46 protein-coding genes and 2 pseudogenes are annotated in these 44,971 nt (G+C 71.5%); 23 read left to right on the top strand and 25 right to left on the bottom strand.

What is annotated here, in order from left to right; translation table 11 throughout:
• A pseudogene (locus tag FHX53_RS06820) lies at positions 1 to 1,477 on the bottom strand (ATP-binding protein); the annotation flags it as partial.
• A gap of 119 nt (positions 1,478 to 1,596) precedes the next feature.
• Between FHX53_RS06820 and FHX53_RS06815 the strand changes: the two are divergent.
• Positions 1,597 to 2,401, top strand: a pseudogene (locus FHX53_RS06815) (ParA family protein).
• A 73-nt stretch (positions 2,402 to 2,474) separates the two neighbouring features.
• Here FHX53_RS06815 and FHX53_RS06810 read toward each other — a convergent pair.
• The 4 genes from FHX53_RS06810 to FHX53_RS06795 all read right to left on the bottom strand — a co-directional run bounded on the left by FHX53_RS06810 (position 2,475) and on the right by FHX53_RS06795 (position 4,985).
• On the bottom strand, positions 2,475 to 3,017 hold the full coding sequence (locus FHX53_RS06810; protein WP_182490062.1) for a MerR family transcriptional regulator: 543 nt from the start codon (positions 3,015 to 3,017) through the stop codon (positions 2,475 to 2,477).
• A gap of 117 nt (positions 3,018 to 3,134) precedes the next feature.
• Positions 3,135 to 3,845, bottom strand: coding sequence for a transcriptional regulator FtsR (gene ftsR / locus FHX53_RS06805; protein WP_182490063.1), 711 nt, complete (start codon positions 3,843 to 3,845; stop codon positions 3,135 to 3,137).
• Positions 3,845 to 4,336: an FHA domain-containing protein gene (locus tag FHX53_RS06800; protein WP_182490064.1), complete on the bottom strand. Its 492-nt coding sequence runs from the start codon at positions 4,334 to 4,336 to the stop codon at positions 3,845 to 3,847. Before FHX53_RS06800 ends, ftsR begins: the two co-directional genes overlap by 1 nt.
• Positions 4,329 to 4,985, bottom strand: a complete 657-nt coding sequence (locus tag FHX53_RS06795) for a CDP-alcohol phosphatidyltransferase family protein (RefSeq protein WP_343050802.1) — start codon at positions 4,983 to 4,985, stop codon at positions 4,329 to 4,331. The genes FHX53_RS06800 and FHX53_RS06795 overlap by 8 nt, the downstream gene beginning before the upstream one ends.
• Before the next feature lie 70 nt (positions 4,986 to 5,055).
• Here FHX53_RS06795 and FHX53_RS06790 point away from each other — a divergent pair, with 70 nt between their 5' ends.
• The gene (locus FHX53_RS06790; RefSeq protein WP_182490066.1) at positions 5,056 to 5,529 is read left to right on the top strand and encodes a hypothetical protein; all 474 of its coding nucleotides are present in this window, start codon (positions 5,056 to 5,058) and stop codon (positions 5,527 to 5,529) included.
• Here the strand turns inward: FHX53_RS06790 and FHX53_RS06785 are convergent.
• Positions 5,526 to 6,302 carry an SDR family NAD(P)-dependent oxidoreductase gene (locus FHX53_RS06785; protein WP_182490067.1) on the bottom strand — a complete coding sequence of 259 codons (777 nt, stop codon included), beginning with the start codon at positions 6,300 to 6,302 and terminating at the stop codon, positions 5,526 to 5,528. The genes FHX53_RS06790 and FHX53_RS06785 overlap by 4 nt on opposite strands.
• Before the next feature lie 4 nt (positions 6,303 to 6,306).
• Positions 6,307 to 7,680: a glucose-6-phosphate dehydrogenase gene (locus tag FHX53_RS06780; protein WP_246335391.1), complete on the bottom strand. Its 1,374-nt coding sequence runs from the start codon at positions 7,678 to 7,680 to the stop codon at positions 6,307 to 6,309.
• Between the two features lie 40 nt (positions 7,681 to 7,720).
• On the opposite strand from FHX53_RS06780, the gene FHX53_RS06775 reads away from it, so the two are divergent.
• Both FHX53_RS06775 and FHX53_RS06770 read left to right on the top strand, forming a co-directional pair.
• Positions 7,721 to 9,565 (top strand): glycoside hydrolase family 15 protein, encoded by a 1,845-nt coding sequence (locus FHX53_RS06775; RefSeq protein ID WP_343050879.1) that lies wholly within the window; start codon positions 7,721 to 7,723, stop codon positions 9,563 to 9,565.
• A 4-nt stretch (positions 9,566 to 9,569) separates the two neighbouring features.
• On the top strand, positions 9,570 to 10,544 hold the full coding sequence (locus FHX53_RS06770) for a DNA topoisomerase IB (protein WP_182490558.1): 975 nt from the start codon (positions 9,570 to 9,572) through the stop codon (positions 10,542 to 10,544).
• Positions 10,545 to 10,552: 8 nt separating this feature from the next.
• Here FHX53_RS06770 and FHX53_RS06765 read toward each other — a convergent pair whose 3' ends face one another.
• The gene (locus FHX53_RS06765) at positions 10,553 to 10,981 is read right to left on the bottom strand and encodes a DUF6098 family protein (protein ID WP_182490557.1); all 429 of its coding nucleotides are present in this window, start codon (positions 10,979 to 10,981) and stop codon (positions 10,553 to 10,555) included.
• 65 nt (positions 10,982 to 11,046) lie between these two features.
• Between FHX53_RS06765 and FHX53_RS06760 the strand changes: the two genes are divergently transcribed.
• Positions 11,047 to 11,448: an RNA-binding S4 domain-containing protein gene (locus tag FHX53_RS06760; RefSeq protein WP_182490556.1), complete on the top strand. Its 402-nt coding sequence runs from the start codon at positions 11,047 to 11,049 to the stop codon at positions 11,446 to 11,448.
• A 30-nt stretch (positions 11,449 to 11,478) separates the two neighbouring features.
• Here the strand turns inward: FHX53_RS06760 and FHX53_RS06755 are convergent, their stop codons facing one another.
• The 3 genes from FHX53_RS06755 to FHX53_RS14020 all read right to left on the bottom strand — a co-directional run bounded on the left by FHX53_RS06755 (position 11,479) and on the right by FHX53_RS14020 (position 14,993).
• Positions 11,479 to 12,435 (bottom strand): L-lactate dehydrogenase, encoded by a 957-nt coding sequence (locus tag FHX53_RS06755; RefSeq protein WP_182490555.1) that lies wholly within the window; start codon positions 12,433 to 12,435, stop codon positions 11,479 to 11,481.
• An 80-nt stretch (positions 12,436 to 12,515) separates the two neighbouring features.
• Positions 12,516 to 12,803, bottom strand: a complete 288-nt coding sequence (locus FHX53_RS06750) for a Fe-S cluster assembly protein HesB (protein ID WP_182490554.1) — start codon at positions 12,801 to 12,803, stop codon at positions 12,516 to 12,518.
• A gap of 159 nt (positions 12,804 to 12,962) precedes the next feature.
• Positions 12,963 to 14,993, bottom strand: a complete 2,031-nt coding sequence (locus FHX53_RS14020; RefSeq protein WP_182490553.1) for an ATP-binding protein — start codon at positions 14,991 to 14,993, stop codon at positions 12,963 to 12,965.
• Between the two features lie 97 nt (positions 14,994 to 15,090).
• Here FHX53_RS14020 and FHX53_RS06740 point away from each other — a divergent pair, with 97 nt between their 5' ends.
• Genes FHX53_RS06740 through FHX53_RS13585 form a run of 5 tightly spaced genes read left to right on the top strand, consistent with a single transcriptional unit; the run spans position 15,091 to position 19,809 of the window.
• On the top strand, positions 15,091 to 15,462 hold the full coding sequence (locus FHX53_RS06740) for a response regulator (protein ID WP_182490552.1): 372 nt from the start codon (positions 15,091 to 15,093) through the stop codon (positions 15,460 to 15,462).
• Positions 15,459 to 16,298 (top strand): HEAT repeat domain-containing protein, encoded by an 840-nt coding sequence (locus FHX53_RS06735; protein ID WP_182490551.1) that lies wholly within the window; start codon positions 15,459 to 15,461, stop codon positions 16,296 to 16,298. The genes FHX53_RS06740 and FHX53_RS06735 overlap by 4 nt, the downstream gene beginning before the upstream one ends.
• Positions 16,295 to 17,746 carry a glycosyltransferase gene (locus tag FHX53_RS06730; protein WP_182490550.1) on the top strand — a complete coding sequence of 484 codons (1,452 nt, stop codon included), beginning with the start codon at positions 16,295 to 16,297 and terminating at the stop codon, positions 17,744 to 17,746. The genes FHX53_RS06735 and FHX53_RS06730 overlap by 4 nt, the downstream gene beginning before the upstream one ends.
• 9 nt (positions 17,747 to 17,755) lie before the next feature.
• Entirely contained in the window at positions 17,756 to 18,451 is a 696-nt protein-coding gene (locus tag FHX53_RS13590) for a hypothetical protein (protein WP_246335506.1), read from the top strand.
• Positions 18,448 to 19,809, top strand: a complete 1,362-nt coding sequence (locus FHX53_RS13585; protein ID WP_343050878.1) for an FAD-binding oxidoreductase — start codon at positions 18,448 to 18,450, stop codon at positions 19,807 to 19,809. Before FHX53_RS13590 ends, FHX53_RS13585 begins: the two co-directional genes overlap by 4 nt.
• A gap of 14 nt (positions 19,810 to 19,823) precedes the next feature.
• Here FHX53_RS13585 and FHX53_RS06720 read toward each other — a convergent pair whose 3' ends face one another.
• Positions 19,824 to 20,549: a polyamine aminopropyltransferase gene (locus FHX53_RS06720; protein WP_246335505.1), complete on the bottom strand. Its 726-nt coding sequence runs from the start codon at positions 20,547 to 20,549 to the stop codon at positions 19,824 to 19,826.
• Positions 20,550 to 20,595: 46 nt separating this feature from the next.
• Positions 20,596 to 21,105, bottom strand: coding sequence for a flavodoxin family protein (locus FHX53_RS06715; protein WP_182490548.1), 510 nt, complete (start codon positions 21,103 to 21,105; stop codon positions 20,596 to 20,598).
• A gap of 81 nt (positions 21,106 to 21,186) precedes the next feature.
• Here FHX53_RS06715 and FHX53_RS06710 point away from each other — a divergent pair, with 81 nt between their 5' ends.
• Positions 21,187 to 22,059 carry an EI24 domain-containing protein gene (locus FHX53_RS06710; protein ID WP_343050877.1) on the top strand — a complete coding sequence of 291 codons (873 nt, stop codon included), beginning with the start codon at positions 21,187 to 21,189 and terminating at the stop codon, positions 22,057 to 22,059.
• Here FHX53_RS06710 and FHX53_RS06705 read toward each other — a convergent pair.
• Complete coding sequence (locus FHX53_RS06705; RefSeq protein ID WP_182490547.1) at positions 22,056 to 23,426, bottom strand: NAD-dependent succinate-semialdehyde dehydrogenase; 1,371 nt, start codon at positions 23,424 to 23,426, stop codon at positions 22,056 to 22,058. The genes FHX53_RS06710 and FHX53_RS06705 overlap by 4 nt on opposite strands.
• 163 nt (positions 23,427 to 23,589) lie before the next feature.
• On the bottom strand, positions 23,590 to 24,735 hold the full coding sequence (locus FHX53_RS06700; RefSeq protein WP_182490546.1) for a CaiB/BaiF CoA transferase family protein: 1,146 nt from the start codon (positions 24,733 to 24,735) through the stop codon (positions 23,590 to 23,592).
• Positions 24,736 to 24,802: 67 nt separating this feature from the next.
• Between FHX53_RS06700 and FHX53_RS06695 the strand changes: the two genes are divergently transcribed.
• On the top strand, positions 24,803 to 25,966 hold the full coding sequence (locus FHX53_RS06695; protein ID WP_182490545.1) for an acyl-CoA dehydrogenase family protein: 1,164 nt from the start codon (positions 24,803 to 24,805) through the stop codon (positions 25,964 to 25,966).
• A 62-nt stretch (positions 25,967 to 26,028) separates the two neighbouring features.
• Here the strand turns inward: FHX53_RS06695 and FHX53_RS06690 are convergent, their stop codons facing one another.
• The gene (locus FHX53_RS06690; RefSeq protein WP_182490544.1) at positions 26,029 to 27,486 is read right to left on the bottom strand and encodes a glyceraldehyde-3-phosphate dehydrogenase; all 1,458 of its coding nucleotides are present in this window, start codon (positions 27,484 to 27,486) and stop codon (positions 26,029 to 26,031) included.
• Positions 27,487 to 27,720: 234 nt separating this feature from the next.
• The gene (locus tag FHX53_RS06685) at positions 27,721 to 28,716 is read right to left on the bottom strand and encodes a phosphoribosyltransferase family protein (protein WP_182490543.1); all 996 of its coding nucleotides are present in this window, start codon (positions 28,714 to 28,716) and stop codon (positions 27,721 to 27,723) included.
• A 99-nt stretch (positions 28,717 to 28,815) separates the two neighbouring features.
• Between FHX53_RS06685 and FHX53_RS06680 the strand changes: the two genes are divergently transcribed.
• The gene (locus tag FHX53_RS06680) at positions 28,816 to 29,268 is read left to right on the top strand and encodes a YciI family protein (protein WP_220476222.1); all 453 of its coding nucleotides are present in this window, start codon (positions 28,816 to 28,818) and stop codon (positions 29,266 to 29,268) included.
• On the opposite strand, the gene rlmN is transcribed toward FHX53_RS06680, so the two are convergent.
• From rlmN to FHX53_RS06665, 3 genes are read right to left on the bottom strand one after another with little or no spacing between them, the layout of a single operon-like run.
• The gene (rlmN, locus tag FHX53_RS06675; RefSeq protein WP_182490542.1) at positions 29,265 to 30,509 is read right to left on the bottom strand and encodes a dual-specificity RNA methyltransferase RlmN; all 1,245 of its coding nucleotides are present in this window, start codon (positions 30,507 to 30,509) and stop codon (positions 29,265 to 29,267) included. The two genes, FHX53_RS06680 and rlmN, sit on opposite strands and share 4 nt — an antisense overlap.
• 19 nt (positions 30,510 to 30,528) lie before the next feature.
• A complete protein-coding gene (locus FHX53_RS06670; protein ID WP_182490541.1) occupies positions 30,529 to 31,023 on the bottom strand; it encodes an SRPBCC family protein in 495 nt (164 codons plus the stop codon).
• Between the two features lie 39 nt (positions 31,024 to 31,062).
• On the bottom strand, positions 31,063 to 31,395 hold the full coding sequence (locus tag FHX53_RS06665) for an ArsR/SmtB family transcription factor (protein ID WP_182490540.1): 333 nt from the start codon (positions 31,393 to 31,395) through the stop codon (positions 31,063 to 31,065).
• Positions 31,396 to 31,494: 99 nt separating this feature from the next.
• On the opposite strand from FHX53_RS06665, the gene FHX53_RS06660 reads away from it, so the two are divergent.
• Genes FHX53_RS06660 through FHX53_RS06650 form a run of 3 tightly spaced genes read left to right on the top strand, consistent with a single transcriptional unit; the run spans position 31,495 to position 35,114 of the window.
• Positions 31,495 to 32,499, top strand: a complete 1,005-nt coding sequence (locus FHX53_RS06660; protein ID WP_182490539.1) for a PfkB family carbohydrate kinase — start codon at positions 31,495 to 31,497, stop codon at positions 32,497 to 32,499.
• A gap of 3 nt (positions 32,500 to 32,502) precedes the next feature.
• Complete coding sequence (gene surE / locus FHX53_RS06655; RefSeq protein WP_182490538.1) at positions 32,503 to 33,291, top strand: 5'/3'-nucleotidase SurE; 789 nt, start codon at positions 32,503 to 32,505, stop codon at positions 33,289 to 33,291.
• A gap of 17 nt (positions 33,292 to 33,308) precedes the next feature.
• Positions 33,309 to 35,114, top strand: a complete 1,806-nt coding sequence (locus FHX53_RS06650) for a DEAD/DEAH box helicase (RefSeq protein ID WP_182490537.1) — start codon at positions 33,309 to 33,311, stop codon at positions 35,112 to 35,114.
• A 468-nt stretch (positions 35,115 to 35,582) separates the two neighbouring features.
• On the opposite strand, the gene FHX53_RS06645 is transcribed toward FHX53_RS06650, so the two are convergent.
• On the bottom strand, positions 35,583 to 36,494 hold the full coding sequence (locus FHX53_RS06645) for an alpha/beta hydrolase (RefSeq protein WP_182490536.1): 912 nt from the start codon (positions 36,492 to 36,494) through the stop codon (positions 35,583 to 35,585).
• Entirely contained in the window at positions 36,494 to 36,859 is a 366-nt protein-coding gene (locus FHX53_RS06640; protein WP_182490535.1) for a hypothetical protein, read from the bottom strand. Before FHX53_RS06640 ends, FHX53_RS06645 begins: the two co-directional genes overlap by 1 nt.
• 150 nt (positions 36,860 to 37,009) lie before the next feature.
• On the opposite strand from FHX53_RS06640, the gene FHX53_RS06635 reads away from it, so the two are divergent.
• Entirely contained in the window at positions 37,010 to 37,537 is a 528-nt protein-coding gene (locus FHX53_RS06635) for a helix-turn-helix domain-containing protein (RefSeq protein ID WP_182490534.1), read from the top strand.
• Between the two features lie 30 nt (positions 37,538 to 37,567).
• On the opposite strand, the gene argG is transcribed toward FHX53_RS06635, so the two are convergent.
• The gene (gene argG / locus FHX53_RS06630) at positions 37,568 to 39,010 is read right to left on the bottom strand and encodes an argininosuccinate synthase (RefSeq protein ID WP_182490533.1); all 1,443 of its coding nucleotides are present in this window, start codon (positions 39,008 to 39,010) and stop codon (positions 37,568 to 37,570) included.
• Between the two features lie 141 nt (positions 39,011 to 39,151).
• On the opposite strand from argG, the gene FHX53_RS06625 reads away from it, so the two are divergent.
• Together FHX53_RS06625 and FHX53_RS06620 are read left to right on the top strand one after the other, a co-directional pair.
• A complete protein-coding gene (locus FHX53_RS06625) occupies positions 39,152 to 39,310 on the top strand; it encodes an LPXTG cell wall anchor domain-containing protein (protein WP_182490532.1) in 159 nt (52 codons plus the stop codon).
• Between the two features lie 36 nt (positions 39,311 to 39,346).
• Entirely contained in the window at positions 39,347 to 39,943 is a 597-nt protein-coding gene (locus tag FHX53_RS06620; RefSeq protein ID WP_182490531.1) for a GNAT family N-acetyltransferase, read from the top strand.
• 24 nt (positions 39,944 to 39,967) lie between these two features.
• On the opposite strand, the gene FHX53_RS06615 is transcribed toward FHX53_RS06620, so the two are convergent.
• Both FHX53_RS06615 and FHX53_RS06610 read right to left on the bottom strand, forming a co-directional pair.
• Positions 39,968 to 40,333 (bottom strand): VOC family protein, encoded by a 366-nt coding sequence (locus tag FHX53_RS06615; RefSeq protein WP_246335504.1) that lies wholly within the window; start codon positions 40,331 to 40,333, stop codon positions 39,968 to 39,970.
• A 174-nt stretch (positions 40,334 to 40,507) separates the two neighbouring features.
• The gene (locus FHX53_RS06610; RefSeq protein ID WP_182490530.1) at positions 40,508 to 42,073 is read right to left on the bottom strand and encodes an SPFH domain-containing protein; all 1,566 of its coding nucleotides are present in this window, start codon (positions 42,071 to 42,073) and stop codon (positions 40,508 to 40,510) included.
• Positions 42,074 to 42,258: 185 nt separating this feature from the next.
• Between FHX53_RS06610 and FHX53_RS06605 the strand changes: the two genes are divergently transcribed.
• The 4 genes from FHX53_RS06605 to FHX53_RS06590 all read left to right on the top strand — a co-directional run bounded on the left by FHX53_RS06605 (position 42,259) and on the right by FHX53_RS06590 (position 44,967).
• Positions 42,259 to 43,314: an NAD(P)-dependent alcohol dehydrogenase gene (locus FHX53_RS06605; protein WP_182490529.1), complete on the top strand. Its 1,056-nt coding sequence runs from the start codon at positions 42,259 to 42,261 to the stop codon at positions 43,312 to 43,314.
• 65 nt (positions 43,315 to 43,379) lie between these two features.
• On the top strand, positions 43,380 to 44,387 hold the full coding sequence (locus tag FHX53_RS06600; RefSeq protein WP_182490528.1) for a DMT family transporter: 1,008 nt from the start codon (positions 43,380 to 43,382) through the stop codon (positions 44,385 to 44,387).
• A 108-nt stretch (positions 44,388 to 44,495) separates the two neighbouring features.
• Positions 44,496 to 44,798: a metalloregulator ArsR/SmtB family transcription factor gene (locus tag FHX53_RS06595; protein ID WP_182490527.1), complete on the top strand. Its 303-nt coding sequence runs from the start codon at positions 44,496 to 44,498 to the stop codon at positions 44,796 to 44,798.
• Positions 44,799 to 44,811: 13 nt separating this feature from the next.
• Positions 44,812 to 44,967 carry a zinc transporter permease gene (locus FHX53_RS06590; RefSeq protein WP_182490526.1) on the top strand — a complete coding sequence of 52 codons (156 nt, stop codon included), beginning with the start codon at positions 44,812 to 44,814 and terminating at the stop codon, positions 44,965 to 44,967.
• The last annotated feature ends 4 nt before the right edge of the window (positions 44,968 to 44,971 follow it).

Below are 44,971 nucleotides of genomic sequence, written 5' to 3'. Positions count from 1 at the left end.
TCGCGGGGTCGATCGCGGCGGCGCCCGCGCCGTTCGGCTGGTTGACCGTGATGTCGGCGAGCCAGTTGAGCACCTTCGTGCCGCGATCCTTCGAGATGTTCGCCCGCACGAGCTCGGGTCGTTCGTCGATGAAGGAGGTGCTCAGATCGCCCGCCTGGAACTGCGGGTCGTCGAGCACCGCCTGGAGGAACGGGATGTTCGTGGTGACGCCGCGGATGCGGAACTCGGCGAGACCGCGCCTCGCGCGCGCGACCGCGGCGCCGAAGTCGCGCCCGCGGCAGGTCATCTTCGCGAGCATCGAGTCGAAGTGGGGGCGAGATCTGCGCACCGGAGGCGATCGTGCCGCCGTCCAGGCGGACCCCGGCACCACCCGGCGAGCGGTAGGTCGTGATCTTGCCCGTGTCGGGGACGGAACCCGCTCGCCGGGTCCTCCGTCGTGATGCGGCACTGCAGCGCCGCCCCCCGAAGGTGGATCTGCTCCTGCTTAAGGCCGAGTTCAGCGAGCGACTGCCCGTAGGCGATGCGCATCTGCGATTGCACCAGATCGACGTCGGTGATCTCCTCGGTCACCGTGTGCTCGACCTGGATGCGCGGGTTCATCTCGATGAACACGTGCTCGCCCTCGCGCTCCCCCCGCCGTGTCGAGCAGGAACTCGACCGTTCCGGCGTTGACGTAGCCGATGGACCGGGCGAAGGCGACCGCGTCGCGGTACATCGCCTGGCGGACATCCTCATTGAGGTTCGGGGCCGGAGCGATCTCCACCACCTTCTGATGGCGGCGCTGCACCGAGCAGTCTCGCTCGAACAGGTGCACCGTCTCGCCGTGGGAGTCCGCGAGGATCTGCACCTCGATGTGGCGAGGGCGCACGACCGCCTGCTCGACGAACATCGTCGGGTCGCCGAAGGCGCTGTCCGCCTCGCGCATGGCGGCCTCGAGCGCGGACCGCAGGTCGTCGCGGCTCTCGACCCGTCGCATCCCCCGCCCGCCGCCGCCGGCGACGGCCTTCGCGAAGATGGGGAAGCCGATGTCGTCCGCGGCCGCGACGAGGACTTCGATGTCGGTCGTCGCGGGACTCGACTTCAGAACCGGGACGCCCGCTGCGATCGCGTGCTCCTTCGCGGTGACCTTGTTCCCCGCCATCTCGAGAACTGCGCGCGGCGGGCCGATGAAGGCGATGCCCGCGTCGGCAGCGGCCTGCGCGAGGTCCGGATTCTCGCTCAGGAAGCCGTAGCCGGGGTAGATGGCGTCGGCACCGCTCTCCTTCGCGACGCGGATGATCTCCGCGACATCCAGGTAGGCGCGCACGGGATGGCCGGGCTCGCCGATCTGGTACGCCTCGTCGGCCTTGAGCCGATGCATGGAATTGCGATCCTCGTAGGGGAAGACGGCGACCGTTCTCGCGCCAAGCTCGTATGCGGCTCGGAAGGCGCGGATCGCGATCTCGCCGCGGTTGGCTACAAGGATCTTCCGGAACATCGATTCCTCTCAGGGTGACCCGGGCAGGCCGAGGGGAGGCCCGCGATGGATCGTGGTGGCATACCGAGGTCGGCGCGTGGGCGCGCACTTCAAGACTAGTGAAGGTAGGGTCGTTCATCGTGCACGTACTGAGCATCAGCTCCCTCAAGGGAGGCGTGGGAAAGACCACGGTGACGCTCGGGCTGGCATCCGCGGCCTTCTCCCGCGGTTTTGCGAACGCTCGTCGTCGACCTGGACCCGCAATCCGACGCCTCGACCGGGATGGACATCTCCGTCGCCGGGCGGCTCAACGTCGCCGACGTCCTCGCCTCGCCGAAGGAGAAGGTCGTCCGTCAGGCGATCGCGCCCTCGGGCTGGACGAAGGGCCGCTCCGGAACGGTCGACGTGCTCATCGGCAGCCCCAGCGCGATCAATTTCGACGGGCCGCACCCGAGCATCCGCGAGATCTGGAAGCTCGAGGAGGCCCTCGCGCACGTCGAGAACGACTACGACCTCGTGCTCGTGGACTGCGCGCCCTCGCTCAACGCCCTCACCCGCACGGCTTGGGCGGCGAGTGACCGCGTCGTCGTCGTGACCGAGCCGGGGCTCTTCTCCGTCGCCGCCGCCGATCGCGCGCTGCGCGCGATCGAGGAGATCCGTCGCGGACTGTCGCCGCGCCTGCAGCCGCTCGGGATCATCGTCAACCGCGCCCGCGTGCAGAGCCTCGAGCACCAGTTCCGCATCAAGGAGCTGCGCGACATGTTCGGGCCCCTCGTGCTCGCTCCCCAGCTTCCCGAGCGCACCTCGCTGCAGCAGGCGCAGGGCGCGGCGAAGCCGCTGCACATCTGGCCGGGCGAGAGCGCTCAGGAAATGGCGCGCAACTTCGACCAGTTGCTCGAGCGCGTCATGCGCACCGCCCGCATGGGCGAGTACGCCCAGCGCTAGCCGCGAGCCCGCGCGAGGATCGCGCGATCACCGTGCGCCGAGCGCACGAGGGATGCCCGTGGAGCGGGCGAGGTCAGCTCGCGCGCGTGGCGCGGCGCTGAGCGAGCTCGTCCGCCGGGTCGGCGGCGGTCGAGTCGAGATCGACGAGCGAGCTCTCGACCTCCCGCAGGACCTTGCCGACGGCGATGCCGAAGACGCCCTGCCCGCGGCTCACGAGGTCGATGACCTCGTCGTCGGAGGTGCAGAGGTAGACGCTGGCGCCGTCGCTCATGAGGGTGGTCTGGGCGAGGTCGTTGACGCCCGCCTCACGGAGCTGGTTCACGGCGGTGCGGATCTGCTGGAGCGAGATGCCCGTGTCGAGAAGTCGCTTGACGAGCTTGAGGACGAGGATGTCGCGGAAGCCGTAGAGGCGCTGGGTGCCCGAGCCGGAGGCGCCGCGCACGGTCGGCTCGACGAGCTGCGTTCGGGCCCAGTAGTCGAGCTGGCGATAGGAGATGCCGGCGGCGCGAGCGGCGACGGCGCCGCGGTAGCCGGCCTGGGCGTCGAGCTCGGGAAGGCCATCGGTGAAGAGCAGGCCGAGGTCGTACCGATCGTCGCGGCGGCTGACGTCGCTCATGGCCTCTACCTAACCTTCATCGTTAACGTGATACTTCGCATCACGTCATCCAGACTAGCGAGCCACCCGACCCCCGCCGGAGACATTCGCATCGTCGGCGCGGCGTGTCGGGCCCGACTACGACTGTAGCCTGCCGAGGGCCGATCTGATCAGGCTCGAGCGCACGATCTCGAGCTGGCCGGCGATCTCGACGGCGAGTTCTGCGGCGCGCGCCCGCGACGAGGGATCGTTGCGGCGCGAGACCGGGATGAGCGCGCTCTCGATGAGGCCGAGCTCGCGCTCGGCCGCCGCCCGGAAGCCGCGCAGGTGACGCGGCTCGATGCCCGATCGCTGTAGCTCGACGAGCGAGCGGAGCACCTGGAGCGCGTCGTCGCCGTACGTCTCGCTCGGCGCGATGAGCGAGGCCGTGACCGCGTCGCCGAGCAGCGCCGACGTGGCACCGGCTTCGCGCACGAGTTCGTCGCGGCTGTACCGGCGCTCCGTGGCGAGCATCGAGGGCGCGGGGACAGCGCCGCCGAGCGGCAGGCTCGGGGTGCGCCCGGCGTCGAGCTCGTCGAGGTAGCCGCGGATGACCTTGAGCGGCAGGTAGTGGTCGCGCTGCATCGTGAGCACGAAGCGCAGACGATCGACATCGGTCGGCGAGAACTTGCGGTAGCCGGATTCGGTGCGCGACGGCGCGATGAGCTGACGCTCCTCCAGGAAACGGAGCTTCGACGGCGTCAGATCGGGGAACTCGGGGCTGAGCTTGGCGAGCACCTGGCCGATGCTCAGGAGGGATGCCGCGGCTGTCGCGGGACGACGAGCAGCGGCGGCGGACCGCTCCGCCACTACGCGACCGGGCGTCGGTCGGCGCGCGAGGCGTAGAAGGTCAGACGGAACTTGCCCACCTGCACCTCCGAGCCGTCGATGAGCGCGGCAGTACCGTCGATGCGCTCGCCGTTGAAGAAGAGGCCATTGAGCGAGCCGAGGTCGCGGACGGTGAAGGAGGTGCCGTCGCGGTGGAACTCGGCGTGCTTGCGCGACACGGTGACGTCGTCGAGGAAGATGTCGGCGTCTGGGTGCCGGCCGGCGACGGTGACGTCGGCGTCCAGGAGGAAGCGGGCGCCCGTGTTGGGGCCGCGTCGGACGATGAGGAGGGCCGACCCGGAGGGCAGCGCGGCGATCGCCTCCTGCTCCTCGACTGTGACCCCGGCCTCCATGGCGGCGAGCTGCGCGACGAAGTCCGGACCGTAGTGGACCGTCGTCTCCGACGAGTTGTACGCCGGCGCGGCGCTGCTCTGCTCATCCCCCGTGGGGCGGGCAGACACGTTCTCAGCCATCAGTGGACCTCCTCAGGGGATTCAGCGTATCCGATGCGGCGGCCGGTGCTCCTGGCCGATTCCCCACGAGCTCGAGGGTCTGACGCAGGTAGAGCGCACCGGCCCACCAGTAGAGGAACGCGCCCCACAGGGCGAAGGCCCAGCCGATGGGATCGGAGACCGCGCGCGCATCGGGGAACGCCTGCCCGAGCACGAGGATCGGCAGCGCGTAGAAGAGGGCGAACGTCGCGAGCTTGCCCAGGTGGTGCACGGGCAGCGGGCCGTACCGATGCTGCGCGAGGACGATGCCGAGCACCACGAGCATGACGTCGCGGCCTACGATCACGACCACGAGCCACCACGGCACGACCTCGCGCACCGCGAGCGCGATCACCGCGGCGAAGATGAAGAGACGGTCGGCGGCCGGGTCGAGGAGCTGGCCGAGGCGGGTGATCTGGTCGTACCGTCGCGCGATGATGCCGTCGACGTAGTCGGAGACGCTCGAGAAGACGATCACGAGGAGCGCGGCGACATCCTGACCGGTCAGCACCAGGACGAGGAACACGGGCACGAGCGCGAGCCGGATGGCGCTCAGCAGATTCGGGATCGTGAGGACGCGCGTGCTGACGGGGGGGCGGCTCGCCGGGGGCACTGCGTCGGCTTCGCTCACGCTGTCAGTGTAGTGAGGCGCGGCGCGCCCGAGCCGACCGATATCGCGAGCCCGGGTTATTCTTCCGCGCATGTCGTGCATCCGCTTCAACACCCCCGCCCAGCGCCGGCAGCTCGCCGCGAGCGCTCCCGTGCGCGCGACCTCCCCCGACCCGGTGGCGCAGTTCCTCTCGCCCTCCGTGACGGCGTCCAAGATCGCGCGCATCCGTCGCCTCGCGGGCGATGCGAACCCGAAGATCCGCGAGAGCGCGGCGCTGTCGTACCACGCTCCTGACGAGGTCTACGCGGCTCTCGCGAAGGACCCCGTCGCGAGCGTGCGCGCGTGCGTCGCCAAGAACGAGCACACGCCATGCGACGTCCTCCGTGCGCTCGCGTCGGATGCCGACGAGACCGTCCGCGCGTGGGTGGCGATCAACTACGCCGTTCCCGCCGACGCCATGGAGCGTCTCGCCGAGGACGAGAGCGCCACCGTCCGCGGCCTCGTCGCCTGGAAGGCTCAGCTCGCCGCCGAGAGCGCGGCCTCCGCCGAGCCGGCGCGCGTCTAGCGCCGTCGCGCGGCGCGGTCGGCCGGTGCGAGGCTCCCCGCCGCGGCCATCCGCGCCGGCACGACGCGCGCGAGCCCGGCGATGACCTTGTAGCGCAGCGTCGGGATCGACACCGAGCGGCCCCGGTCGATGTCACGCAGGGCGAGCCGCACGAGGTCGCGCACATCGAGCCAGAGCGGCCCGGGCACGCCCGTCGTCGCGACCCCCATCCGCTCGTGGAACTCGGTGCGCGTGAAACCTGGGGCAACCGCCGTGACGCTCACTCCGAGACCGCGGTACCGGAGGTTCGCCCACCGCGCGAACGAGACCCCCCAGGCCTTGGCTGCGCCGTAGCTCCCGCGAGGGGTGAAGGCCGCGACGCTCGAGATCAGGACGATCCGGCCCTCGCCGCGCGCGAGCATCCCCTGCATCGCCGCGTGGGTCAAGCGCAGCGGCACGCCGACGTGCAGGTCGAGGTGGCGGACCTCGTCGTCGAGCGGCGACGCGGCGAAGTCGGTCACGAGACCGTGACCGGCGTTGTTGACGAGCAGGTCGACCGGATCCGCCTCGTCGCGCACGCGGCGCTCGACCGCCGCGACTCCTGGCTCCTCGAAGAGGTCGGCCGCGATCGTCTCGACCCCGACGCCGTGGCGCGAACGCAGCTCGGCCGCGACCTCCTCGAGCCGGTCGGCGGTGCGCGCGACGAGCACGAGATCGGTGCCGCGGGCGGCGAGCTGGCGGGCGAACTCAGCGCCGATGCCGGCCGTCGCTCCCGTGATGAGAGCCGTCGTCATAGCGCTACGGTAGCGGCGCCCAGCTGGACGGACCGCTCGAGCCCGCCGGGTACTCCTCGAGCGGGACCCGGTCGGCGCGCCACGCCTCGAGGACGGGCTCCACGATGCGCCAGCACTCCTCCGCGACGTCGCCGCGGACGGTGAAGGCCGCGTCGCCCTCGAGAACGTCGCCGAGCACCTCGCCGTACGCGGTCAGCTCTCCGGCCGTGAACTCGGCGTCGAGGCTCACCCGATCGAGCTCGCCCGGGTCGCCCGCCCCGTTGATGTCGAGCTCGATCGCCAGTCGCTCGGGGCTCAGCGCGATCGTGATCGCCGGGGCGCCGCCGGCGGGCTCGAGGCCGTGCGGAAGATGCGGTGCCGGGCGCATGCTCGCGCGCACGTGCGTCGAGGGGGCGCCGAGGGCCTTGCCGCTGCGCAGCACGATCGGCACGCCGGCCCAGCGCGGCGTGCCGATCTCGACGACGACCTCGGCGAGCGTCTCGGTCGATCGGCTCGCGTCGACGCCATCTTCGGAGGCGTAGTCGGGCACGGTCTCGCCGTCGATCGCTCCGGCGGTGTACCGGGCTCGTCGGCTCGCGGCCTCGGCATCGCCGTCGCGCACGGTCGTCGCGCGCAGCACCTGCATCATCGCGCCGTGGAGGTCGTCGGCCTCGAGGCTCGACGGGAGCTCCATCGCGGCGAGCGCGAGCACGAGAAGCAGGTGGCTCTGGATCATGTCGACGAGCGCCCCGGCCGTGTCGTAGTACCCGGCGCGCCCTTCCAGCGCGAGCGACTCGTCGTAGACGATCTCGATGCGATCGATGCCGTCGCGGTTCCACACGGCCTCGATCACGCGGTTGGCGGCGCGCAGTCCGATGAGGTTCGCGACCGTCGACTTGCCGAGGAAGTGGTCGATGCGGAAGACGCGGTCCTCCGGCAGCAGCTCGGCGAGCCGGGCGTTGAGCTGCGCGGCGCTCGCGCGGTCGACCCCGAACGGCTTCTCGAGGGCGAGCACCGTGCCGTCGGGGAGGTCGACGGCCGCGAGCGCCTCGACGGTCGCGCGCGCGGTCGAGGGCGGGATGGCCAGGTACAGCAGCGGGTCGCGGGTCGCGGCGGCGAGGAGCGCGCGCAGGGCATCCGCGTCGGTCGCATCGGTGCGCACGTATCGCGCCCGCTCGAGGATGCCCGGCAGCGCGTCGCCCGCCGACTCCCCGAGCGTCGCCCGCAGCAGGTCGCGCCAGCGCTCGTCGCTCCAGTCGCTGCCGCCTGCGCCGATGAGCTCGAGCTTGGCGCAGCGGCCGACGGCGAGGAGGCTCGCGAGCCCGGGGAGCAGGAGCCTCTCGGCGAGGTCGCCGGTGGCGCCGAGGATGATGAGGGAGCGGTCGCGGGAGGAGGGCATCATTCCACGCTAAGCGCGAGAGGGTGCGAGACGGCGGCTCGTGCACGGAGTTCGGAGGAAGCTCCGATTGGCTGGGAGGATGCCCGCCCCCATCGAGGACTACGCCGTCATCGGCGACTGCCACACGGCCGCGCTCATCAGTCGGCAGGGGGCGATCGACTGGCTGTGCCTGCCGCGGTTCGACTCGGCCTCGATGTTCGGCGCCCTGCTCGGCACCGAGGAGCACGGGCAATGGCTGCTGCGACCCATCGGAGCCGTCGAGTGCGCGGAGCGCCACTACGAGGAGGACACCCTCGTGCTCGTCACGCGCTGGCGGTCGCCGACCGGCGAGATCGAGGTGATCGACGCCATGCCCCACGGAGACCGCCGAGCCGACCTCGTGCGCCGCGTGCGGGGCATCAGCGGCGAGGTCGCCGTCGAGCAGTTGCTGCGGATCAGGTTCGACTACGCGAGCGCGATGCCGTGGATGCGGCAGGGGGGCACGGACGAGCATCCCGCTCTCGTCGCGATCGCGGGGCCGGACGCGGTCGTCGTCCGAGGGCCTCGCTTCCGTGCGGTCGATCACGCGCACCGCGCCGAGTTCGTCGTGCGGGAGGGAGAGACGGTGGACACCGTGCTCACCTGGTTCCCCGCCCACCGGGTCGCGCCGGAGCCCCTCGACATCGACGGGCAGCTCGATCGCACCCGCGAATGGTGGCGCGACTGGGCGAGCACGTGCGCGGCGCCCGGCGCCTACGACGAGCACGTGCGGCGGTCGCTGCTCGTGCTGCGCGCGCTCACGCACGAGGACACCGGCGGCATCGTCGCCGCGCCGACGACGAGCCTGCCGGAGGACATGGGAGGCAGCCGCAACTGGGACTACCGCTACGTGTGGCTGCGCGACGCCGCGCTCACGCTCGAGGCGCTCATGCTGCACGGATATCAGACCGGCGCCGCCGAGTGGCGGGCGTGGCTGCTGCGCGCGATCGCAGGCGACCCGCAGGACCTGCAGATCATGTACGGCCTCTCGGGCGAGCGGCGGCTGACCGAGTACGAGCTCGACTCGCTGCCCGGCTATCGGGGGTCGGCGCCCGTGCGCATCGGGAACGGCGCGTACACGCAGTTCCAGGGCGACATCTTCGGCGAGGTGCTCATCGCCCTCGATCGCGCGCGCGACCTCGGCATCGAGGAGGACGAGTTCTCGTGGGCGCTGCAGACCGAGCTGCTGAAGCACGCGGAGAAGCACCTCGACCGCCGCGACAACGGCATCTGGGAGATCCGCGGACCGCACCGCACCTTCACGCACTCGCGCGCGATGCTGTGGGCGGCCTTCGACCGGGGCGCGCACGCCGTGCGCGTGCACGGCCTCTCCGGCGACGCCGAGCGCTGGGAGGCGCTCCGCGACGGGCTCCGCGAGGAGATCATGCGCAACGGCGTGAGCGAGGGCGGATGGTTCGTGCAGCACTACGAGACCGAGGAGGTCGACGCCTCGCTGCTGCAGCTCGCGCACATCGGCTTCGTCGCCTACGACGACCCGCGGATGCTCGCGACCGTCGCGCGCATCGAGGAGACCCTCCTGCGCGGCGGCCTGCCGCTGCGCTACCGCACCGAGTCGGGGATCGACGGGCTGCCCGGGGACGAGCACCCGTTCCTCGCGTGCGCGTTCTGGCTCGTCGAGAACTACGCGCGGGGCGGACGCCTCGACGACGGCGTGGCGCTCATGGACCGCCTCGTCGGGCTCGCGAACGACGTCGGGCTCCTCGCCGAGGAGTACGACGTCGACGACGAGCGCCACATGGGCAATACGCCGCAAGCCCTCTCGCACCTCGCCCTCGTGCGCGCAGCGGATGCGATCGCGACCGAGCGCAAGCGGGTGTCGCCCGCGGGGGCGGGTCGGGCATCCTGACCCGATGCGATTGAGACGATCCTCCCCCGACGGCCCCGGCATCCGCCGGCTGCGGCACGGGAGGGGCTTCCGGTACGTGGATGCGCGGGGCCGGTCGGTCACGGACGGGGACGTCCGCGCGCGCATCGCCTCCCTCGCGATCCCGCCCGCGTGGAGCGAGGTCTGGATCTGCGCCGACGAGCGGGGCCACGTGCAGGCGATGGGCCTCGACGCCGACGGCCGCCGTCAGTACCGCTATCACGAGGAGTGGACGCGGCGGGCCGGAGTGAAGAAGTTCGCGCGCGTGCGGGAGCTCGCCGCCGCGACGGGGGGCATGCGCGCGCGCGTCACGCGCGACCTGCGCGGCGAGGAGCCGCAGGCGCGGGCGCTCGCGATCGCCGCCCGCATCATCGACGCGCTCGGGGTGCGGGTCGGCGAGGAGCGCTACGCGCTCGAGCGCGGGACGATCGGCGCGCTCACGCTCGCGTGGGAGCACGTGGCCGTCTCCGGCTCGCGGATCGCCTTCGACTTCCCGGCGAAGTCGGGCGTGCGATGGGAGGCCGAGCACGAGGACGACGACCTCGCCGCGGCGCTCGTCCTCGCGAGGAGCGCGCGCGGGCCGAACGGGGAGCGCAGCGAGCGGGTGACCGAGTGGATCGACGACGGAGGCGTCCACCGCGTGCACTCCGCGGCGCTCAGCGAGTACCTGCGCACGGCCACCTCGTGCACCATCACGCCGAAGGACCTGCGAACGCTTCGGGGCTCCCGCCTCGCGGCAGAGCACCTCGCGCGGTGCGGGCCGAGCGCGACGAAGAAGGAGCAGGAACGCGCGATCCGCGAGGCCATCGCCGTCGTCGCCGACGCTCTGCGCAACACGCCCGCCGTCGCGCGCGCCTCCTACATCGATCCGCTCGTGCTCGAGAAGTACCGCAGGGGGACGACCGCCGTGCTCAGTCGGGGCCGCGTGAGCGACGCCGCTCTCGCCGAGCTGCTGAGCTGACGGCTCGGTCAGTCCTCGGGGCCGCGACCGGCGTCGAAGACATCGAGATACCGCGCCTCCGCCTCGTCGAGCGCGTCCTCCGCCACGACCGCGAGAATCTCGACGTCGGCCAGGAGCGGCTCGCAGTCGGGGCCCCGGCCGACCTCGCGGCCGGCGATCACCCACGCCTCGCGCTCCTCGTCGTCGTCCTCCTCGGCGAGGTGGCGGTACTGGCACAGCTGGCGCGCGATCCAGTCCTGCAGCGGCCGCGACCACCAGGCCTCCGCGCCGAGCGGGTTCACCGAGAGGCCGGGAAGCTCGAGCCCGCTCTCGGTGTCCATGCTGCCGCGGCCCGCCTCCGAGCGCGGGTCACGGCTGTAGCGCACGCACGCGTCCGGGCGCTCGCACACGAGGGCGACGACGTCGGAGAGGCCGGAGAGTCGAGGGGTGTCGCTCATGACTCCGACGCTACGTGGGCCGCCCGGGATCGTCGAGATACTTGACAGCCGCCTACCCTGGAGTCATGAGCCCGGCACCGACCCCCACGAGCGTCCGGGTCGACGCCTGGGTGTGGGCGATCCGGCTCTACTCCACGCGCTCCGCGGCGACCGCGGCGTGCAAGGCCGGCCACGTCAAGGTCAACGGCTCGACCGCGAAGCCCGCGCAGACCGTGAGAGTGGGCGACCTCGTGCGCGCCTACACGCCGGGCGGTGAGCGCATCGTCGCCGTCATGGGGCTCATCGTCAAGCGCACGAGCGCTCCCCTCGCACAGCAGAACTACGAGGACCGCACTCCCCCGCCCCCGCCCAAGGCGGAGCGGGCGCTCGACGTGCTCAGGGAGCGCGGCGCCGGCAGGCCGACGAAGCGCGACCGGCGACTGATCGAGCGGCTGCGCGGTCGGGAGCAGGGCATCCCGCCGCTCTGACGACGCTGACGCGCTCCGGGAGCGCGACGCTCAGTGGAGCTCGAGCGCCTCGAGCGAGCGCCGGACGGCGTCGGCGCTCGCGTGCAGCGACCGCTCCTCCTCCGCCGAAAACGGAGTGTCGATCACGCGCGAGACACCGCCGGCGTCGACGACGCTCGGCACCGACAGGGCGACTCCGCTGACACCGTGGTAGCCGTCGAGCACGCTGCTCACCGGCAGGATCGCGCGCTCGTCGCGCAGCACGGCCTCCACGATGCGCGCTCCGGAGAGCCCGATCGCGTAGTTCGTCGCGCCCTTGCCCGCGATGACCGTGTACGCCGCGTTCTTCACCTCGTCGGCGATCGCGTCGAGCTCCTCGACCGTGAGTCGCTCGCCGTCGTCGCCGACCCACTCGCGCACCGGGATCGGGCCGATGCGGGACTGCGACCACAGAGGGAACTCGCTGTCGCCGTGCTCGCCGACGATCATCGCGTGCACGCTCGAGGCGGCCACGCCCACGCGCTCGGCGAGCCGCCAGCGCAGGCGCGATGAGTCGAGCACGGTTCCGCTCGAGAACACGCGCGCGGGATCGAGGTCGCTGAAGCGCTGCGCGGCGACGGCCAGGACGTCGCAGGGGTTCGTGACGAGCATGAACACGGCCTCCGGCGCCCGGGCGACGAGCTCGGGCATGAGCTCGCGGAGGATGCCGACGTTGGTCGCCGCGAGATCGAGGCGGCTCTGCCCGGGATGCTGCTTGGCCCCGGCCGTGATGACGACCATGTTGGCGCCCTCCACCGCATTCAGGTCGCCGCCGCCGGTGATGCGGCTCGACCCGGTGAAGGGGGTCCCGTGGGCGAGGTCGAGAACCTCGGCCTCGGCGCGGCGAGCATCGATGTCGTAGAGGGCGACCTCGCGCGCGGAGCCGCGAATGAGTGCGGCATAGGCGAGGGAGGTGCCGACGGCCCCGGCCCCGATGACGGCCAGGCGGGAGTTCTCGATCACAGGCATGGCTCCAGAGTGGCAGAGTCGGCGGGGATGCCGATGGCCGCACCCCGAACCGGGGGTGCGGCCATCGCGGATACGAAGGGCTAGAGCCCCTGCTGCTCGCCGATCGCGAAGCGAACGGCGCCCTCGTCGCTCACCTGAGCGTCGAGGATCTTGTCGTCGAGCGCCACCGAGGCGTGCTGCTCGAGGAAGACGCGGGCGGCACCCGCCTCGACGACGTGGTCGCCGGGCAGCGGCGCGGGCTCGACGGTGACGGCGAACTCGTTCTGCTGAGCGGCGCCGTCGATCCGGAGTCCGGCGCTCTGGGGGTCAGCCTCGCGGGCGACGAGGTTCTCGATCACGGTGCTGGCGGTCGGCGTCAGAGTGAGCATGATGGTGCCCTTTCCAGTTTCGCGTTCGTCGAAAGCAGCCACGATGCCGAGATCGGCGCTGCATCTCAACCGCTGGGCGGCAATTGCCAGGCTCCTCACACGGGGCGTTGCGGACACTCTGCGGGAGCGCCCTGGGCGGGCGGCGTGCCGCCGGTGCGATCAGTCGGCCGGATCGAGATCGTGAGCGCGTTGGAAGCGGATCACGAACGTGCTGCCGCTCCGGCCATCCGACTGCACGAGGACGGAGCCGCCGATGCCGTCGAGCAGCGTGCGGACGATGGAGAGGCCCAGGCCCGTGCCGGGTGTCGCGTTGGCCGTCGCGTCCTCCGTCCGGTAGAAGCGGTCGAAGACGCGACCCTGATCGGCGAGCGGGATGCCCGGCCCCGCGTCTCGAACGAACAGCTCGACCGTCTCGTCGTCGACGAGGGCGCTGACGACCACGGCAGACTCATTCGGCGAGAACTTCACGGCGTTGCTCATGATGTTGGTCAGCACGCGAGTCACGGAGTCCTCCGTGCCGATGACCTCGGGCAGCACGGACGCCGACGGTTCGACGACGATCCCGACCCCGCGGGAGGCGGCGACGGCCCGCAGATCGTCGGCGACCTCGCCGATGATGCGACCGACCGAGAGCGGGTGCGGATCGTCGACGGAGTCCGCGGCGCGCTTGGCCGCGGACAGCAGCTCCTCGACGCGCTCCTGCAGTCGCCCGGCGTTGCGGACGATCGTGTCGACGAATCGGCGCTGCAGGGGATCGAGCTCGGTTTCGTCGAGCGTCTCCGCATAGCCGACGATGCTCGCGAGCGGGGTGCGCAGCTCGTGACTGATGGAGGCGACGAAGTCGTCCTTCTGACGCGAGAGTTCCTGGTACTGGGCCGAAAGAGCTCGCTCGCGCTCCACGAGCGCGCGCAGCCGGCGATCCTCGCGCCGCTTCTCGGTGACGTCGGTGAGCTCGACCGACATGACGCCGGACTTGTCGCCCACTGCGCGCTCGATGGCGACCTCGGCGTCGGCGCGACCGGCGAAGGCCTCGAGGACGAGCTCGCCGCGCCACCGAGGATCACCGCGGGCGACGATCGACAGCCCCTCGATGAGCGGGTGGTCATCGGGGAGGGCGATGTTGATCTCGGAGGATGCGGAGAAGAACTCGTTGTTCGGATCCATCCCGAGAGCTCGCAGGCCATGGTCGTTGGCCTGCACCACGATGTAGGCGTCGCCGATCGGCTCAACGAGAAGGAAGGCGGTCTGCGCCCGCTCGACCGCTCGACGAAGAACGCGGTCCTTCGCGAGCGCGCGCTCGATCTCCAGCTCTCCCTCAACGCGCTTCGACCAGAGCACGAGCGTCGAGCTGAGGAAGATGAACAGACCGCCCTGCAGCACGACGATCGCGTCGCGCGTGTCCTCCGAGGCCATCGCGAACGGACCCCAACCTGCAACCGTCGCCACAGTCGTCCCGAGGGTCACGAGCAGGAGCTGCAGCGTCACGCCGATTGCGGAGAGTCGCAGAGCCGCCCACGCGAAGAGCGGCAGCGGCAGGAACGACAGAGAGATGTTGACCGAGAGCGTGAAGGTCACGATCAGCGCTGCGGCCATGAGTAGCCACTGGGCCGTGACCTCGGTGCGCGAGGCGGTCGCGCCCTGGCGGACGCGCGCGAACGCGAGGGGCGTTGCGACGACGAACGAGACGAGGTTCGCCACGAAGGCGTCGTTGGCCAGCGCCTCGCTCGGTTCGACACCTGCGAGGATTCGGACGACGGTGACGCCGAGCGCGAAGAACGCCGAGGCGATGGTCGCGCCGATGACCAGACGGACGCTGTGGGCGACGGAGTCCAGCCGCGGGAGCCGTCCCGATCGTTCCACGATCGCGCAGAACAGCAGAACCTCGAGGATCGACAGAAGCCCCGTCTGCAGCACGTAGTCGAGCGGCAGGGCCGTGACGGCGTTGCCGATCGCGACGGCCGTGACGCCTGCCGTGGCGACCGCGATCCTCCATCCTCGTCTCGCGGTCAGGGCCAGGACGGCGATGATGCCGCTGGCCGGGGCGAGATTGGCCCGGGTGATGGACACATCGAGTGCGTTGCCGCCCGCGATCGAGAGTCCGAGGATGACCAGGAGAACGACGACCAGCGCGAGCAGGCGTCTCCATCTGCTCCACCGGCGCACCGTCGATGCGAGACTCGCTCCGACCACGGCGGCTCCCCTCACTCCGACTGCATTATCGTCGTCACCGGGCACGCGACGGGCGTGACACGGCGGAGCTCTCGCCGGAGGCGGAATCGAGGGTCACGTGGCACGCATTCTGGTCGCCGACGACGATCAGGATCTCAACGACCTGGTGACGATGAAGCTCGAGGCCGCCGGTCACGAGGTCGTGAGCGTCATCGACGGCGAGAACGCGCTCTCCCGCGCCCTTGCCGACAAGCCCGACCTCATCGTGCTCGACTGGATGCTCCCGCGCCGCAACGGTCTCGAGGTGTGCCGCGAGGTCCGATCCGATCCGGAGCTCTCGGGCACGCGCATCCTCATGCTGACGGCGCGCGCCCAGGAGGTCGACGTCGAGCGGGCGTTCGCCGCGGGCGCCGAGGAGTACATCACCAAGCCATTCAGTCCGCGCGAACTCGTTCTGCGCGTGACCACTCTTCTGTCGCGACCGCGATGACCGCGTTGCTCGTCGCGACGGCGGCAGCGGCACTCCTGTGCCTCGCTCTGCTGGCGACGGTGCTCATCGTGCGCGCGCGCATTGCCCGGCTCGACGAGCGCACCCGCGGTCGCCGGACGGAGGTCTCCTCGATCATCCGCGCCCTGCTCGTCGAGGAGGGCGCCGCTCCCCCGCCCCGCTCGACCTCTACTCTGCACGCCGTGGCCTCCGTCGTCACCCGCGTGCACGGCGAGGACCGCGAGGCGCTGCAGTCGTGGCTCGGGACGAACGGAGCGACCGCGATCGCGGAGCAGGGCATGCGCGACCGCCGGGCGATCGAGAGGGCACGCGCCATCCGCCTCTACGTCCGCACCACGATCGAGCCCTCTGCGATCCTGATGATGGGGATGCTCGACGATCCGGATCCGCGCGTGCGCGGCGTCGCGGCTCTCGAGTGGGGCTCCACGGGACGCACCGAGGCGATCGCGCCCGTCCTCGCAGCCGCCTGCCGCGAGGAGCACCGTCTGCCCCCGCTCGTCGCATCGATCGCGATCATGCGCTGCCGGCTCCTGGACGTGGAGTCGCTGCACGCGGCCTGGAGCACACGCGACCCGGACGGGCTGCGCGTCGCACTGAGCACCGGGAGCGCGGCGGGGCTCGCCGGAGTCCAGCCCTACGCGATCGCGGCCCTCGACGACGACGACCCGCTGGTGCGCATCGCCGCCGCCGACGCTCTCCGCCGGGTCGGGACACGCCGCGCGCTCAAGCCCCTGAACGACCGGCTCGCGCGCGAGGCGAACCCGATCGCCCGGCGGCACCTCGACGAGGCGCTCACGACGCTCGGGGGCGGATCGTGACCCTCGTCGAGCTCGCCGACTGGCTCTCGGCGTCGCTCGTGGTCATCACGATCGCCTTCGGCGTCTACTTCGCGGTCTACCAGCTCTTCTACGTGACGATCGTCATCCGTGCGATCGGCGCGATCGCCGACGAGCGGCGGTGGGCATCCGACGAGCTGCTCTCCGGCACCTTCGCGAGCCCGCTCACCCCGGGCGTGAGCGTGCTCGTCCCCGCCCACAACGAGAGCGCCGGCTCGGTCGCGTGCGTGGAGTCGCTGCTGCGCCTGCAGTACCCGCAAGTGCAGATCATCGTCGTGGACGACGGGTCGACCGACGGCACCTCCGAGGTGCTGCGCGAGGCCTTCTCGATGACGCCCAGCGACGAGCGGCCGATCAGCCCGGTGCCCGTGAGCGGCACGATCGAGAGCATCCACCGCTTCGATCACCACGACGCCTTGCTGATCAGGAAGGCGTCCGTCGGGCGCCGCGCGGACGCCGTCAACGCCGCGCTGCAGTTCGCGCGGCACGAGCTCGTCTGCATGATCGACGGCGACTCGATCCTGTCGCCGACAGCGCTGCTGCGGGTCGTGCAGCCGTTCATCGACGACCCCACGGTGGTGGCCTCCGGTGGCATCGTGCGGCCCGCCAACGGCGCGGTGCTCATCGAGGCGGAGGTCGATCGCGTCGAGGTCCCGAAGAGCCTCATCGAGCGCATCCAGGTGCTCGAATACCTGCGCGCGTTCCTCGTCGGTCGCGCCGGCTGGTCGGCGATCAAAGGGCTCCTCATCATCTCCGGGGCGTTCGGAGTGTTCCGTCGCGACACCCTCGTCGAACTCGGCGGGCTCGATGCCGCGAGCCTCGCCGAGGACGCCGAGCTCGTCGTCGCCGCCCACCGCCACCACCGCACCGAACGCGAACCGTACCGCATCGTCTTCGTCGCGGACCCCGTGTGCTGGACGGAGGTGCCCGCCTCCTGGTCGGCCGTCGCGCGGCAGCGCAAACGATGGTCGCAAGGGCTCGGCGAGCTGCTGCGCGGCGCGCGCGACATGATGCTGCGCCCGCGGTACGGGGCGCTCGGCATGGTCACGCTTCCCTACTTCTGGCTCTTCGAGCAGTGGGGCGCCCCGCTCGTCATCGTGGCGATGGCCGTCGCCGCGCTGGCGGGGGCGCTCGGGCTCATCCCCTGGTTCGCGATCGGGCTCGCCCTCGTCATCTCCTACCTCATCGCAGTCGCGACCTCGCTGCTGGCTGTCGCGATCGAGCTCGGAGCGACCCCGGACTACCGCACGGGGCGCTCGATGCGTCGATTGATCCTGACCGCGTTCCTCGAGCCGATCCTGTTCTACCTCCCGCACGCCATCTGGCGAACGGTGGGTCTCGTCCGCGCGATCCGGTCGACGCCCTCGGAATGGGGCGCCCAGCAGCGCGCCGGTTTCGTGCAGAGGGCGACGCACGGGCAGGCGGCGTAGCATCGCCGCGTGAGCGACGACGCATCGCGGGCGGATGCCCGGCCCGACCACGACGGGGCGACCAGATACCCGGCCCCCGCACGGGCGCCGCGGCCCTTCTCGGTCATGCAGTCGACGCTGCTCTCCGCGCTCGTGGCGACGGTGATCGGCGGCCTGGCCTACCAGCTCGGGCTCGGCGACACCTCCTTCGACCGGCCGGGCCAGGTCGTCCTGCTGTTCGTCGACCTCGCGCCCGTGCTGTGGTTCGCCGCCGCACCGATCATCGTGCACTCGTTGCGCTGGCGGGCGATCGATCAACGATTCCGCTGGCTGCTCATCGCCGCCGTCGCCGCCTCCGCCGTCGCGATCGCCACGCGCATCCTCGTCGTCGGCGAAAACGTTCTCGGAACGATGTTCGACCCGTTCACACTCGCGTTCGTGGCCTGGATCGCCGCGTCGCTCCAGTGGACGCGCACGCGCGTGAAGCGTCTCGCCGCCGGCACGGACCGCGGGATCACGATCGTCGGAATGGCGCTCGGCTTCGGCGTCGCGGCCCTCGGGCTCGCGCTCGGCACGCTGCGCCTCGTTCTCGTCGGACCGGAAGTGCTGCCGGGGGCCGTGCCGGAGGCCTCGAGCGGGTCGCCGATGACCGCGCTGCTCATCGCGGCCACCTTCGCCATGATCGCGGGGCTGTTCTGGCTGACCGACCGCACGCGGAATCGGTGAGCGGGCATCCGGCGCTGACCGCGTTGCGCGACGCGCTCGGGGACGCGCTCTCGACCGACCCGACCGAGCTCGAGGCCGCGCGCGGCGACTACTCGGGACAGAGGCGCGCCGGCGTGCCGCTCGCGATCGTGCACGCCCGATCGATCGAGGACGTCCAGGCGGCACTTCGGATCGCGACCGAGCATCAGCTGCCCGTCGTCCCCCGCGGCGCCGGAACGGGACTCACGGGCGGCGCCATGGGAGGCGCCGGCGAGCTCGTGCTGTCGACCGCGCGGATGACGCGCATCCTCGAGGTGTCGGCGGCCGATCAGCTCGCTGTCGTCGAGCCGGGCGTCATCAACGCCGAGCTCAACACCGCGCTCGAGCCGACCGGGCTGTTCTTCGCCCCCGACCCGGCGAGCCGCGCGATCTCGACGATCGGCGGCAACATCGCCACGAATGCCGGCGGGCTGCTGTGCGCGAAGTACGGAGTGACGCGCGAAGCAGTGCTCGGCCTTAAGGTCGTCCTCGCCGACGGCACGCTCATGGAGCTCGGACACCGCACCGTCAAGGGCGTGACAGGGCTCGACCTGACGGCCCTCCTGATCGGCTCCGAGGGGACGCTCGGCGTCGTTGTCGAAGCGACCGTGCGGCTCCTGCCGCTGCCGTCGGGGTCGCCGGCGACCATCGGCGCGTACTTCCCGTCCGTCGCGGGGGCGGCCGCCGCATCCGCCGCCATCACCGCAGCGCACCTGCGCCCCGCCGTCATGGAGCTCATCGACGAAGTGGCTCTCGCCCGCATCCTGGCCCACCTCGAGCTGTCCGAGCGCGCCCCGGGCAGCGCCTACCTCCTCGTGCAGACCGACGGCGCCTCGGCGCTCGCCGAGGCCGAGCAGGCGCTCGCGATCATCCACGAGCATGACGGGGCGGCGGCCCTGACCACCGACGCCGACGAGGGAGAGCGGATGCTCGCCGTGCGTCGCGCGTTCCACCCGGCCATGGCGGCCGCCGCGACCGTGCTCATCGAGGACGTCGCGGTTCCGCGCAGCGCGCTGCCGGCGATGCTCGCGGCGATCCGGGAGATCGGGGCGCGCTACGACCTGGAGATCCCGACCGTGGCGCACGCGGGCGACGGCAACCTGCACCCCAACTTCCTGTTCACGGGCGATGAGGTGCCGCCGCAGGTGTGGGACGCGGCGGGCGAGCTGTTCCGCGCCGCCATTCGGCTCGGCGGCACGCTCACGGGTGAGCACGGCGTCGGCACGCTCAAGCGCCGCTGGCTCGAGGAGGAGCTCGGAGCTCCGCAGCTGCGGCTGCAGCGGAGCATCAAGGCGGTGTTCGACCCGCTCGGGATCATGAACCCCGGGAAGGTGTTCTAGAGCGTCGCCCGACGTCAGCGCGGCGTGCGCGCGACGTAGACGCCGTTCTGCGATGTGCCGCCCGTGATCGGGTTCGCGAACGGCACGATGTGGCCATGCACCTCGACGAAGACCTCGGCGAGGGTGCCGAGGAATTCGGCCTCGGGAACCTCGTCGCTCCACAGGGCGAAGACTCCTCCCGGCGCGAGGTGGCGGACGAGACGGCGCAGCCCGTCGGCGGTGTAGAGATCGCGGTGCGACTCGGCGAGCGGGAAGCTCGGCGTGTGGTCGACGTCGAGGAGGATGGCGTGGAACGCCGCGGGAAGGTCGAAGTACGCATCGGGCTCGCCGCGCATGAGCGCGAAGAAGTCGACGTGGGCGAGGCGCGTGCGGGTGTCGTCGACGAGCTCAGCGGAGACCGGGAGCAGCTGACGGCTGTGCCAGTGGATGACCTCGGGCAGGGCGTCCACGACGTTCAGCGACCGGACGCGGCGATCGCGCAGGGCGGCGACGGCGGTGTAGCCGAGACCGAGCCCGCCGACCAGGACGTCCCACTCCTCGCCCGCGACGTCGGTGTCGATCGCCGCGAGGCCGAGGTCGGCGAGGGCCTCCTCCGCGACGGTGAACAGACTCGACATCAGGTACTCGTCGCCGAGCTTCACCTCGAACACCTCGGCGTCGGCCGCGGGCTCGAACCGGCGACGCAGCGTCAGCTCCCCCATCGGCGTCTGCTCGAACGCGAGCTCCTCGAAGTTCTGCAAAGCCGTCTCCCCGTCGCGGGCGCGGGACAGACCGCGCTCCGAGGGCTCAGCCTAGAGGGCCGACATGGCCGGCGAGATCGCGTCCCCACCTACGGGCGCGATCGAGCTCGCCGTCCTCGAGCGGCCCCTCGGTGTCGTCGACCCAGAAGCTCTCCGGCTCGAGGTCGACGGGAAAGCCCCCGCGCCGGGCGATCCGCACCGCTGCACGAGCGGCCGACCCGGGGAAGTGCCGCACTCGCGTGTCGAAGGTCACGACGGGAGGATGATCGTCCGCCGCGGCGCCGAGCGCGGAGAGGTACTCCCGCAGCCCCGTGGCGGCGGATCCGGCCGTGCCGCCCTGCAGCCCGGCGCTCTGGCGCGTCGAGCCGCGGGACAGCGAGAAGGCGTGGGTCGGACCGCCGGCGATCAGCAGCTCGACGTCCGCGAGCGAGACGGGGGCATCCTGCACGTTCTTGATGACCACCGGCAGACCGGCGTCGCGCACGCCCCCGGCGATCGCGCGCGCGACCTGCTCCGTGTTGCCCCAGTGGGATTCGACGACCACGAGCACTGTCATGGCGCCGATCGTACGCGGGGCGGGGCCGCGCAGTCAGGGGCGAAAGTCCCCCGCCGATGGCGCCGTCACTAGGGTGATCGCGTGAGCCGCCGACGAGATCGCGCACCCCGCCCCGCCCGCGTCGATCGGGCTCGCCGGCCCGGCATCGCGAACGAGCTGCTCGCCGGAGCCGGCCTCCTCTGGCGCGGGTTCGGGATGTGGCGCCGCCGCCCCGGCGTCATGGCGCTCGGCATGGTGCCCGCCGTGATCGTCGCCGCCGTCGTCATCGCGGGCGCGGTCGCGCTCGGTGCGAACGCCGCCGGCATCGGCGCGTGGCTGACGCCGTTCGCCGAGGGGTGGGGCGAGGCCGAGCGAGAGCTCGTGCGCGGCGCAGCGGGCACGCTCGTGGTCGTCGGGCTGCTCGTGCTCGCCTTCTACACGTTCACCGCACTGACGCTGCTGGTCGGCGACCCGTTCTACGAGCGCATCTGGCGTCGCGCCGAGGCCGACCTGGGCGAGTTCTCGCCCGGCGCCTTCGGGTTCTGGCGCTCGGTCGGCGATTCCGTCCTTCTCGTCCTGCGCGCGATCGGCTACGGGCTCACGACGTTCGCGGTGGGCCTCATCCCCGTGGTCGGCGCGGTCGCGGGGCCGGTCACCGGCGCGCTTCTCGGGGGGCATCTGATCGCGCGCGAGCTCACGCAGCGTCCGTTCCAGGCACGGGGCATGGGGCGGGATGCCCGGCGCCGGCTGCTGCGCGGATCGCGTGCCCGCGAGCTCGGCTTCGGCGTGATGACCCAGCTGACGTTCCTCATCCCCGGCGGCGCGATCGTCGTGATGCCGGCGGCCGTCGTCGGATCGACGCTCCTCGCGCGCGAGCTCATGGTGCGGGCCGAGGCGCGAGCGGGATCAGCAGCGCAGACGCAGAGCGGCCGGGCGCTCGATTCCGCGCCCGGCCGCTCCCCCGCCGCCGACTAGGCGATGCGGATCATCTTCTTGTTGACGAACTCGTCGATGCCGAGCGTTCCGAGCTCGCGACCGGAGCCCGAGTTCTTGATGCCGCCGAAGGGCAGCTCGGGGCTGTCGGCGAGCACGCAGTTGACATAGACCATGCCCGCGTCGATCTGGTCGGCGACGCGCGCCGCCTGCTCGGTGTCGGTCGTGAACAGGTACGAGCCGAGCCCGAACGGGGTGTCGTTGGCGAGCTGGATCGCCTCCTCCTCGTTCGCGACCTTGAAGACCTGCGCGACGGGGCCGAAGAACTCCTCGTAGAAGGCCGGGTTGCCGGCGTCGACGTGGGCGAGCACGGTCGCCGAGAAGAACGTGCCTTCGCGCGTCCCGCCCGTGAGCACCTGCGCGCCGTTCTCGACGGCCTGCGTCACCTGGCGCTCGAGGTTCTCGGCGGCCGCCGCCGACGACAGCGGGCCGTACGCCGCCTCGCCCGCCATCGGGTCGCCGGGGCCGACCTCGTCCATCTTCGCGACGAACTTCCCGAGGAACGCGTCGTAGAGGTCCTCCACGACGATGAAGCGCTTGGCGCCGTTGCACGACTGACCGCTGTTGTCGACGCGCGCGTTGACAGCCATCTCGACCGTCGCATCCAGGTCGTCGGTCGACAGGAGGATGAACGGGTCGCTGCCGCCGAGCTCGAGCACGACCTTCTTGAGGTGGCGGCCCGCCTGCTCGGCGACGGCGGCGCCGGCGCGCTCCGAGCCGGTGAGCGAGACGCCCGCGACGCGCGGGTCGGCGATGATCGTGCCGATCTGGTCGTTGGTCGCGTACACGTTGACGTAGGCGCCCTCGGGGAAGCCGGCGTCGAGGAAGATGCGCTGGATCGCCTCGGCGGAGGCCGGGCACTGCGCGGCGTGCTTGAGGATGATCGTGTTGCCGAGCACGAGGTTCGGGCCGGCGAAGCGGGCGACCTGGTAGTACGGGAAGTTCCACGGCATGATGCCGAGCAGAACGCCGAGCGCGCTCTTGCGGATTAACGCCGAGCCCTCGCTGCCCACCGCGAGGTCGACCGGCTCGTCGGCGAGCAGGGCGGGGCCGTTGTCGGCGTAGTACTGGTAGATGTCGGCGGAGAAGTCGACCTCGCCGAGGGCGTCGCCGATCGGCTTGCCCATCTCGCGCACGATGATCTCGGCGAGCTCCTGACGGCGCTCGCGGTGGAGGTCGGCGACGCGGGCGACGAGCGCCGCGCGCTCCTCGCGAGTGCTAGTCCTGGCCCAGCCGCGCGCTGCGGCGTGCGCGGAATCGATCGCGGCGGAGATCTCGGCGTCGGTCGCGGTCGCGTACTCCTTGACCGTCTCAGCCGTGGCCGGGTTGATCACTGCGTACTTGCTCATGAGGCTCCTTGGGAATCGCGGTGCACGCATCCGCCCGAGTGAGGTCGGCAGCGTTGCACACCTTCTCACAGCCTAGGAGTCGGCACGGGCGGAGCGGCACTCCCCCTCGGCGGATTCTTGGCGTCGCGTCGCCGGCGTGTATAGAGCAGGCCGGGGCCGCCGATCAGTCGACGGGCTCGGCGAGCCACGCGCGCAGGGCGGCGCCGTGCGCGTCGAGAGCCGGCGGCGCCGTGGGCGCGGCCGGCGCGAATCCCGAGTAGCGAACGGGGTGCGCGAGCTGCGGCGGATGCCCCGCCCCCACCTCGACGGTCGGCTCGAGTCCGAGCCGGCGCGCGAGCGCGAGCGCCTCGCCGATCCCGTTCACGGTGCCCGCGGCCACCCCCGCGCCGAGCATCCGCGTCGCCCAGACGGCGGCGTCGTCGACGGCCAGCAGCGCCTCGAGCGCCGCCTGGAGCTCATCGCGGTATTCGACCCGCGCGGGGTTGGTCGCGAAGCGCGGGTCGCGGGCGAGAGCGGGATCCCCCAGCACGCCGCAGAGAGCGTGGAACTGCGCGTCGTTGCCGACGGCCACGGCGAGGAGCGCATCGCGGCAGTGGAGCGTCTCGTACGGCGCGATCGAGGGGTGCCGGTTGCCGAGCGCCCGCGGCGCGGCGCCGGTCGCGAGGTAGGAGCCGGCCTGGTTGGCGAGCGAGGCGATGAGGCTCGACAGCAGAGCGACCTCGACGTGCTGCCCGGCGCCCGTCCTCTCGCGGTGCAGCAGCGCGGCGAGCACCCCCATCGCGGCGTGGTTCGCGGCGAGCAGGTCGACCATCGCGACGCCGACCTTGCGCGGCTCGCCTCCCGCGTCGCCCGTGATGCTCATGAGCCCGCCGACGGCCTGGACGAGGAAGTCGTAGCCCGGCATCGTCGCCCCCTCGCCGGTCGATCCGAACCCCGTGATCGAGCAGTAGACGGCGCGCGGGTTGCGCGCGCGCACGCTCGCAGCGTCGAGACCGAACCGCTCGAGAGTCCCCGTGCGGTAGTTCTCGAGCACGATGTCGGCGCGATCGGCGAGCGCGCGGGCCAGCGACAGGTCGCCAGGGTCGGTGAAATCGAGGGCGATCGACTCCTTCGAGCGGTTCACCGCCTCGAAGTAGGCGCTCGACGATCCGGCCCACGGCGGGCCCCAGGCCCGGGTCTCGTCGCCAGCGCCCGGGCGCTCGACCTTGATCACGCGGGCGCCGAGGTCGGCGAGCATCACGGCGGCGGTGGGGCCGGCGAGCACGCGGCTGAAGTCGGCGACGAGCATCCCGTCGAGGGGGCGGATCATGCCGCAACTGTACAGGTGGACAAAAAGCGCGTCACGGGCCAGCATGAGGATGACCGGAAGGACCGCCATGACCGATTCGCCCCTCGATCTCATCGGCTTCGACACGCTGCTCAGCGACGAAGAGCGTGCGACCCGCGATCGCGTGCGCGGCTACGTCGACGCCGAGTTGCGACCCCACATCGCCGAGTGGTTCGAGGCGGGCGTGTTCCCGACCGAGATCGTCAGACCGATGGGCGAGCTGGGGCTCCTCGGCATGCACCTGGAGGGCTACGGCTGCGCGGGGCGCTCGGCCGTCGAGTACGGACTCGCCGCGGCCGAGCTCGAGGCCGGCGACTCGGGGCTGCGCACCTTCGTCTCGGTGCAGGGCTCGCTCGCGATGACGGCGATCCACACCTTCGGGTCGGAGGAGCAGAAGCGGCAGTGGCTGCCGCGCATGGCACGCGGGGAGTCGATCGGATGCTTCGGCCTTACCGAGCCCGAGGCCGGCAGCGACCCCGCCTCGATGCGCACGCACGCGCGCCGCGACGGCGACGACTGGGTCATCACCGGGTCGAAGCGCTGGATCGGCCTCGCGTCGATCGCCGACATCGCCGTCATCTGGGCGCAGACCGACGGCGGCATCCGCGGCTTCCTCGTGCCGACCGACTCCGCGGGCTTCGTCGCGACGCCGATCGGGCAGAAGCTGTCGATGCGGGCATCCGTGCAGTGCGACATCGCGCTCGATGAGGTGCGCGTCCCCGCGAGCGCTCAGCTGCCGGGCGCGGAGGGCCTCCGCGGCCCGTTCACGTGCCTCAACCAGGCGCGCTACGGCATCGTCTGGGGCGTCATGGGCGCCGCGCTCGACAGCTACCGCGCCGCGCTCTCGTACGTGCAGAGGCGCGAGGTGTTCGGCAAGCCGATCGCGGCGTACCAGCTGACGCAGCAGAAGCTCGTCGACATGGCGCTCGAGATCGACAAGGGCTTCCTGCTCGCCCTGCAGCTCGGGCGTCTCAAGGACTCCGGGCTGCTGCAGCCCCACCAGATCTCGGTGGGGAAGCTCAACAACGCGCGTGTCGCGATCGACATCGCGCGCGAGGCCCGCACGATGCTCGGCGGCAACGGCGTGACGCTCGAGCACTCGCCGCTGCGGCACGCCAACAACCTCGAGTCGGTGCGCACCTATGAGGGCACCGACGAGGTGCACACGCTCGTGCTCGGCAGCGCGATCACGGGCATCCCCGCGTTCCGGTAGCCCCCGCCGTGCCGGGTGCGCGTCGCGACGCGTCAGGCGACGGATGCTGCGCTCGCGCCGCCCTACGCCCGAATCCGCGCGGGCACGACCCGCGGGTGCGACCCCGCCATCGTCTCGAGCACGCGGATGACCTGCGATGAGTACCCGAACTCGTTGTCGTACCAGACGTACACGATCACCGAGTCGCCCGTGCAGATCGTCGCGAGACCGTCGACGATGCCGGCGCGGTGGCTGCCGATGAAGTCGCTCGACACGATCTCGGGGCTCTCGATGTAGTCGATCTGCTGCCGCAGATCGGAGTGCAGCGACATCTGCCTGATGTGCTCGTTGACCTCCTCGCGCGTCGTGGGTCGCTCGAGCTGGAGGTTGAGGATCGCCATCGACACATCGGGCGTCGGGACGCGGATGGCGTTGCCGGTGAGCCTGCCGGCGAGCTCGGGCAGCGCCTTCGCGACGGCCTTGGCCGCCCCTGTCTCGGTGATGACCATGTTGAGCGCCGCCGAGCGGCCGCGACGGTCGCCCTTGTGGAAGTTGTCGATGAGGTTCTGGTCGTTCGTGTACGAGTGCACGGTCTCGACGTGACCGTGGCGGATCCCCCAGGCGTCCTCGATGACCTTGAGCACGGGCGTGACGGCATTGGTCGTGCACGATGCCGCGGTGACGATGAGGTCCTCCGCCGAGATCGTGTCGTGGTTGATGCCGTGCACGATGTTCTTGAGCGCACCCTTGCCCGGCGCCGTGAGCAGCACCTTCGCGACGCCGGTCGCCTGCAGGTGCAGAGACAGCCCCTCCTCGTCGCGCCAGCGGCCGGTGTTGTCGACGACGATCGCGTCGTGGATGCCGTGGGCGGTGTAGTCGACGCTCGTCGGCGAATCGGAGTAGATGACCTGGATGAGCGTGCCGTTGGCGAGGATCGTCTCGTTCTCGACGTCGACCGAGATCGTGCCCTCGAACGGCCCGTGCACCGAGTCGCGACGCAGCAGGCTCGCGCGCTTGATGAGATCGTTCTCGCCGCCGCGGCGGACGACGATCGCCCGCAGGCGCAGGCCTCCCCCGTTGCCGGCGTGAGAGATGAGGATGCGGGCGAGCAGACGCCCGATGCGCCCGAACCCGTAGAGCACGACATCGGTGCCCTCCTGCGCGCCGTCGTCGGCCGCGTCTGCGCACACGAGGTCGAGCGCGTCCCGCACGTACTCCACGAGCGAGCGCTCGTCTCCCGCCTCGGCGTAGCCGGAGATGAGCCGCGCGATGTCGAGCGACGCCGGGCGCGGCCCGATCTCCAGCAGCGCGTCGAGCACGCGCTCGGTGTCGGCGAGCGCGAGGGGCGCGCCCGTGACGTGCTCGGCGTACTTGTGCGCCTTGAGCACGCCGATCGCCGACTGGTTGATGAGTCGACGCCCATGGATGCCCGTCACGACCCCGTGCTCCCGATACAGCCGCCCGATCCGGGGGATCAGCTGCTCGGCGAGGGCCTCTCGGGCCTTCCAGGCTTCACGGTGGGCGGTGACGACGTCGGTCATGAGGATTCACTCCTTGCGGCGTGCGCGGGTCATCGCGCCGCTCGCGGCTCGTTCAGGGGGTCGAGCCGATCGTAGCGATCGACGGATGCCCGCCTGCGAAGAACGGGCCGGGCCTCCATCGCAAGATTGCCGCTTCTTGCTTCCCGCGAAAATCGTTCGATCGTCACCGGCGCGAGGCGTTGAGCGCCGGAGCGCCGCGCGCCCCGCCGCGACCGCGAGCGCTCCCGCGAGCACTCATGGCCCGATCGCGACGACGAGGACGATCGCGAGGTCGGCGAGCACCATGAGCCAGAACAGCGCCGCGAGCGTCACGAGGCGGGAGCGGCGCGAGCGCACGGCGTAGCGGACGATGATCATGGCGAGCATCAGCACCGCAGTGGCCAGCGCGCCGAGGAGGGCGAGCGGGGCGTCGAGTCGCCACCAGAGCGCGATGAGCATGCCGACGACGAGCACGGACGTCACGGCGGCCGCTGCGACCCACACGGTGCCCTCGCTCGTCGTGAGCGACGCCTGGTTGCGCATGAGGGTCGGGTCGACCTCCCAGGGGTCGGGCTCCTCGCGGCGCTGCTCGCTCATGGCCTCACGCCACTCCGAGGCCGCCGACGGGCCGGCCTCATCGAGCGCTCTCAGCACGTCCGCGTCATCGACCTGATCGAAGCAGGCGTAGAACTGCCCGACCGCGAAGAAGGCAGCCGCGCGCACGGGGCACACGACCTCATCCGCCTCGGGAACCCGATCGGCGACGTCGGCCGGGGCGCAGGGAACGGCGAGCACCACGCGGGCCGCACCGCGAGCGCGGGCGGAGAGGCAGGCGGCGCGCGCCGTCGCGCCGGTCGCGAGCCCGTCGTCGACGACCACGGCCTCCCGCCCCGTCAGATCCAGGGGCGGACGGCCTCGTCGGTAGCGCTCGACGCGTCGGGCGAGCTCGGCGCGCTCGGCGCTCTCGACGGCGGCGATGTCGGCATCGGAGACCGCGAGCAGGCGGATCGTGGAGGCGTCGAGCACGCGCACCCCGCCCTCGGCGATCGCGCCCATCGCGTACTCGGGCTGGTCGGGGGATCCGAGCTTGCGGACCACGACCAGGTCGAGCGGGGCGCCGAGGGCGCGCGCAACGACCGCCGCTACGGGGACTCCGCCTCGGGGCAGCGCGAGGACCACGGGGCGATCGAGGCGGATTCGGAGCAGCTCGTCGGCCAGCTCGGCGCCCGCGTCGAGGCGGTCACGGAACACGGGGGCGCCTGTCGATCATGCCGGAGTCCTTCCGCGCGGGCCGCCTACGCTACTCCCGAGTGCCGCGCCCCGCGACGCCGAATCCGCGAAGGAGCCGCCATGCCCCAGTTCATGCTCATCATGCGCTCGACCGACGAGGCGCTCGCGGCCTCGAAGGAGGTCGACTTCGAGGAGATCATCACCGCGATGGGACGGTTCAACGAATCGCTGATGGAGGCGGGGGTCATGACCGGCGGCGCAGGGCTGGCCGACGCCTCCCAGGGCGCCGTGGTGCGGTTCGGAGAGAGCGGCGCGGCCTCCGAGGCCGTGCTCGGCGCCTACGGCGAGACCCCCGCGCTCCTCAACGGCTACTGGACGATCGAGACCGACTCGCTCGAGGACGCCGTGGAGTGGGCGAAGAGGTGCCCGCTCGGGCCGGGCAACTCGATCGAGGTGCGGCGCATCACCGACGAGAGCGACTTCGCGGACTACGCCGACAACGAATACATCCAGAAGGAGGAGGGCTGGGCGGAGGAGCTCGCCGAGAAGCGGGCCAGGCGCGAGCTGCCCTAGGCGTCGGCCGCCGCGAGCTGCCCGCAGGCTCCGTCGATCTCCTTGCCGCGCGTGTCGCGCAGCGTCGTCGGGATGCCCGCCGCATTGAGACGACGGACGAACTCGTTCTGCACGTCGCGGTCGGAGGCCGTCCAGATCGAGCCGGGGGTCGGATTGAGCGGGATGGGGTTCACGTGGACCCAGCCGCGACCGCGCTCGAGCAGCTTGTCCGCGAGCAGATCGGCGCGCCAGGCGTGGTCGTTCATGTCCTTGATGAGCGCGTACTCGATCGAGACGCGGCGACCGGTCTTGTCGAAGTACTGTCGGGCCGCGTCGAGCGCCTCGTCGACCTTCCAGCGCGAGTTGACGGGGATGAGCTCGTCGCGCAGGATGTCATCCGGCGCGTGGAGGCTCAGCGCGAACGTCACCGGGATCTTCTCGTCGGCGAGCTTCCTGATGGCCGGCACGAGGCCCACGGTCGAGACGGTGATGTTGCGCGCGCTCATCCCGAGCCCGTCGGGCTGGGGCGCGACCATAGTGCGCACGGCGCTCATGAGCCGCGCGTAGTTCGCGAGGGGCTCGCCCATGCCCATGAAGACGATGTTGCCGACGCGGTCGGGGGTCTCGTCGCCCTTCTTGCGCCCGCCGAGCCCGCCCTCGGCGAGTACCCGGTTCGCGGCGACGACCTGATCGACGATCTCGGCGGCGGACATGTTGCGCGTGAGCCCTGCCTGCCCGGTCGCGCAGAAGGGGCAGTTCATGCCGCAGCCGGCCTGCGAGCTCACGCACAGTGTGACGCGCCCCGGGTAGCGCATGAGCACGCTCTCGACGAGAGCGCCGTCGTGCAGCTTCCAGAGGAACTTGATCGTGTCGCCGTTGTCGGTCGTGAGTCGGCGCACCTCGGTCAGCAGCGGCGGGAGGAGCTCGGCGACGAGCTCAGCGCGGCCCGCGGCCGGGAGGTCGGTCATCGCCGCGGGGTCGGCTGTGTAATGCGTGAAGTAGTGGGTCGAGAGCTGCTTCGCGCGGAACGCCGGGAGCCCGCGCTCGCGCACCGCCGCGATGCGGCCATCGACGTCAAGATCAGCCCAGTGCACGGGCGGATTGCCGCGCTTGGGCGAGGCGAACTGCAGGAGGGGGCGCCCCTCCTCGTCGAGCTTCTGCTGCCAGCCCTCGGTCGTCGGCCGCACCTGCGGTCGAGCATCCGCCACCGGTCGCGGGTCGCCCGCCGTGCCGTTGTTGCGGATTCCGCGCTCTATCGCCATGCCTCCAGGGTACGGGGGTCTAGGCGAGGAGCTCGTCGATCTGGTTCATCGCCGCCGTCATCCCCTCGACCATGCCCATGCTCGTGATCCTCTCGAGATCATCGTTCGAGTCGAAGACCGTGCGCACGCTCATGAGCGTGACGGCACCTCCGCTGCCGCCGGACGGCTCGATCTCCACGGCCATGCGCATGCTCGGCATCGCATCGGTCGGCTCGCCGTCGTCTCCCGAGAAGCCGTCGATGAGCTCGATGCGCCGCGGCTCGTCGATCGCGGTGAAGCGGAACCATGCCGCGCTCGACGCCCCCGCGGGGCCGGACATCGAGTACCGGGCCTCGCCGCCCGGCTCGAACTCGTAGCGCGGGAAGCTCGCCGGCCAGCCGGGAGGGCCCCACCAGCGCTCGAGCTGCCGCGGGTCGGCCCACAGCTGCCAGACCCTCTCGGGCGTCGCGATGAACTCCGCCGTGACGACGAGGGTGAGCGCCTCGCGGTCGATCTCGGTTCCGATGACGGGCATGGCCCGCTCCTTCCTGTCGGTGGTTCCGGTGCTCGCCGCTCAGCCGTCGGCGAGCAGGTCGTCGATCGCGGCGACGCGGAGCCGCCATAGAGCTTCGTACTGCTCCAGCAGGCCTCGCGCGGCGGCGAGGGCGTCGGGGTCGGCGGTCACGAGCTGCTCCCTCCCCCTGCGGGTCTTGACGACGAGCGACGCGCGCTCGAGCACGGCGACGTGCTTCTGCACGGCCGCGAAGCTCATCTCGTAGCGCGAGGCGAGCGCGGTGACCGAGTGCTCGCCGGTGAGCGCGCGAGCGAGGATGTCGCGACGCGTGGCATCGGCGAGCGCCTGGAACAGGCGATCGACCTCGTCGGGAGAGAGAGTTTCTACAACCATTTGGTTGCACGTTAGCCGCGGCTCCTTCTCCTGTCAACGGGGTGCGCCGGCCGACGGCGCCCCCGGCTAGCCTGGGCCCGTCACGACTGAGGAGGGCCGATGTCCCGCACCCCCCGACCGCAGCGCGAGACCGGCGACGAGCCGCCGAGCGGGCGCGTCGTCGTCTTCGCCCCTGCGCCCCTGCTCACCATCACGATCGAGGCCGGTCGCCGCAACGGCGACGTCCACGTGCACGCGGGCGGGCAGGGCATATGGCAGGCGCGGATGCTCGCTGCGCTCGGCGCGGACGTCACCATCTGCGCCTCCTTCGGCGGAGAGACGGGCCGGGTGACGCGCACCCTCCTGCTCGACGAGGGGTTCCGCGTGGTCGGGGTGGAGCGCGAGGACGGCAATGCCGCGTACGTGCACGACCGGCGCGACGGCGACCGCAGCCCGATTGTCGAGACCGACGACCCGCCGCTCTCGCGCCACGAGCTCGACGAGCTGTACGCGATCGCGATCCGCGAGTCGATGGCGGCCGACGTCGTGCTCCTCAGCGGACCGGCAGGAGACGATGTCCTTCCGGCCGACACCTACCGGCGCCTCGCGGCCGATCTGGAGGCCTTCGGCTGCCTCGTGATCGCCGACCTCGCCGGCGAGCGGCTCGTGAGCGCGCTCGAGGGAGGCCTCGACGTCGTCAAGACGAGCCACGAGGAGCTCGCCGAGGACGGCCGGATCGACGAGGACGAGAAGGACGACGAGAACGCGATCATCCGCGCGATTCACCGGCTGAACGACGAGGGCGCGGCGACCGTGATCGTCTCGCGGGCGAGCGACGGCGTGCTCGCGCTCGTCGACGGCACCGTCCTGCGCGTCACGACCCCCGACATGAAGGTCGTCGACACCAAGGGCGCGGGCGACTCGCTGACCGCGGGCGTCGCGGCGACCCTCGCCGGCGACGCCGGCGACGCGCGGCGCGCCATCGTCGTCGGAGCGGCCGCGGGCGCGCTCAACGTCACGCGGCACGGCCTCGGGACGGGCGAGGCGAGCACGATCCTCGCCTTCGCCGAGCACGTCGATGTGACCGAGCTCAACGCGGCGCCCGCCGACGAGAGAGAGGACTGACGAATGCGCGTGCTCGTCACCAACGACGACGGAATCGACTCCCCCGGGCTGCACGCCCTCGCACGCGTCGCGATCGCGGCGGGCCACGATGTCGTGATCGCCGCACCGGATGAAGAGGCGAGCGGCAGCAGCGCATCCATCACGGCGCACGATGCCTACGCAGTGACCGCGGCGGGCGGTCGCGGACGCATCCGCGTGCGGGAGGAGACGTTCCCGGGGCTGGACGCGCCGGCGCACCGCGTCTACGCCGCGCCCGCGCTCATCGCCCTCCTCGCCGCGCACGGCTCGTTCGGCCCCGCGCCCGAGATCGTGCTCTCCGGCATCAACCGCGGCGCCAACGTCGGCCACGCCATCCTGCACTCGGGCACGGTGGGCGCCGCACTCACCGGCGGACTCAACGACGGGCGTGGCCTCGCCGTCTCCCTCGCCGTCGCGAACGCGGAGGAGCACCCGCACTGGGAGACCGCGGCAGCGATCGTCGCGCGCGTGCTCCCCCTCATCGCCGATCAGCCGATCGGCACCGTCCTCAACGTCAACGTCCCCAACGTCGACGCCGGCGGCGCCGCCGCGCTCGCGCTGCTCGAGGCCCCGCTCGCGCGGTTCGGAATCGTCCACACGACCGTCACCGAGTCCGACGACGGGCACATCGATCTCGCCATCGCCGACCCCTCCGCGCGGTTCGACACCGGCACCGATGCCGCGCTGCTCGCGGGCGGCGCCGCGACGATCACGAGCATCCGTCCGGTCGTCGAGGCGGAGCGCCGCGTGCTCGCGCCCGCCGCGACGCTCTGAGGGCATACCGTTGAGGCATGACCTCAGCTGATTCGACCACCGCGACCGAGGCCGACAGCGCGCCCCCGAGCATCCCCTTCTCGTCGCTGGGTCTCAGCGACGCCGTCATGATGGCTCTCGACGACGTCGGGTACGAGACCCCGTCGGCGATCCAGGCCGCGACGATCCCCCCGCTGCTGCAGGGGCGCGACGTCGTCGGTCTCGCCCAGACCGGCACGGGCAAGACCGCGGCGTTCGCGCTGCCGATCCTCTCCCGCCTCGACCTCGCGCAGAAGACGCCGCAGGCGCTCGTGCTCGCCCCCACGCGCGAGCTCGCCCTGCAGGTGTGCGAGGCGTTCGAGAAGTACGCCTCGCACCTGCGCGGAGTGCACGTTCTGCCCGTCTACGGCGGCCAGGGCTACGGCGTGCAGCTCTCGGCGCTGCGCCGCGGCGTCCACGTCGTCGTCGGAACCCCCGGCCGCATCATGGACCACCTCGAGAAGGGAACGCTCGACCTCACCGAGCTGAAGTACCTCGTGCTCGACGAGGCCGACGAGATGCTCAAGATGGGCTTCGCGGAGGACGTCGAAACGATCCTCGCCGACACCCCCGTCGACAAGCAGGTCGCCCTGTTCTCGGCGACGATGCCCGCCTCGATCCGTCGCATCTCGCAGCAGTACCTCCGCGACCCGGAGGAGATCACGGTCAAGACGAAGACCACGACCTCCTCGACGATCTCGCAGCGCTACCTCGTCGTGTCGTACCAGCAGAAGGTCGACGCCCTCACGCGCATCCTCGAGGTCGAGAACTTCGAGGGCATGATCGTGTTCGTCCGCACCAAGAACGAGACCGAGACGCTCGCCGAGAAGCTGCGCGCCCGCGGCTACTCGGCGCAGGCGATCAACGGCGACGTCGCGCAAGTGCAGCGCGAGCGCACCGTCGAGCAGCTGAAGTCGGGCAAGCTCGACATCCTCGTCGCGACCGACGTCGCCGCGCGCGGACTCGACGTCGAGCGAATCAGCCACGTCGTCAACTTCGACATCCCCGTCGACACCGAGTCGTACGTGCACCGCATCGGCCGCACGGGTCGCGCCGGGCGCTCGGGCGCCGCAATCAGCTTCATCACCCCGCGCGAGCGCCGCCTGCTCGACGCGATCGAGCGCGCGACGCGTCAGCCGCTCACCCAGATGCAGCTCCCGAGCGTCGACGACGTCAACGCGACGCGCCTCGCGCGCTTCGACGACGCCATCACGACGGCGCTGTCGGATGCTGCACTCATGGGAGTGTTCCGCGACATCATCGCCCACTACGTCGAGCACCACGACGTGCCCGAGGCCGACGTCGCGGCCGCGCTCGCGGTCGTCGCGCAGGGAGGTTCGCCGCTCCTGCTGACGGAGGAGGACATCCGGCCGCCGAAGTTCTCGCGAGACGCGGATGCGCGCGGCGCGTCTGCGGGGTCCGGCACCGGCGGCGGCGCGGGCACCGACCGCGGCGAGCGACGCCCGCGACGCGAAGGCGGCCCGGCCCTCGCCCCGTACCGCATCGAGGTCGGCAAGCGTCACCGCGTCGAGCCGCGCCAGATCGTCGGCGCCCTCGCCAACGAGGGCGGGCTGTCGCGCGACGACTTCGGAGCGATCAAGATCATGCCCGACTTCTCGGTCGTCGAGCTGCCCGCCGAGCTGCCGCTGGCGACGCTGCGCAAGCTCGAGTCGACGCGCATCAGCGGACGGCTCATCGAGCTCAAGCCGGATCGGGGCCCGCGCCGCGGAGCCTCGCGCGACGAGCGCGGGGGCGCGCGCGGCGGCGACCGCGACGAGCGCCCGGCGCGCAAGCCGCGCCACTGAGGTCGGCGGCCCGCGAGACGCGGCGCTGCTCCGGCGTGCGCCGATCGCCCGCCGCCCAAGCCCCGTCACTGGCGCAAGCAGCGTCGCGGAACTCCGCCGCGTCACTCAGGCGTGCTCGGCGGTAGCAGATCTGGTCTATCGGTCACTCGCTGCAGCGACCTCCGGGCCTCGGCGCAGCAACTGACCGATAGACGCGCTCTGCGACTGCGAGCGCGCGTCGTCGAGCGAGTTGCCCACCCGAGCCCGCGCTCGCGCTTGCGCTTGCGCCGAGCCCGCGCCCGCGCCCGCGCCGGGCGTGCACGTACTCCGGAGATTCGTGCCGCTGCTCACCGCGATCCCTGATACGACGCGGCCGGCGAGCCAGAGCTCCGGAGTTGGTGCACAGTGGCGCCGACGTGCCGGCGCCGCCCAGCCGCAGGGCGCGGCGCGACGCGGCGGGACGCGGCGCGGCCAGCACCGAGCCAGGCTCTATCGCGGAGCCGCTTCACTGACCTCGTTCCACCATGCGGCGATGAGGGCCACGACGCGCTCGTCGATCGGGCGCCGGGCATCCGCTCGATAGGTGCGCAGCGTCGGCCGAGACTGCGCGCGCAGGATGTGGCTGACTCCATCGAGCGCGACCGTGTGCGTCGAACCACCGGCGCGCGAGCGGATGACGTCGAGGTCCTCCGGAGGCGACTGCAGGTCGAGCGTTCCGGTGATGGCGAGAAGTGGACCATCGAAGGCGTCGACATCGGCGCGCGGGTCGTACGCCATGAACTCGCGGAACCAGCGCGCGTTCACGCGGGCTCCGCCGATGCGCTCGACGTCTCCCGTCGTGCGCAGCAGGCGCTGCCGATTCTTCTCGGTCTGCTGCTCGACGTCGGTGCGCAGCAGGCGCAGCAGTCCGCGGACGATGCCAGGAACGTCGGCCGCGACCGCTCGCGACTGCCAGCGCAGCACCTCGAGGCCCGAGCGGGCCGAGCCGCTCAGCATGACGACTCCGGCGACGGCGGGCCGGCGCGCGGCGACCCGTGCCGCGACGAAAGCCCCCTCGCTGTGGCCGATGACGATGACGGGCAGCTTCCCGCCGAGCTGCTCGTCGACGATGCCGAGCGCGTCGTCGAGGAGGTCGTCGAACCCCGTCGCGAGGAACTCCCCCTCCGACGCGCCGACGCCCCGCTTATCCCATCGCACGCTCTCGATGCCGCGCTCGGCGAGCCCCTGGGCGAGCTGTCGCTGGATGCCCAGGCCGAGGCCGCGCGCATCGCCGTCGCGGTCGATCGGTCCGCTGCCGGGAAGCAGCACGGCGACGGCGCTCGGTGCCTCGACGCGTCGCCGCGCCCCGACGAGCCGGACGGCGCCGTCGTGCTCGAAGAGCTGCTCGACCGACGACGTCATCACGAGCCCTCCCCCGCGAGCGCAGCCCGGAGTGCGGTCGCGCGCTCGGCGGCATCGGGCGTCGACAGCACGACCCTGCGCACAGGACCGCCGGTCGCCGTGATCGACAGCGCCGGACCTCGCCCGCGAACGACAGCGACGGTCGCTCCCTGACGCCGTCGCCAGGTGCCGATCTTGCGGGCGCCAGGGATGCCCAGCCCCGGAGCTCGAATGCCCGTGACCGAGTCCAGCCCATCGGGCACGACCGCGATCTCGGCGACGTCGGCCGCGCGAATCCTGGCGTCGCCTCGCAGCGCGAGCACGCGGTCGAGCAGCCCCAGTCGCAGCGTCAGTCCGGTTCGGTCGGCGTGGATGGTGGTCGGCATGCGCCCTCCTCGAGGCTCGTCTCCCGCGCGAACGCTGGGGTGCGCACGTCATCGCGGGGCGGTTGATGCACAGATATTATCAAGACTGATAACATTCCAGCAAATGATACAGTTGGCCGCATTCGCCCTCCGCCCGTAGGGAAGGAACCCGTGGCCACCTCGACTCTGCTGCTGCATCCCGTGCGCCTCCGCATCGTGCAGTCGATGCTCGGTCACGCCCAGACCACGACGCGCGAGCTCGCCGAACGCCTCGGCGACGTCGCCCCTGCCACCCTCTACCGACATGTCGCGGCGCTCGTCGATGGCGGCGTGATCGAGGTCGTCTCCGAGACGCGCGTGCGAGGAGCGAGCGAGCGCTCCCTGCGACTGAACCTCTCGCGCGCGAGCGTCGACCCCGACGACGAAGCGCTCGTCGACGACGAGCGCGTGCGCGCCGGCTTCCTCGCATACCTGGCCTCGCTCGCCTCTGCCTTCGACGACTACCTGGCCGCACCTCGATCGACTCTCGAGGCCGACCTCGTCGGGTTCCGCCAGGTCGCCGTGTTCGCCACCGACGACGAGTGGCGCGAGGTCGCGGCGACGATCCGGGATGCTCTGCTCCCGCTCATCGAGCGCTCCGAGCGGCCCGAGGGCGCGCGACGCCGCATCCTCGGAACGGTCAGCCTCCCCGTCGACTGAAGCAACGGGACGACGAACGCGTACCGCGACCTAGTCGGTGCCGGAGTCGAAGGCCGAGGCCTCGTTCGCGGCGTCGACCGCGTGGGCGAGCGCCGCATCCGCCGCTGACAACTGCGCCGCCGACTCGGTGACCTCGTCCGCGTGACCGGCGGTGATGCGGCCCACGAGCTGCGCGGTGGCTCCGCCGATTATGCCCTGCGCCGCATACTGCTCGAGACGGGCGCGCGAGTCGGCGATGTCGAGGTTGCGCATCGTGAGCTGGCCGATGCGGTCGGTGGGGCCGAAGGCGGCGTCTCCGACGCGCTCCATCGAGAGCTTCTCGGGCGAGTACGACAGGCCCGGGCCCGAGGTGTCGAGGATCGTGTAGTCCTCTCCGCGACGCAGTCGCAGCGTCACCTCGCCGGTCACGGCCGACCCCACCCACTTCTGGATGCTCTCGCGCAGCATGAGCGACTGCGGGTCCAGCCACCGGCCCTCGTACATGAGGCGGCCGAGGCGGCGGCCCTCGGCGTGGTAGTTCGCGACCGTGTCCTCGTTGTGGATGCCGTTCAGCAGCCGCTCGTAGGCGATGTGCAGCAGCGCCATGCCCGGAGCCTCGTAGATGCCGCGGCTCTTGGCCTCGATGATGCGGTTCTCGATCTGGTCGCTCATGCCGAGCCCGTGGCGCCCGCCGATGCGGTTCGCTTCGAGCACGAGCTCGACCGCGTCGGCGAACTCGCGGCCGTTGATCGCGGTCGGGCGTCCTTCGACGAACGCGATGCGGACATCCTCGGTCTGGATCTCGACCGAGGAATCCCAGAAGCGCACGCCCATGATCGGCTCGACGGTCTCGAGCGAGACGTTCAGGTGCTCGAGCGTCTTCGCCTCGTGGGTGGCGCCCCAGATGTTGGCATCGGTCGAGTAGGCCTTCTCGGCCGAGTCTCGGTACGGGAAGCCGTGCGCGATGAGCCACTCGCTCATCTCCTTGCGGCCGCCGAGCTCGGTGACGAAGTCGGCGTCGAGCCACGGCTTGTAGATGCGCAGGCGCGGGTTCGCGAGCAGGCCGTAGCGGTAGAACCGCTCGATGTCGTTGCCCTTGTATGTGCTGCCGTCGCCCCAGATCTCGACGCCGTCGTCCTTCATGGCGCGCACGAGCAGGGTGCCAGTGACGGCGCGGCCGAGCGGCGTGGTGTTGAAGTACGCCTTTCCGCCGCTGCGGATGTGGAAGGCACCGCACGCGAGGGCGACGAGGCCCTCCTCGACGAGCGCGGCCTTCGCGTCGACGAGGCGGCTGATCTCGGCGCCGTACTCCTTGGCGCGGCCGGGCACGGCCTCGACGTCGGGCTCGTCGGGCTGGCCGAGGTCACCGGTGTATGTGCAGGGGATGGCACCCTTGTCGCGCATCCACGCGACTGCCACGGAGGTGTCGAGACCTCCGGAGAACGCGATGCCGACTCGCTCGCCGACGGGCAGGGACGTCAAGACCTTGGACACGATCCCCGAGTCTATCGGCGGCAGGGCGCGGCCCGGCGACGCCGGGCGACGCGACGAGGCGGCGGATGGCGCGGGCCCGCCTGAGAGCCGCCGGTGGACGCCTCTGGCGGCGCGCCGCACCTGTGGGCTAGGGTCCGTCGAATGACTACCCTCATCATCGTCCTCCTCGTCCTCTGGGCGGTCTTCGCCGTCGTCGGCTTCGTCGTGGAGGGCCTGCTCTGGCTCGCCTTCATCGGCCTGATCCTGCTCGCCGCGACCGCCGCGTGGGGCTGGATCAAGCGCCGCACGAACCGCAGCTGACGCGCTCGGTCCCCGACCGCTGAGTACGCTCGGCGCATGACCGACGCGCTTCGCATCGCCCCGGCGAACGAGGCGAGCTGGGACGAGCTGCAGCTCATCCTCACCGGCACCGCCGGCCGCTGCCAGTGCACGCGCCATCGCCTGGGCGACCACGACTGGTACGCCGCGCCGGTCGAGCAGCGCGCGGCGATCCTGCGCGATGCGACCGGCTGCGACGACCCGCGGGCCACGCGCACGGTCGGCCTCGTCGCCTGGGTCGACGACGATCCGGCAGGCTGGGTCGCAGTGGATGCCCGCCCCGCCTACCGCCGCCTGCGCAACTCCCCCGTCCCGTGGGCCGGGCGCCACGAGGACAAGGACGACGACGGCGTCTGGGCGATCGCGTGCCTCGTGGTGCGCCGCGGGTTCCGGCACCAGGGACTGACGTACCCGCTAGTCGCGGCCGCCGCCGCGCACGCTCGCGCGCAGGGGGCGCGCGCAATCGAGGGCTACCCGATGATCACCGGCGGCGCTGAGGCCACGTGGGACGAGCTGAGCGTCGGACCGGTGGGCCCGTTCGTCGAGGCGGGCTTCACCGAGGTCGCGCGGCCGACGAAGCGGCGCCGCGTCATGCGACTCGACTTCGACGCCTGAGCGGCACCTCGCCCGCCCGCATAGTCAGCCCGCGGCGGCCGCCTCGAGCTCGGCGATCACGATGCGCTCCATCCGCATCATCGCCTGCATGACCCGCTGCGCCGCCTGCGGGTCCGGCTGCTGAAGCAGCTCCGCCCAGCGCCCGGGCACGACCTGCCACGCGACGCCGAAGCGGTCGCGGAGCCAGCCGCAGCGGCCCGGCGCTCCCCCGTCTGCGGTGAGCGCCTCCCACATCCGGTCGATCTCCTCCTGCGACTCGGCCTCGATCTGCAGCGAGAGCGCATCGGTGAAGCCCGGTTGGTCGGCGGGGCGGCCTTTGAGGGCGAGCATCCGTTGCCCCTGCAGCTCGAAGTCGACGCTCACCGGCGGATGTCCGGGCGTCCCGTCCATGCGCCCCGTGATGCGAGAGGCGGGCATGACATCGACGTAGAACTCGACGGCCTTAGGCCGCCTCCGACTCGAACCACAGGCACGGCACGACGCTCATGGTGCGCGACGATACGCCCGGCGGGCTCCGCGGGCAATGGGCGGGATGCTCGAGTCGCGCCCGAGCATCCCGCTCGTCTACTCGGCCGTGGTCGTCGAGCCGCTCGCCCGCTTGCCGCGCGAGCCCGAGCCGCGCGAGCCCGTGCCCGCGAGGGCGGCGCCGATCGCCTCGCCCGCGGCCTCGCCGGAGGCGCGGCCCTGGATGATCTCGGCGATGTCTATGCCGACGAGCTCCCTGATGAGCTTCGTCGAGGTCGCGAGCTGGCCCGCGACCGAGTCGCCGACCTGGCCGGCTCCCTTGCCGTCGCTCGAGATCACCGTCATCGACGAGATCGCCGAGAGCGGCTCGGAGGCCGCGCGCACGATCGCCGGGAGCTGGTCGATGATGCGCTGGCGCAGGAGCGCTTCGGCGCGCTCGGCGAGAGCCTCGGCCTGCGCACGGGTCGAGTCGGCCTCGGCTGTTCCCTTGAGCCGGATGGCGCCGGCCTCGGCCTCGCCCTCGGCGGCGAGCGCTTCGGCTGCGGCGATGCGGCGGTTCTTCTCCGCGATGCCCTCGGACTCGACGGCCTCCGCCGCGCTGCGGCGGCGATTGCGCTCAGCCACGCCCTCGGACTCGATGGCCTCGGCGGCCGCACGGCGGGCATCCCTGTCGGCGCCGGCGCTCGCGACGGCCGCCGCGGCGGCCGCGCTCGCCTCCTTCTCGAGGGCGTACGCCTGCGCGTCGGCGACGGCGCGCACCTCGGCGTCGAGCTCCTGCTTGCGCAGGCCGACGCGCTTGGCGGCCGTGACCTCCTGCTGCGCGACGACCTCCTGCTGGGCGATCGCCTCGGCGAGCGGCTTCGCGGCGGAGGCCTCGGCCCGCGCCTTGTCGGTCTCCTTCTGGATCTCGGCGTTGCGCAGGTCGAGCTTGCGCTGCTGCTCGGCGATCGCCTGGGCCGCGGCGATGCGGGCCTCCTCGGACGCCTGCTGCGCGATCGCCTCGGCGACCTCGGCGACCTGCTTCACGCGCGCCGCCTCGGCGCGGCCGAGGTCGCGGATGTAGTTGTTGTCGTCGTCGATCTCCTTGATCTGCAGCGTGTCGATCTGCAGTCCCTGGATGTCGAGCGCCTCGCGCACGGCCTCGAGCACCTGCTCCTGCAGGGCCGAGCGGTTGGTGATGATCTCGGTCACGGTGAGTTGGCCGACGATCGAGCGCACCGAGCCGCTCAGCACCTCCTCGGTCGACGACTCGATCTGGTCCTGCTGGTTCAGGAAGCGCTGCGCGGCGGCGCGGACCATGGTCTCGCTGCCGCCGACCTTGACGACGGCTACGGCGTTGACCTTGATCGTGATCGCGTCCTTCGTCTGCGCGGTCGCCTGCACGTTGAGCTGGCGACTGCGGAGGCTGAGCTTGAAGTAGGCCTCGATGACCGGCTTCACGAAGACCCGCGACCCGAAGACGACCTTCTGGCCGACGTTGTCGAACTCGTTGTTCTGGGGGCGCTCGGCCGTCGCCTTCTGACGGGAGGTGACGATGATCGCCTCGTCGGGCTTCGCGACCTTGATGCCGCGCAGGAGGACGATCGCGACGACGATCAGGATCAGGACGACGGCACCGATGCCGATCGTGGTGGACAGGGCTTCGCTGGAGAGAGCTGGGGGCATGGCGCCAGTATGGCCGAGCACCGACCGGAATCCGAGGATCCGTCCGCTCCGCGCGGCGCGCGTCGAGCATCCACGCTTCGCCCGGCGTCCAGCGTTCCTGATCGCGCCCTGGAAGCGGGACTTCCGGCCCTGACCGGGACGGAACCACGGGCGTACCGTGGCGCGAAAGTCCGAAGGAGATCAGCATGCGCGCCGTCCAATTCAGCCAGTGGAAGACCTTCCCGACGATCGAGGAGATCGAGAGGCCCGCTCCCGGGCCGGGTGAGGTGCTGCTCAAGGTCGCCGGTGCCGGCGCGTGCCACAGCGACGTCGCGATCTTCGAGGACTTCGGGCCCGAGATGCCCGCCGCGGGCCTGCTGAAGCCGACGTACACGCTCGGGCACGAGAACTCCGGCTGGATCGAGGAGGTCGGCGAGGGCGTGACCGGCATCGAGAAGGGCGCCGCCTACCTCGTCTACGGGCCCATCGGCTGCGGCAACTGCGACATGTGCTCGCGGGGGCAGGACACGTACTGCCGCAACGTCGGCAGCAAGCCGTACCTCGCGATGGGACTCGGCCGCGACGGCGGGATGGCCGAGTACCTCGTCGCCCCGGCGCGCAACCTCGTCGCGCTCGGAGACGCCGACCCCGTGGCAGCCGCGCCCCTGAGCGACGCGGGACTCACGCCGTACCACGCGATCAAGAGTTCAATGCACAAGCTCTCTGGCGGCGGCAAGACCGCCCTCGTGATCGGCCTGGGCGGCCTCGGCCAGCTCGCCGTCCAGATGCTCATCGCCATGACCGGTGCCACGGTCATCGCCACCGACCAGAAGACCGACGCCATGGAGCGCGCCGCCGCTCGCGGGGCGACGACCGTGCCGGGCGGCGACGGACAGGCCGCGGCGATCCGCGAGCTCACGGGAGGTCGCGGCGTCGACGCCGTGTTCGACTTTGTCGGCGTCGCCCCGACCGTGAAGCTCGCGATGGACACGGTGGCCGTCCTCGGCCGGGTCACGATCGTCGGCATCGCGGGCGGCGCGTACGAGTGGAGCTTCTTCGGCGTGCCGTACGAGGCCGAGCTGCTGAGCACTTACTGGGGCACGATCGAGGACCTGCACGACGTCGTCGCCCTCTACCGCGCCGGTCAGATCGAGCCCGAGGTCGAGATTTACCGCCTCGACGACGCGCTCGAGGCGTACCGAAAGCTCGCCGCCGGTGAGCTCTCGGCGCGCGCCGTCGTGGCGCCGCACGGCCGCGACTGATCCACGCCGCAGGGCCGCCGATCCGCGTGAACGGAGCGAGGCCCGCGGCGGGCCAGAATGAGCACATGACCCGCCGCGGCCTCATCCTCTTCGCCTCGCTCGGCATCATCTGGGGCGTGCCCTACCTGTTCATCAAGATCGCGATCGCCGAGCTCACCCCGGAGTTCCTCGTCCTCGCCCGCTGCGCGCTCGCCGCCGCGCTGCTCCTTCCGATCGCCGCGCGTCACCGCGCCATCCGCCCCGTGCTGCGCCGCTGGAAGCCGCTCCTCGCCTTCACCCTGTTCGAGATCGTGCTCGCCTGGTATTTCATCAACGCCGCCGAGCAGACGCTGCCGAGCTCGACGGTCGGGCTACTGCTGGCCAGCATCCCCCTCGTCTCGATCGTCGTCGCCTTTGTCTTGGGGCGCCGCGATCGGCTGACGGCGATCAACGGAGTCGGCGTCGTCCTCGGGATGCTCGGCGTCGCCGCGATCGTCGGACTCGACGTCGGCGGCTCCGACCTCGGCGCCGTGGCGCAGCTCGCCGTGGCCGTCGTCGGCTACGCGATCGGCCCGGCGATCCTCGCGCGTCACCTGCACGACCTACCCGGTGTCGGCGTCATCGCCGTCGCGCTCGGCATCAGCGGCCTCGTCTACCTGCCGATCGTCGCGCTCACCGGCGGATGGCCGACGTCGATGCCGTCGACCATGACGATCGTCTCGGTCGTCGTCCTCGCTGTGCTGTGCAGCGCGGTCGCCTTCCTGCTGATGTTCGCGCTCGTCGCCGAGGTCGGGCCGATCCGGATGTCGGCCATCACCTACGTCAACCCGGCCGTCGCGGTGCTCGCAGGCGCGCTCTTCCTCGGCGAGGCGGTCAGCATCTGGACGCTCGTCGGCTTCGTCACGATCATCGCCGGCTGCGCGCTCGTCACTCGGCCCGACCCGCGCGCGGGCTCGCGCGCCCCGCAGCCCGAGCCCGCGATAGCGGGGGCGGATGCTGATGCCGGGGCCGCCCTCGAGACCCAGCCGGAGCATCCGTCGCTCGATGACGTGCTCGACGAGCCGATGCCGCCCACCGAGCCGATCGTCCGCTAAGCCGATCGGGCCCGCCGCGCGAGCCGACATGCGCGGGCGCGCGACGGAGAACGATTCTCAATAGATAAACAGATTGTAATATGTTTATGAATCGGGCACCCTGGGAGGGTGTCCGATCCCGCGAGCCGCACGAGCGCGGCACGACTGTTCCGCGCGCTCGGCAGCGAGGCGCGGCTGAGACTCATCGAAACCCTCGCGGGCGAGCCGCTCACCGTCTCCGCCCTGACGACTGCGACTGGGATGTCGCAGCCGCTCGTGTCGCAGCACCTCGCGACGCTCCGCGAGATCGGAGCAGTCACGGTGACCCGCCACGGACGCGAGGCGATCTACGAGATCGCCGACGCGCACATCGCCCACATCGTCACCGACGCGCTCCAGCACGTCGATGAGGAGAGAACCGATCGAGTGTGAGAGGAGGAAGAGGATGACCGACCACGACACCAAGGCTGAGCACACCGTCGACGAGCACGAGCACGGCACGGCGTGCGGCCACGAGGCCGTCTCGCACGACGACCACGTCGACTATGTGCACGACGGCCACAAGCACGCGCAGCACCAGGACCACTACGACGAGCACTGAGTCG

The organism is Microcella alkalica, from assembly GCF_014137945.1.
In the GTDB taxonomy this organism is placed as follows: domain Bacteria; phylum Actinomycetota; class Actinomycetes; order Actinomycetales; family Microbacteriaceae; genus Microcella; species Microcella alkalica.
Note: the sequence above shows the minus strand (reverse complement) of the source record. Positions and strands in the feature narration are given on the sequence as shown.

What these genes read in the sequence shown, in the direction of transcription:
- FHX53_RS06735 (WP_182490551.1), top strand. Translation starts at nt 15,459, where the DNA reads ATGACCGCGTTGCTCGTCGCGACGGCGGCAGCGGCACTCCTGTGCCTC.
- FHX53_RS06660 (WP_182490539.1), top strand. Translation starts at nt 31,495, where the DNA reads ATGTCCCGCACCCCCCGACCGCAGCGCGAGACCGGCGACGAGCCGCCG.
- FHX53_RS06690 (WP_182490544.1), bottom strand. Translation starts at nt 27,486, where the DNA reads ATGACCGACGTCGTCACCGCCCACCGTGAAGCCTGGAAGGCCCGAGAG.
- FHX53_RS06600 (WP_182490528.1), top strand. Translation starts at nt 43,380, where the DNA reads ATGACCCGCCGCGGCCTCATCCTCTTCGCCTCGCTCGGCATCATCTGG.
- FHX53_RS06590 (WP_182490526.1), top strand. Translation starts at nt 44,812, where the DNA reads ATGACCGACCACGACACCAAGGCTGAGCACACCGTCGACGAGCACGAG.
- FHX53_RS06650 (WP_182490537.1), top strand. Translation starts at nt 33,309, where the DNA reads ATGACCTCAGCTGATTCGACCACCGCGACCGAGGCCGACAGCGCGCCC.
- FHX53_RS06785 (WP_182490067.1), bottom strand. Translation starts at nt 6,302, where the DNA reads ATGACGACGGCTCTCATCACGGGAGCGACGGCCGGCATCGGCGCTGAG.
- FHX53_RS06670 (WP_182490541.1), bottom strand. Translation starts at nt 31,023, where the DNA reads ATGCCCGTCATCGGAACCGAGATCGACCGCGAGGCGCTCACCCTCGTC.
- FHX53_RS06780 (WP_246335391.1), bottom strand. Translation starts at nt 7,680, where the DNA reads ATGCCCTCCTCCCGCGACCGCTCCCTCATCATCCTCGGCGCCACCGGC.
- FHX53_RS06705 (WP_182490547.1), bottom strand. Translation starts at nt 23,426, where the DNA reads ATGAGCAAGTACGCAGTGATCAACCCGGCCACGGCTGAGACGGTCAAG.
- FHX53_RS06620 (WP_182490531.1), top strand. Translation starts at nt 39,347, where the DNA reads ATGACCGACGCGCTTCGCATCGCCCCGGCGAACGAGGCGAGCTGGGAC.
- FHX53_RS06625 (WP_182490532.1), top strand. Translation starts at nt 39,152, where the DNA reads ATGACTACCCTCATCATCGTCCTCCTCGTCCTCTGGGCGGTCTTCGCC.
- FHX53_RS06770 (WP_182490558.1), top strand. Translation starts at nt 9,570, where the DNA reads ATGCGATTGAGACGATCCTCCCCCGACGGCCCCGGCATCCGCCGGCTG.
- FHX53_RS06645 (WP_182490536.1), bottom strand. Translation starts at nt 36,494, where the DNA reads ATGACGTCGTCGGTCGAGCAGCTCTTCGAGCACGACGGCGCCGTCCGG.
- FHX53_RS06790 (WP_182490066.1), top strand. Translation starts at nt 5,056, where the DNA reads ATGTCGTGCATCCGCTTCAACACCCCCGCCCAGCGCCGGCAGCTCGCC.
- rlmN (WP_182490542.1), bottom strand. Translation starts at nt 30,509, where the DNA reads ATGGCGATAGAGCGCGGAATCCGCAACAACGGCACGGCGGGCGACCCG.
- FHX53_RS06800 (WP_182490064.1), bottom strand. Translation starts at nt 4,336, where the DNA reads ATGGCTGAGAACGTGTCTGCCCGCCCCACGGGGGATGAGCAGAGCAGC.
- FHX53_RS06695 (WP_182490545.1), top strand. Translation starts at nt 24,803, where the DNA reads ATGACCGATTCGCCCCTCGATCTCATCGGCTTCGACACGCTGCTCAGC.
- FHX53_RS06605 (WP_182490529.1), top strand. Translation starts at nt 42,259, where the DNA reads ATGCGCGCCGTCCAATTCAGCCAGTGGAAGACCTTCCCGACGATCGAG.
- FHX53_RS06755 (WP_182490555.1), bottom strand. Translation starts at nt 12,435, where the DNA reads ATGCCTGTGATCGAGAACTCCCGCCTGGCCGTCATCGGGGCCGGGGCC.
- FHX53_RS06610 (WP_182490530.1), bottom strand. Translation starts at nt 42,073, where the DNA reads ATGCCCCCAGCTCTCTCCAGCGAAGCCCTGTCCACCACGATCGGCATC.
- FHX53_RS06750 (WP_182490554.1), bottom strand. Translation starts at nt 12,803, where the DNA reads ATGCTCACTCTGACGCCGACCGCCAGCACCGTGATCGAGAACCTCGTC.
- FHX53_RS06760 (WP_182490556.1), top strand. Translation starts at nt 11,047, where the DNA reads ATGAGCCCGGCACCGACCCCCACGAGCGTCCGGGTCGACGCCTGGGTG.
- FHX53_RS06765 (WP_182490557.1), bottom strand. Translation starts at nt 10,981, where the DNA reads ATGAGCGACACCCCTCGACTCTCCGGCCTCTCCGACGTCGTCGCCCTC.
- FHX53_RS06810 (WP_182490062.1), bottom strand. Translation starts at nt 3,017, where the DNA reads ATGAGCGACGTCAGCCGCCGCGACGATCGGTACGACCTCGGCCTGCTC.
- FHX53_RS06680 (WP_220476222.1), top strand. Translation starts at nt 28,816, where the DNA reads ATGCCCCAGTTCATGCTCATCATGCGCTCGACCGACGAGGCGCTCGCG.
- FHX53_RS06640 (WP_182490535.1), bottom strand. Translation starts at nt 36,859, where the DNA reads ATGCCGACCACCATCCACGCCGACCGAACCGGACTGACGCTGCGACTG.
- FHX53_RS06615 (WP_246335504.1), bottom strand. Translation starts at nt 40,333, where the DNA reads ATGGACGGGACGCCCGGACATCCGCCGGTGAGCGTCGACTTCGAGCTG.
- FHX53_RS06665 (WP_182490540.1), bottom strand. Translation starts at nt 31,395, where the DNA reads ATGGTTGTAGAAACTCTCTCTCCCGACGAGGTCGATCGCCTGTTCCAG.
- FHX53_RS06700 (WP_182490546.1), bottom strand. Translation starts at nt 24,735, where the DNA reads ATGATCCGCCCCCTCGACGGGATGCTCGTCGCCGACTTCAGCCGCGTG.
- surE (WP_182490538.1), top strand. Translation starts at nt 32,503, where the DNA reads ATGCGCGTGCTCGTCACCAACGACGACGGAATCGACTCCCCCGGGCTG.
- FHX53_RS06715 (WP_182490548.1), bottom strand. Translation starts at nt 21,105, where the DNA reads ATGACAGTGCTCGTGGTCGTCGAATCCCACTGGGGCAACACGGAGCAG.